Genomic DNA, 56,258 nt, shown 5'->3' on the forward strand with positions numbered 1-56,258 from the left:
GCGACGGCGGGCGAGGTCGCGACCGCGAGTCCGATCAGCATGTAGCCGGCCTGGGAGATGCTCGAATACGCCAGCATCCGCTTCATCTCCGTCTGCTGCAGGGCGAGGACGTTCCCGACCGTCATCGTGACGACCGCGAGGGTCCCGAGGGCGATCTGGACGCTCGGGCCGAGCGCGACCGACCCGCCGAAGAGTCCGTAGCCGCTCGCGCCGGTCGGTCCGAGCGCGAGGACCGGTCCCAGGAACACGAGGAAGAAGGCGAAGACGCCGATCTTCTTCGTTCCACCGGCCAGGAACGCCGACACGTCGTCCGGCGCGCCGTCGTAGACGTCGACCGCCCACGCGTGGAACGGCACGAGCGTGACCTTGAACGCGAGGCCGGCGATGAGGAAGCCGTAGCCGAGGAGGACGAGGGTGGGGTACGCCACCGCGGTCCCGGCGGCGCGGATGAGGTAGAGGTTCGTCGTCCCGTAGGCACCGAAGAGGAGCGACGCGCCGAAGAACGAGAGGACCGTCGAGAGCGCCCCGATGACGAAGAACTTCATGGCGGCCTCGAGCCCGCGGGCGTCCTTGCGGGTGTACGCGACCAGCAGGTACGACGCGATCGAGACCACCTCGATCGCGAGGAGGAGGAAAATGAGGTCGGTCGCGACGGCGACCAGCATCATCCCGAGCGTCGCGATGAGCAGGAGACCGAAGAAAATCGGGGCCCCGCGCTCGGTGGTGGGGCGGCTCGTGGAGGAAAGTGCGACGAGAAGCGCGGCGAGGAGGAAGATCGCCTGGAAGATCAGCCCGAGCGACGTGAACGCCCAGAGCGGAGCGGTTCCGGGGGTGGGGACCTGGTCGATCTGACCGGGGCCGATCGTCGCGAGGAAGCCGAGCGGCGCGAATCCCAGGTCGGCGACGACGATCCCGAGGGCCGCGAGGAGGACGGCGACGCTGACGCCGCCGGTGAGCTCGATCCGGCGCACCTTGAGGACGTCGGAGAGGAAGACGAGGAGCGCGCCGGCGAGCAGGAGGATCTCGGGCAGGAACGGGGCCGTGAACGAGACGAACGACATCGACCTACGTCCCCGGCCAGCCTTTGATCGGCGAGTTCACGATCACGTTCACGAGGAGGCCGGGCAGGATCCCGAACAGCACGGTGAGGGCGACCAGGAGCCCCATCCCGACGCCTTCGTACCACGGGACGTCGTGCGCGCTCGGCGGCACATCCCGAGGGGGCCCGAAGAGCATCCGCTGCATCATCCACAGGTAGAACGCGGCGGTGACGACCAGGACGACGAGCGGGATCAGGACCCAGTAGCCCAGCGCGTTCCACGTCGCGAGGAAGGCGGTGAACTCGGCCGGGAAGCCGATGAGCGCCGGGAGTCCGAGCGACGCGAGCGAGCCCGCCATGATCATCGTCGCGAGGGACGGCGCGCTGGGCGTGATGCCGGCGAGCGAGCTGATGTCGCGGGTCCCGTACTGGTGGTGGACGCTCCCCGACGCCATGAAGAGGAGCGCGCTCACGATCCCGTGGGCGAACATGAGCAGGACCGCCGCGACGAGCCCCAGCGACGAGTTCAGAGCGATCGCGAGGAGCACGATCCCCATGTGGTTGATCGAGGAGTACGCGACCAGTCGTTTCAGGTCCCGCTGGGCGAGCGAGAGCACCGACCCCCAGATGATCGTCAGGAACGCGATCACGAAGAGCAGCGGCTGGGTCGAGTGGAATCCGTCGGGGAGCACCTCCACCGCCCAGCGGATGAGCCCGTAGCCGCCGAGCTTCAGGAGGAGACCCGCGAGGAGGACGGAGCCGCCCGTCGGCGCCTCGACGTGCGCGTCGGGGAGCCACGTGTGGAACGGGACGACCGGGAACTTCACCGCGAAGCCGAAGAAGAGCGCGAGGAACAGGAACGTCTGGACGACGGGGGAGAGCCCGCGCGCGGCGGCGTAGACCGCCGAGAAGTCGAACGACGTCGCGCCCGAGTAGAAGACCAGCGCGAGGAGGCCGACCAGCATCACGATCGAGGCGACGTGGGTGTAGACGAAGAATTTGATCGCGGCGTAGCGCCGATTCGGCCCACCCCAGTAGCCGATCAAGAAGAACATCGGGACGAGGACGGCCTCCCAGAAGAGGAAGAAGAGCAGGATGTCGAGCGCGACGAAGACGCCGAAGCAGCCCAAACAGGTCAGCATCAGGAGACCGAAGTATCCAGCGGGCCGGTGCGTCTCGCCCCACGAGTAGACCACCGTCGCGATCTGCAGGACCGCGGTGAGCAGGATCAGGACGAGCGAGATCCCGTCGACCCCGACCGTGAAGTTCACGTGCATCCACGCGAGCGAAATCCACGTGTAGCTCTCGCCGTCCGAGAATCCGGGGACGAACGCCGAGGAGTAGCCGGGCCAGCCGGTATAGCTCCCCAGGAGAAGGCCGACCTCGAGGAGGAAGACGACCGAGGTCGCGAGCGCGACCCAGCGGGCCCGCGCGCCCGCGAAGAACGTCGCGACCGTGCCGACCGCGAGGCTACCGAGAATGATCGACAGGATCGGCAGCATCTACCCGCCTCCGAATTTCGCGAGGAGATACGGACCGACGACGAGCAAGAGGAGGAAGAGCGCGATCAATCCGGCGATGACGTACGCCGCGTAGTCGGAGACGACCCCGGACTGCAGCTGGCGGAGGCGGTTGCTCGCGACCGCGAACATCCGCTCCAGCCCCTTGACTGTCCCGTCGATGACGAACCGGTCGAAGAAGTCGGCCGCCCGCGCGATCGTGTAGACGCCGTCCTGGCCGATGCGGTCGTAGGCGACCTTGAAGTAGTAGCGGTTGAGGAGGAGGCGCCGCACCGGTTGGAGCGCGCTCGTCTCGCTGAGCGCGTAGACCTTCCCGTTCCCCCACATCGACCAGGCGAGCCCGATCCCGCCCGCCGCCAGGAGGACGCTCGTCGTGGAGAGCACGAGGTCGGTCGTGCCGTAGACGGGCGGAATGCCGGCGACGCCCGCCCCGCCGAGGAGGAGCGATTGGAATCCGGGGAGGAAGACGAACAGCCCCGCGACGACGGCGAACGCCGAGAGGATGACGAGCGGGACCCGCATGACCCACGGTCCCTCGTGGGGGTGCGGAAGGGTCGGGTCCCGGGGGCCGTCGCCCGAGAACGCGAGGAACCAGGCGCGGAAGATGTAGTACGCCGTCAGGAAGACGGTCGCGAACGCCATCAGGAAGAACGGCCAGTACGCCGGATGGCTGCCGAGCTCGGCGTAGACGGAGGAGAGGATGTCGTCCTTGCTCCAGAACCCGGCGAACGGCGGGATCCCGCTCAGCGCGAGACCGCCGATCGCGAACGCGGCGGCGGTAAGCCGCATGTGCTTGCGCAGCCCGCCCATCTTGAACAGGTCCTGCGTGCCGACCGCGTGGATGACCGAGCCGGCGGCGAGGAAGAGGAGCGCCTTGAAGAACGCGTGCGTGAAGAGATGGTACAGGCCGACCATCGCGAAGCCGGCGCCGATCGCGAACACCATGTAGCCCAGCTGGCTGATGGTGGAGTAGGCGATCACCCGCTTGATGTCCGGGTGGACGAGCGCCATCGTCGCGGCGAAGAACGTGGTGAACCCTCCGACCGCGACGATCGCGAGCTGGTCGGTCGGCGTGAATCCGATGAAGACGGACGTGATCGCGAGGAGGTAGACGCCCGCCGCGACCATCGTCGCGGCGTGGATGAGGGCCGAGACCGTGGTCGGGCCCTCCATCGCGTCGGGTAGCCAGACGTGGAGCGGGAACTGCGCGCTCTTCCCCGCCGCGCCACCGAGGATCAGGAGCCCCGCGATCGTGAGCGTGGTCGAGTTCGCCCCGGTCGTGCCGGCCAGGAACGGGGCATTGCCGTGAACGAAGACGAACCCGCTTGCCGCCCAGCCGCCGGTCCCCGCCGGGCCGGCGGTCGCGTACGTCGAGAAGTAGAGGAAGATCCCGAGGAGGAACAGAATGTCCCCGACGCGCGTGACGAGGAACGCCTCCTTGGCAGCGCTCGCCGCGCTCGGCTTCTCGTAGTAGAACCCGATGAGGAAGTAGGAGCAGACGCCGACCAGCTCCCAGAACAGGAAGAACTCCAAGAGGTTGTTCGCGAGGACGAGCCCCGTCATCGACGCGAGGAAGAGCGAGAGCTCGGCGTAGTAGCGGGGGAGGCCGTGGTCGTGGTGCATGTACCCGATCGAGTACAGCATCACGAGGAATCCGACGACCGTCACGACGATGAGCATCAGCGCCGAGAGCGGGTCGACGAGCGTTCCCATCACGAGCGAGAATCCGTTCGGGAACACTCCCGGCGCCGGCGGGAGGTGGAACCAGGTGAACTGTACGTTCGTGTACGTTCCCGGGTTCAGGGACTCCTCGACCCCGATCAGGACGCCGAGGACCATCGCCGCGCCGGAAAGGCCGACCGCGATCCACCCGCCCCACTCGAACGCTTTGAGGCGCGGGCCGGCGAGACCCACGATGACGAACGAGAGGACCGACAGGAGCGGGACGACGAACGCCCAGTCGAAGAGCCCGTCCGCCGCGACCGTGACCTACCCCCTCCCTACAGTTTGAGGTCAGTCGCCCGGGCGACGTTGATCGTTCCCTTGAGTCGGTTCAACGCGAGCACGATCGCGAGCCCGACCGCCACCTCGGTGGCGGCGAAGCCGACCAGGACCACCGCGATCGACTGGCCGTTGAGACCGCTCGTCCCGGGGGCGAACGCGGCGAAGTAGACGAAGTTCAAGATCGCCGCGTTCATCGCGACCTCGATCGAGATGAGGAGCAGGATGAAGTTCCGACGCGTCAAGATGCCGAACAGCCCGATCCCGAACAGCGCGGCGGACAGCGCGACGAAGCCGGTGATCGAGAGGTCGGTCACTCGCGCCCCTCCCGGACGAGGTAGATCGCTCCCGCCACCCCCGCGAGCATGATGAGCCCCAGGAGCAAGAGCCACGGACCGTTCGGCCCGAACAGGTTCACGCTCAGCGCCTGAGGCGGGTACGACTGGATCGAGGTCTCCGACTGCGGGAGCTCGCCGAGCGCGGAGACGAGGAAGATGAAGGTGACGAGCGCGAGCGCGACGGGGATCGGCCCCAGGCCGGTCGCCGCCTCGCGCGAGAAGATCCGCTTCCGGGTCGTCATGACACCGAAGAGGAGGAGGATCGTGACGGCCCCGGCGTACACCCCGAGCTGGAGGACGCCCAGGAACGGCGCGTCGAGCAGGAAGTAGATCGCGGAGAGGTCGACGAAGAAGATCGCGATCCAGAGGATCGTGTGCACCAGCTCCCGGACCAGGAGGGCGAGCGCTGCGGTGGCGACGGCGATGATCGCCAGGGCGAGGAACGCCAGTTCCTCGAGGCTCACTTGCGCGTCCCCCAGAACAGGCACTCTTTGGGACAGACGCTGATGCAGGTGCCGCACCGGACGCAGTCGGAGTCGTTGATGACCGGCTCCTTCCAGATCCGCTTCGGGGGCTTCTCGCCCGGTTTCGGCTCGACCTTCGGGATGTCGAGCATCGTGATGCACTGCGTGGGGCAGTCGCGCGAGCAGGCGTTGCAGCCGATGCAGATCGGCGGGTCGAGGAGGATCGCGTCCTCGTTCTCCGGGCGCTCGACCCGGATCGGGTTCATCGGGAGCTTGGTGCGGAAGACGTCGTACAGCTTCTCGGGCGAGTAGACCATCTCCGAGCGCCGCGAGGTCGACAGCTCGTAGCGCGTGGTCATCGTGAGGCACCCCTCGGGGCACGCGTCCGAACAGAACCCGCAGTAGCTGCACTTGCCGTAGTCGATCTCGGGGCACTTCTTCGGGTGCTTCGGGTCACCGCCCGGGACGTTCACCATCTCGATGCAAAGGTCCGGGCAGGAGAATGCGCAGAGATTGCAGCTGATGCACGTCGCGATGTTGAGCGCGTGGACGCCGCGGTAGTTGTCCCAGACGTGGCCGACCCCGATGGGTTTCCCCGACTCGACGGCGACGCGGTCGCGGAACTTCGGGTCCTCGAGCCGCTCGAACGGATAAACGATCGTGGAGGGGCGCACGAGGCTCTTCGCGAACTGCCGGGCCGCGGTCGCCATCGGGCGCGCGACGAAGAGAATGGGATTCTCGTTCGGTTTCTCCTTGGCCGTGATCGCGTCGGACAAGCGGACCTCCTACGACCCCACTCCGGGGACGCATCCCAGAAACCGCACGCACTTCACCGTGACGAGGACGGCGGCGAGGAAGATCGACAGGAGGCTCAGCGGGATCATCCGATTCCAGCCGACCCGGAGGAGCTGGTCGGTCCGCACGCGGGGGAGGGAGGCCCGGACCCAGACGAAGAGCCCGAAGACGAGGTACGTCTTCACCATGAACCAGAAGATCCCGGCGAGCGGGAACGACGTGGCCGCGCTCGGGACCCAGGAGGGCATCGTCCATCCGCCCAGGAAGAGGAGCACGACCAGGATGCTGCCGACCAGGGCGCGGAGGTAATCGGCGAGCATGAAGAACGCGAAGAGCATCCCGCCGTACTCGGTGTTCCACCCCTCGACCAACTCCGCCTCGGCCTCGGGGAGGTCGAACGGGATCCGCTCCATCTCGGCGAGCATCCCCGCGACGAAGACGATGAGCGCGACGACGAGCGGGCCCCAGAACCAGTAGTTCTGCTGCTCGTAGACGATCGTCGTGAGGTCGAAACTCCCGGAGAGGACCACGACCGCGACGACCGCGAGCAGGATCGGCACCTCGTAGGCGATCATCTGGGCCGCCGAGCGCATCCCGCCCATGAGGCTGTACTTGTTGTTGCTCGACCAGGCGCTGACGAAGATGAACAGCGGGGCGAAGGAGAAGATCGCGAGCGCGAGCAGGAGCGTCAGCGGGAGCGCGCCCGAGTTCCAGCCCGAGGAGATCGGGAGGATCCCGAAGAGGATCAGCGACGTGACCATGTACGCCGTCGGCCCCGAGTAGAAGCCGAGGCTGTCCGCCTCCCGGGGCTGGAAGGTGTGCTTGCGGAACAGCTTGAGCCCGTCCGCGAAGTTCTGCAGGAGGCCGGCGAAGCCGACGTGCATCGCCCCCCGTCGGTCCATGAACCGGCCGAGCAGCTTGCGCTCCCACCAGATCAGGAGGATCGTGTTGAGCATGCTTGCGGCGAGCAGGATCCCCGCGAAGACCAGGAGCGCGAGCCCGGTGACGAGATCGACGTTCGTGATCGCGCCGCGCGGTCCGGGCGGGAACAGCGAGCCGATGGCGCCGAGGAGCGCGCTCGACAGGTCGTACGACACCGAGTACAGGGTCGCGCCGGACATCGGCCTAGCGGTCGACCTCCCCGACGCAGACGTCGACGCTCCCCATGATCGGCGGGATGTCGGCGACGTGGTAGCCGACGAGGTACTGCCGCGCCGCGCTGATGTTGCCGAAGACCGGCGAGCGGAACTTGACGCGGTACGGGTGCTGCCCGCCGTCGTTCACGACGTAGGCGAGCGCCTCGCCGTGCGGTTCCTCGACCGCGGCGAATCCGACCCCCTTCGGGTAGCTGCGCTTGAGCAAGTAGCCCTCGTTGCCGATCGGGGCGTACGGTGCGCCGAGCCATCGGGGGACGCGCTCGGCCATGACGGGGCCGGGGTGCCGGTCGAGCCAGTCGAGCACCTGACGCAGGATCCGGTTGGACTGACGCAGCTCCTCCATCCGGACGAGGTAGCGGGCGGTGACGTCCGCCGCGTCCGCGACGGCGACCTCGAAGTCGAGCTGCCCGTAGACCGAGTACGGGCGATCCTTGCGCAGGTCGCGCCGGCTCCCGGCGGCCCGGAGCATCGGGCCCGTGACGCCGTGGGCGACGCAGTCGTTCGCCTTGAGGACCCCGAGGTCGTCGCATCGCTCGCGGAAGATCGTCGAACCGAGGCAGAGCTGGTCGTACTCCCGGTAGCGGTCGTCGAGCCAGTCGAGGACCTTGCGCGCGCGGTCGGTGAACCCCGGCGGCAGGTCGTTGCGGACGCCGCCGACCCGCATGTACTCGTAGGTGAGGCGGGCGCCCGTGTAGCTCTGGAACAGGTCGAGGACGAGGTCGCGGTCCCGCATGCCGTAGAGGAACGGGCTCATGAGACCCAGGTCCTGGACGAACGCGGCGTACCACATCAGGTGCGAGCCGATCCGCTGGAACTCGTCGCACAGCACGCGCAGGTACTCGGCGCGCTCGGGCGGGCGCACGTGGAGCGAGCGCTCGGCGGCCTGGATGTAGAGGTGCTCCCAGGCGAACCCGGCGACGTAGCAGCACCGGTCCATCAGGGTGATGACCTCGTTGAAGTGCCGGTCCTCGCTGATCTTCTCGATCCCCCGGTGGAGGTAGCCCATCTCGGGGTCGACGTCGAGGACCATCTCGCCGTCGATCTTCACCCGCAGGTTCCACAGCCCGTGGGTCATGGGGTGCTGGGGCCCCATGTTGATCCACATCTCAGACACGGCGGCTCTTCACCTCCAGCTCCTCGGGCTCGTGCAGCTTGAACGAGCGCAAGAGCGGGTGGAACGCGTAGCCGTCGGGCATCAGCAGGTGCCGCAGGTCCGGGTGGTGATCGAACGTGATGTCGACGAGCTCCCAGGCCTCGCGCTCGTGCCAGTTCGCGCTCGGCCAGATCCCGCTCGCGGTCTCGATGTGGGCGGAGTCGGCGGGCAGATCCGCCGAGAGGATCGCGTACTGCTTGGCCGAGTCCGACCAGACGACGTAGAACACCTCGCGATGGTCGACCCAGTCGACCCCGCCAACGGTGGACAGGTGCGAGAAGCCGAGCTCGTCGCGCACGGCGCGGAACAGATCGAGCGCCGCCTCGCGGCGGAACCGCACCCGGCCCGCGGTCCCCTCGAACGCGTCCACGCCGAGCAGGCGGTCGCCCAGCTTCGGTGCGAGCGCCCGCGCGAGGTCGTCCGGTTCCACCGTCCCCTCCTCGCTCGCCCGGCGACGAGGCCGCCTACTCCCCGCGCTCCCGGATCAGCCGCTCGAGCTCGAGGATCCCGTCGAGCATCGCCTCGGGCCGCGGCGGGCAGCCGGCGATGTAGACGTCGACGGGCACCAGCTTGTCGACGCCGGGGACGACCGAGTACGCGGTGCGGAACGGTCCGCCGCCGGTGGCGCAGTTGCCCATCGCGATCACCCACTTCGGCTCGGGCATCTGCTCGTACAGCGTGATCAGCTTGTGCGCGACCTTCCAGGTCACGGTGCCGTTGACGATCATGAGGTCGCACTGGCGCGGCGAGGAGCGCGGGACGACCCCGAAGCGCTCGGCGTCCCAGCGCGCCCCGAAGCCCGCCGCGAATTCGATCGCGCAGCAGGCGAGCCCCCAGTGGAGGGGAAACAGGGAGTTGCGTCCCGCCCAGTTGAACACCGGGCGGATCACCTTGCCCTCGCCCTGCTCCTTCAGGAGCGCGGCGAGCGTCTCCTTCGCCGCCGGGATGAACTCCTTGGCGCGGAGGGTCTCGATCTCGAACAGCGGCACGGCGGCGGGACCGGCCATCGGCAGCTCGCCCTCGAGGCGGTAGCCGTCGGGCGCGGCCTTCGCGGGGGCCAGATTCGCGGGCGGGCTGGTCACACGACCCACCTCTTCTCGCCGCTGAGCGCGTAGTAGATGCCGGTGATCGCGAGCGCGGTGAACGCGACGGCGATGAAGATCGGGAACCAGGCGGAGTTCGCGCCCCGGAACGTCAGACCCCACAGCGCCAGGATGAAGCCGAGGACGTCGACCGCCACGAAGACGATCGCGAAGGTGTAGTGCTGCGTCGGGAAGTCGATCTGCGCTTCTCCCTCGGCTTCCTCGCCGCACTCGTAGGTCGTCCGCTGCAGGTACGAGCGTCGACGCTTCGCGCCGAGCACCCGGTTCGCGACGATCGAGCCCACGCCGAAGACGCTGGCGAGCGCCGCGAACACGAGGAACGTCGTGATGCCCGCCTCCATCGCGCCCTCCTCCCGCTCGCCGTTCTCGCCGGAAGGACCCCTGCCGTTTATTTAACGGGCACCGGCGAGGCGAGGCGCGCGAGGAGCGCGCCGCGTTCCGCGAGGGGTTAAGCGAGGCTCCGGTTGCTAGCGCGGTCGTGCAGTCCTCGGCGTTCCGGGCGCGGATCCGGCTGCTCGGTCGGTACTGCGAGCTCGTCCCGCTCGCGCGCGCCCACCGCGAGGGACTGCACGCCGCGGCCGCGGACCCCGACGCGTTCCCGTTCCTGAGGATGCCACCGGGACCGGGGCTCGCCGAGATCGACCGGATGATCGACTACCAGCTCCGACAGCGGCGGCGCGGGGAGGACCTGCCGTTCACGACCCGGCTCGCCGAGAGCCATCGGATCGTCGGCATGACGCGATTTCTGCGGATCGATCGGGACAGCGAGTCGGTCGAGATCGGCGGTACCTGGCTCGACCCGGCGCTGCGCCGCACGCCGATCAACACCGAGACGAAGTACCTATTGCTCCGACACGCCTTCGAGTCCGAAGGGGCCCACCGGGTCCAGTTCCAGACCGACCTGCGGAACGAGACGAGCCAGCGCGCGATCGAGCGGATCGGGGCCCGGCGGGAGGGGGTGCTGCGCGAGGACGTGCTCCTCTACGACGGCTACCGCCGTTCGTCCGTGTACTATAGCGTGCTCGCGGAGGAATGGTCGTCGCGGAAGGGCCACCTGGAGGCGATGCTCGCCCGACCGTGGCCTCCTCCGGCTACGGAGGGGGGAAGCGGGGCGGCCGCTTCTCCGTGAACGCGCGGATCCCCTCGGGGAGCTCCGGGCCGGCCGCGGCGTGGACCGCGGCCCGCCGTTCCAGCATCATCTGGGACTCGAGGCTTCCGCCGAACGACGCGACGATCAGCCGCTTGGTGGCGCCGTAGGCCCCGGTCGGCCCCTCGGCGAGCTCGCGCACGCGTGCCTCGGCACGCGCCGGCAGCTCGGCGTCGGCGACGACCTCGTGGACCAGACCGAGGTCCCGAGCGCGCGCGGAGGTCAGTCGAGCGTGGGTGAACAACAGCTCCTGCGCCAGCCCGACGCCGAGGAAATGCGGCAGGAAGTAGGTCAGTCCCCCGTCGGGCACCGCGCCCAGGGCGGGGAACGCCGGGACGAGGGTCGCGGACTCGGCGGCGATCCTCCAGTCACAGGCGAGCGCGAGCGAGAGTCCCCCACCTGCCGCGACGCCGGGGAGGGCGGCGAGCACGGGCTTGGGCATGCCGACGAGCTCGCGGATCGCGCCCTCCATCTCGCCGGTGAGGGCGTGGAAGAGCGCCGCGAGCTCTCCGCGCGCGAGGTACTCGTCCATCACTGCGACGTCCCCGCCCGCGCAGAACGCCGCGCCCGCGCCGGTGAGCAGGACGGCCCGGACCGATGCGTCGGTGGCAATCGACTCGAGCACCGTCCTTAGCTCGCGCATCGCGGCGACGTCGAGGGCATTGCGCCGCTCCGGCCGGTCGATCGTGACCGTCTCCACCGCCCCCGAGCGGGCGCGCCGGATCGAGCTCATCGGCGCGCGCAGGCGCCCGGACGAACTTTAGGTTTGGTCGCCGGTCGGGCTCGACCCCGCCTCGCCTCCGGCCTCAGAGGGTATCGCCGGCCCAACCGGTCATCGGGAACCCCCGTCCCGCCTCAGGAGGTCGCGGCGGGCGATGGGTCTCGCGCTAGCTGGGCGACGTCGGCGGGCGCTTGCGCGGATCCGTGCTCGGGGGGGGGCTCGAGGGCGGCGGGGGTCCGGCGGACGGCGGCATCGAGGTGGGGGCGGCGCGGCTCGCGGGGGGCGGAGCGATGTCGTCGGCCTCGGGCAGCTCGGGCACGCCGGCGCCCTTCGCGCCCTTGCCGTAGGAGCTGACCATGGAGGTCGACTCGTCGGACTCGGCCTTGATCTCGTCCTCGATGCTCTTGATCTCGGTCAGCAGTTCCTCCTGCTTCGGGATCGGGCCGAGGATGTTGTCCATCGTGCCGATGCGGGCCTCGAGCTCGTCGAGCGTGTTCAGGCCCCGGTCCGGTACCTGGCGGCTCGTGCCAAGGTACTCGGAGGCGCCCTCCATCAACCGCGAGAACTCGAACGGGAACAGGATCTTGGTCGCCTGGCCGTCGCCGACCTTGGTCACCGTGTCGAGCGAAAGGACGGTCAGCGCCTTCGCGTCGAGGGTCCCGGCCCCGAGCGCGAGGATGCGCAGGCGCTGGGACTCGCCCTGGGCCTCGAGGATCGTCGCGACCCGGGCGCCTTCGGCCTCAAGGATCTGGGACTGACGGACGCCTTCCGCCTGGAGGATGCGCGAGCGCTTCTGCCCCTCGGCGACCAGGATGGCGCTGCGCTTCTCGCCGTCGGCTCTGAGCACCGCGGCGCGCCGCTGGCGCTCGGCCGCGGTTTGCTCCTCCATCGCGGACTTGACCGGGCCGACCGGGTCGACTTCCTTGATCTCGACCGCATCGACGCGCACGCCCCACTTGTCGGTGGACTCGTCGAGGATGTCCCGGAGGCGGGTGTTGATCCGCTCGCGGTTGTACAGGACCTCGTCGAGCTCCATGTCGCCGATGATCGAGCGCAGGGTCGTCTGGGCGAGCGCGACGGTCGCGACGTGGTAGTTCTGGACCTGGAAGATCGCCTTCGGCGCGTCGACGACCTTGATGTAGATGATCGCGTCGACGTTCGTCGGCGAGTTGTCCTTCGTGATCACTTCCTGGCGCGGGACCTCGAGCACCTGCGTCCGCAGGTCGATCTTCAGGACCTGCGCGAGCGGGCTGACGAGATTGAAGCCCGGGTTGATGATGCGCTTGTACGAGCCGAGCAGGGTGACGATCCCCTGCTGGTACGGCTGGATCGTGTAGATCATCCGCGTGAGGATCACGAGGATGACGATGAACGCGAGAACGACCCCGATGATGATGCCCGTGTAATCCATGCTGTGGCTCCTATCCGGGCGGCGGCGATGCGATCGGCTGCACCGTCACCGAGACCCCCTCTCCGTGGATCACCCGCACGCGCGTACCGACGGGGATCATCTCGTCCGCCTTCGCCGACCAGACCTCGCTCTTGACCTTTACCTTGCCGCGCAGCGTGTTCGGGATGACCGGGGCGATCACGATCCCCTCCTCCCCCACGAGCCCCCCGCTCGTGGTGCTCATCGGACGATGCACGGGCGCGACCCAGCGGTAGTACGGAATCTCGACGAGCGCCCCAAGGATCGCCGCCACGATCACGATGACCGGTCCGATGTAGCTGTCGAGGAGGATGTCCGGCAGGAACAGGTAGAGGAAACCGGCCACCAGCAGGATCGAGCCGGGGATGATCAGTAGCGCGCCAGGGTGGATCAGCTCGAAGGCGAACAGCGCGATCCCGGCCACCACGAGGGTGATGCCGATCGCATCGTTGACGACGACCATGCTCGGGCCCTCCGCAGAGAGCGGATGCCGAGATAAGGTCCCCCCCGAGCGCCCGGGCCGCGGGCGGGCGCTACCGGATGTACGTCTGGGTGCTGGCGAGGTCGAACCGCGGCACGACCTTCAACCGGCGCCCGTCCCCGCCCGGCGCGTACGCCAGGAACGGGTAGAGCCGCCAGAGGTCGCCCTCGGCCATGCGGGTGGCCACGTGGTCCGGCCCGAACGCCTGCCGCGTGACGTACGCCGTCACCTTTCGGACCGCGTCCTCGTCCAGGTAGCCGAGCGCGTGCAGGTACTCGTGGGCGAGGATGACGTAGACGAAGCTGTTGAGCTCGAGCGGTCCCGATGCGTTGGCGCGCATCGTCTGGACGAGCCCCTCGTTGACGACGATCAGGTTGCCCGTGAGCTGCCAGTACGCCCCGACGCTCGGCGGCAGGTTGGACAGTCCCAGGCCGAGACCGGGCCGCTCGATGCCGAGCACCCGGTGCACGGCCTCCCGGACGACGCGGAAGACCGCGTCGTAGCTGGCCTCCTGCTCCAGGACGCGGCCGAAGGCGGCCGGCTCGCGCGCCCGCGCGACGTGGGTCGTCGGAGAGCGGATAGGAGAGGGAGGAGTTGGGGTCAGGCCGAAGAGCGTCATGCCACCGTATCGACGCTTCCCAGGCGGATATAGTCACGCTGACGCACAGGCAACCGCAGGGGCCTCGCACGGCGCCCGGGGTCGGAGCGGGGGTGTGCGGCCCGGGGCCGAGAGCCTATGAGACGCCCCGGTCTCGTTCGAGGCGATGCCCCGGGCCCACGACCTGGTCTTTCCCCGACGCCGCGAGCGCACGGAGGATCGCCGCAAGGAAGCGACCCAGCGCAAGCTCCTCGACGAGTTCTTCGACCACGCGACGCTCCTCGCCGTCTCGCGTCTGGTCAACCAGGGGCAGTTCGGTTCGATCGACTTCCCCATCTCGACCGGCAAGGAGGGCGGGGTCTTCCGCGCGACGCGCGGCGGGGAGTTCCGGGCGGTCAAGATCTACCGCATCGGCAACACGACCTTCCGCCACCTCCCGGCCTACGCGCTCCAGGAGCTGCGGGAGACGACGAGCGTCCGCAACTTCGCGGGCCTGATCGCCGGCTGGACGCGACGCGAGCACACGATCCTCGGGCGTCTCGCCGACGTCGGGGTGCGGTCCCCCCGACCGTTCGGCCACCTGCGCAACGTCCTCGTCATGGAGTTCATCGGCGACGAGCGGGGCGCGGCGCCGCGCCTCATCGACGCCGTCGTCGAGGACCCGGCGGCGCTCTACGCGGACCTCGTGGCCCAGGTGCGCGCGATGCTCGTCGGCGCCCGACTCGTCCACGGCGACCTCTCGCCGTACAACACCCTGTACTGGAACGAGCACCCCGTGCTCATCGACGTGGCGCAGGCCGTGCGGGCCGAGCACCCGCAGGCTCGCGAGCTGCTCGAACGCGATCTCGGCAACTACGCGAGGTTCCTCGGCCGCCTCGGCCACCCGGTGGAGCCCGAAGAGTTCCTGCGGGCCGTCGGGGGGCTCGAGCTCGCGGGCGCCGATCCCGAGGCGGCCTGATGCCGGTCCTCTATGCCCGGATCCCCGAGGACCGGGTGGCGGTCCTGATCGGCGCCGGCGGCCGCACGAAGCGGGAGATCGCGGCGCAGACCGGCACGACGGTCGACGTCGACGCGGAGGAGGGCGAGGTGCGCATCAGCGGGCCGGACGACGACCCGACCGGTGCCCTGAAGGCCCGGGACATCGCGATCGCCATCGGTCGGGGCTTCTCGCCCCCGCGCGCCCTGCGGCTGCTGCGGGACAACGCCTACCTCGGGATTCTCGACATCAAGGTCACCACGGGGCGCCACGAGAAGTCCGCGCTCCGACGGATCCGGGCCCGCGTGATCGGGACCCGGGGGCGGGCGCGCGCCCGGCTCGAGGAGCTCAGCGGCTGCTCGGTGAGCGTCTACGGTTCGACAGTCGCGCTGATCGGCGACGAGGACCAGCTCGAGCGCGCTACGCGCGCCGTCGAGCTGCTCCTCAAGGGCAGCGAGCACTCGACGGTCTTCCACCTCCTCGCCCGCCTCCGGCGCGAGGCCGCCATCGACGAGCTCGGCGGCCGGGCCGCCGACCGCGCGACGGAGTAGGCGGCGTGGCGAAGACCCTCCCGCTCGATGCGTCGGCCCTAGACTGGGCGCGCGCGGTGTTCGCGGACTACTACGGGCGGGCTCGCGTGCCGCCGCCCGACCGGCTCACCCGTCGTGAGTTCGCGGCGTTCCCGTTCGCCGCCGAGACCCTCATGCGCCGTCACGCGACCCTGCGGACGCCCGAAGAGCTGGGCGCGTTCCTCGCCCGCGAGGTCCCGCGGCACGTCTACTACTCCTCGGCGTACTACCGTCGCCCGGCCGAGCCGACGATGGCCGCCAAGGAGTGGCTGGGCGCCGACCTGATCTTCGACCTCGATTCCGACCACCTCAAGGGCGCCGAGCGGCTCGACTACGCCGGGCAGCTCGAGCTGGTCAAGCACCGGCTCGCGGCGCTCTTCGACGACTTCCTCGTTCGCGACTTCGGCGTCGACCCGGGCGCGACGTCGCTCGTGTTCTCGGGCGGCCGCGGTTACCACGTGCACGTGCGGGACGAGCGGTTCCTGCCGCTCTCGAGCCCGGAGCGCCGGGAGCTCGTCGACTATGTCCTGGGCACGGGCGTCGAGCCGATGCGCGCCGTCACGAGCGAGCCCGCGGGCCCCGCCGAGCCCGACGGCGCCGCACCGGAGGGCGGGCCGCCGTCGCGCCGGCGGCGGGCCGCGAGCCGACACCTGGTGCCACCGGACGCCCCCGGCTGGTCCGGCCGGACCACGCGGGCCGTGCTCGAGGTCCTGTCGCGCTGGGACGGGGCGGGCGCGGAGGTCGCCGAGCGCGAGATGATCGAGGATGGCGTCCCTCCGAGGGCGGCGAAGAAGTGGGCGAAGCTCCTGGTGACGGACGGCGGCGGTCGCAAGATCCGCCGGACCCTCTCGCTCGACGTCTTCCCGAAAGAGGTGCCCGAGGAGCTGCTCGGCGCGGTCGTCCGCCGGGCCACGATCGAGGTCCAGGGCGAGACCGACGCACCGGTGACGACGGACATCCACCGCCTGATCCGGCTGCCGGGTTCGCTGCACGGGGGCACGGGCTTCCGCGTCGTGCCGCTCGAGCGGGACGCGCTGGAGGAGTTCGACCCCTTCCGCGACGCGCTCCTCGCCGCCCCCGACGAGGGGCGGACGCCGATCACGTTCACGGAGGCGGTCCGCTACCCGTTCGCGGGCGGGCTGCGCGGCGAACCGGGCTCGACCGACGAGCTGCCTACGCCGGTGGCGCTGTTTCTGGTGCTGCGGCAGGAAGCGACGCTTCGCTCTTGACGGGGACGACGAGCCGCCCGATCCGCTCGATCGCCGCCTCGATCTTGTCGCCCGACTGGAGCTTGCGGCTCGGGCTGCCGAACTCGAAGCCCGGGACGCCGCCGAGGCTCCCGAGCGAGAGAACGTCGCCCGGCTCGAGCGTGATCCCGGTCGAGAGGTGCGCGAGGATCTCCGGCAGACGGAAGAGGTAGTCGTTCGTGTCGCCCTGCTGGCGCACGGTCCCGTTGACCTTCAGCTCCATCCGCAGCGGGTAGACGTCCCCGACCTCCTCCTTCGGCACGACCCACGGCCCGACCGCCATCGTCGAGTCGAAGCCCTTGCCCATCACCCAGTCGACCGGCCCCTCCGCGGGGTACTGAAGGTCCCGGTAGCCCATGTCGACGGCGACCGTGTAACCGGCGACGTGCTCCATCGCCTGGGCCGGCGCGATGTGCTTACCGCGCTTGCCGATCACCGCGCCGAGCTCCACCTCCGCGTCCGGGAACGCGCCGGCGCTATTGAGCACGAGCGACTCGCTCGGCCCCACGAGGCTGTTGAAGAACCGGGTGAAGACGTACGGCTGCTTCGGCGCTTCCTTCTGCTGCTCGGCGAGGTGCGAGCGGGAATTCGACGCGAGGCAGTAGATCTTCGTGCCCCGGACGATCGGCGCGAGCAGCTTGACCCCCTCCTCGGCCTTGAACAGGTAGCGGGCTCCGGTGGCGGCGCGCGGGGTCCAGCCCATCTTGCGACGCCGGTCGATGTATTCCAGGATCTTCTTGGTCACCTCGACGGAGTCGGCGCCGCCCTGGAAGAACTGCTGCATGTCGCGAAAGCGGCTGGGGTCGGCGCCCTTCACGGGATTCACGCCGTAGTAGTCCCGGCAGGCCGTGTCGAGGTCGATGAACTCGTTCGCGTCGGTGATCATGCCGAAGTGGAACTGGTCGGAGAGGGTGAAGTGGACGAGCTTCACGGGCCGGCCTCCCGCCGGGGAGGCACGACGGCGGATAACGAGTGCTCACCGCCGTCCCGCGCCCGGCCTAGTCCGGGTCGGGCGGGCGCGGCCGGTATGTCGCGACGAACCCTTCGCCCAGTCGCTCGACGCCCTCGAGCCGCAGGCGGACGGCGCCGGCCTCGTCGGCGGTCTCGCGCCCGGTCGCGACGGGGGGCGCGGTCCGGCCGCCGATGACGACCGGTGCGTGGTAGACCGTGATCCGATCGAACAGCCCCGCCCGCAGCACGCTCGCGATCACCTCCGCTCCGCCTTCGATCAAGAGCCGGCGCACGCCCCGCTCCGCGAGCCGCGCGAACAGGAGCGGGAGGTCGACCCGCTCGCGGCCGGCGACGATCACCTCGACCGCGGGCGGGAAGGCCCGCGCACTGCGCTCGCTCACCGCGACGATCGTTCGCAGCGACCCGTCGAGGACCTTCGCGCGCTCGGGGGTGCGGCCGAGCGAGTCGACGACCACCCGGGCGGGCGGGGTGCCGGCGGCGCGCTGGAGCAGCTCCCAGTGGACCCGCAGGGATGGGTCGTCGAGCAGCACCGTGCCGACGCCCACCAGGATCGCGTCGGACTGGGCGCGGATCTCCTGCACGCGAGCGAGATCGGCGGCGTCCGACAGGCGTGCACGACGTCCCCCGGCATAGGCGAGCCGCCCGTCCGCCGAGCACGCGAAGTTCACCCAGACGGTCGGGCGCGCGGGGGGGCCGTCGAGCTCCACGATCGGGCTCACGGGCTCGGACGCAGCCGCACGAGCGCGGCCTCGACCTCGGACGTCGCCTCGCCGGCCGAACGCAGGTCCTCGAGGTTGATCGCGACGTTCGCGACCGCGCCCTCGACCGCGGCACGCAGGAGCGCGAGCGCGGTCGTCACGTCGCTCGATAGCGCCCGCTTCGTCCGGGACTGGACCCCTTCGAGGTCGACCCGGAGCTCCTCGGCGAGGCGGGCGGTCTCGAGCGGAACCGCGACCGCCCCACGGAGGGCGTCGCGGTAGGCGGTCTCCGCGCCGGCCGTGCCGCCGGCGTCCTTGCGCGTCCGTCGGGCGGCACGGACGGCCTCGTACGACCGGGCGTCCTCCTCGACGAGCCCGAGCAGGCGGCGGCGGCCCCCGGTGAGCCGCTCGCGCGTCCGGACGAGCTCCTCGGCCGGTGCCTTCGGGTCGATCGAGTAGGCGAGCACCATCTCGCCGAGCGCGGCCCCGAGCGCTCCGGCGGCCGCGCTCGCGCTCCCGCCCCCGGGCGTCGGCGTCCGCGCCGCGAGGCGGTCGGTGAACGCCGCGAGGCTCTCGTCGGTCATCGCCGGGGTGGAGCGGACCTTGCGCTCGAGGACGTTGGCCCGGTCGAAGGCGCGGAGTTGGAGATAGGACTGCGCGGCGTCGAACAGCGCGTCCTCCGGCACGAGCCCGACGATCTCGGACTCCTCGACGCCGACCCCCGAGGACTCCGCGGCCCGGCGGACCGCCTCGAAGGCGACATGCACGGGGGTCACGCGGTAGTCGGTGAGGTTCATCGACACCTGCGCGCGCTGCCGCTCGGGGATCTCGAAGCCGAGCGCCTTGACCTCGGGGAGACCGCCGTCCCGGGCCCGCACGGTGCGCGCGATCCGCTTCGCCACGCCGACGTCGCCGGTCGTCAGGTAGACGTTGTAGGCGATGAGGACCGGGCGGGCGCCGATCGCGACCGCGCCCGCGGTCGGATGCACGCGGGCGGGCCCGAAGTCCGGCGCGCGCGCCGGATCGGTCGCGATCGTCTCGCGGATCCCCTCGAACTGGCCCTCGCGCACCTTCGCGAGGTCGGCCCGCTCGGGCCGGCGCGCGGCCGCCGCGTACAGGTAGACCGGGATCCCGAGCTCGCTCGCGACCCGCTCGCCGAGGCGCTCGGCCAGGCCGACCGCCTCCGCCATCGATGCGCCCCCGAGCGGCACGAACGGGACGACGTCCGTGGCGCCCATGCGCGGATGCTCGCCGCGGTGCTGCGTCAGATCGATCGTCGCGGTCGCCACGCGCATCATGCGGAGCACGGCGTCGACGAGCGCGTCGCCCTCGCCCACGAGCGTGATCACGCTGCGGTGGTGGGCGGGATCGCTCTCCACGTCGAGCACGGCGACCCCGGGCACCTCGCGTGCGGCGTCGGCGATGCGCGCCACCTTCGCCGGGTCGCGACCCTCCGAGAAGTTCGGCACGCACTCGAACCGGCTCATTCCGGCGCGCCCCCGTAGGTCTCGAGCAGCGTCTGGTGCCCGCGCGCCTCCGTGGGGCTCGACGACGGCCGGGGGCGGCGTCGGGCGCGCGCGATGGCGGCGCGCACCCGGGCCTCGGAGAAGGCGTGCTGGCCGACCAGCAGGCGCACCACCGCCTCCTCGTTCACCGGACCGAAGGCCGGCGGGCCGACCGACGTCGCGCTGGGGTGGCGAAAGATCTCCGCGACGTCGTCGGCTTCCTTCGGATCCAGGCCGACCTTCTCCATCGTCGCCGCGAAGCCGAGGTGCTCTTGCACGATCTTGAGCGCCTTCTTGGGACCATAGCCCGGCGCGCCCTCGTTGAAATCGGTGCCGATGATCACGCCGAGACGGATCAGCTCCTCGCCGTCGATGCCGAGCTGCGCCAGCAGCGCGTCACGGTCGATCAGCTGCGCGCCCTGCGTCGCGCCGGTGCGTCCTCGGGCCGCGAGCCCCCGCACCAGGCGCGGGGCCCCGAACAGCAGCGTGTCGTAGTCCTCCGAGGCGCTGGCCCAGACGGCACCGGCCGCCGCCATCGCGGCCGCCTGGGCCTCGCCCTCGCCGGGCGCGGGGACCGTGGGCACCCCGAGGGCGGCCAGCAGCTCGTCGAGCTCATCGACCATCGACCGGGTCAATCGGGAGGTCTGGGCCGCCTTGCGGCGCGCGGTTTCGAGGTCACCGGCCGCGAGGGCCTCCTGGTACTCACCTTCGGCCTTCTCCTTCGCCGCGATGCGCTGGCGGATCGTCCCGGCCTTGCGCTCGGGCGGGCGGCCGTCGAAGACCCAGACCGGCAGCACGCCCTCCTGGAGGAGGGAGGTCGTGCGGTAGAAGACGCCCATGAGATGGCTGGTCACTCGGCCATCGGGGTCGCAGAACAGCTGGCCGTCCCGCTGGCGGATCGTCGCGAGGAACTGGTAGACCGCATTGTAGCCGTCGACCGCGAGCGTTCGCCCGGAGAGCGCCTCCCACGGGAGCTCCTGGGCGGTGACGAGGTCGCGGAGCGGCAGCCCCACGCCGCGCGTCGAGCGGGCTAGAGTACTTGGGGTTTCGCCGGCGGCGGACGCGCGAGAGGAGCCCTAAAGTACCCTCGGACCGAGTCGGGGCCGGTGACGGCCGCGATGGAGTTCGCCTGGCAGGAGGAGGTCCCGGACGCGGAAAACTTCGGCCCCGGCTCCGTCGTGCTCTCCGCCTTTCCGAGCGCGGGACTCGCGACGATCATCGCGGGTCACTACATGGTCCGCGCGCTCAAGCTGCCGCGGATCGGGAGGTTCGAGTCGCCCGACCTCGCGCCCGTCGCGGTCGTGCAGGGCGGCGAGGTGCACCCGACGGTGCGGGCCTACGGCCGCCGTGACCTCGCGCTGGTCCTCTCCGAGTTCCCGCCGAGCCCCGCGCAGGCGAACGCGATCGCCCGCACGATCCTGGCGACCGCCGCGCGACGTCGCGCGCGGGCGATCATCTGCCTCGAGGGGGTCGTTCCGCATCCGGAAGGAGAGACCGAGGCCGCCGATGCGACCGAGGGCGGCGACGAGACCGGCGCCGAGCAGATCTGGGTGACGTACGCCCGGCGGGATCCGGCGTTCGCCGCTCCGTTCGCGGCGGCCAGGGCCCGGATCCTGGAGGAAGGCGTGATCGGCGGGGTCTCGGGGGCGCTCCTCGTCCAGGGGATCGGTGGCGCGGTGCCGGTCGCGGCGCTCCTGGTGAGCGCACGCATCGCCGAGGGCCTCCCGGACCACCGGGCCGGGGCTGCGCTGATCGAGACGCTCGATCGTCTTCTGCCCGAGCTCCAGATCGACACGCTGCCGCTGCGGGCCCAGGCCGAGCAGATCGAGAAAGCGCTGAGGGCCGTGATCAAGTCGCAGCGGGCGGGCCCGCCCGAGCCCGGCGGCACCGGCCCGGAGAGCGGACCGCCGTCGCCCGAGATGTACGGCTAGCGCCGCCGCGGGCTCATGCGAACGACTCGGTGTACGAGAGCAGGTAGAGCGCGCCGGCGATCATCGCCGCGATCGCCGCGAAGATCGCGAGCGGGTTGGACGAGAACCAGACCACGGTCGCAGCGATCGCGACCACCGGCAGCACGAACAGCGCGAGAACCGTGAACCACCGGCCGTCCATGCGACGGGGGGCGAGGCGGCTCCCGTCTTAAACCTGTGTCCCCCGGCGCGGCGCCCAGGGGCCCCTAGAGTGTCGGCGGAGGTCGGACCTCGGCGTCCACCTCGAACGTCAGCTCGGCTTCCGCCCCTGCGCGCGCCGCGGGCAGGATCGGCGGCAGCCCGGCGGGGAGCGGCGGCGCCGGCGGGACGATCCCGAGCGGCGTGGCCGCCGCGTCCGGCAGCTGGCTCATCGCCACGAGCTCGGCCGCGTGGGCCAGCTGGACCGCCTCGATCATCGCCTCGACCGGCGCGACGAAGGCGGTCTCGATGTGCTCGCGGATCAGATCGGCCCAGTGGCGGGGCACGCCGGCGAACGACCGGCCTCCGGCCCCCCGCGCGAGGCTCTCGTTGTCGAGGATCGTGAGACGGGCCTGGCCGCGCTCGTGGCGGTCGACGAACGACGGGACGAGCTGGAGGCGGCCGATCGCCCGGTCCGCGAGCGCCCGTCGCTCGCCCTCGCAGCGGAACGGCTTGATCACGAACGCGCTGACGACCTCGGCCTGCCGGCACGCGACATCGAGGACGTGCGGGAACGCGCCGCTGCCCGCGCCTCCGCCGAGGCTGCCGACGAGGATCACGAACGTGGCTCCTCGGAACACCCGCTCGAGCGCCGGTTCGGCCGCGCGCGCGAGCAGCCCTCCGACGAACGGCGAGCCGCCCGTGTCGGTCTCGATGCCGGTGTCCGGCCCGAGGTAGATTCGCCGATCGAACTCCTCGAACCGCTGGACCTGGGGATCGCAGTTGATCGCGACGGTCTCGACGTGGCGGACATGCTGGCGGGCGATCTGGGCTGCGACGCGGACCGCGCCGCCGCCGACGGCGACCAGGACGAAGCGGACGTCCTGGCCGAGCCTCAGGTGTTCGGCCCACGACTCCGCCGGGCCGTCGTCCGGTCCGGCGGCCGGATCTCGATCGCTCACTCCGTGCTCGGCCTCGTAGCTTCCCACAACCCACCCCGTTGCTGCATGTCGACCGTGCCGCCCGCCTACCGACCGACGACCCCCTTGCGCTCCAGGTCCTTCGCGCTGTCCTGGAGGGCGCCCGCCTGCGCCCGGCTCTCGACGGCCTCTCGCACGGTGGCCCGGGCGCGCGCCGTCAGCTCCTGGACCTTCAGCTCGGCCTCGCCGCGCCGGACGATCTCGGCGAGGAGGTCCCTCACCGGCCGGCCGTTGGCGACGTGCCGCGCGTAGGTCTCGAAGACGGCGTACTCGTCCGGGCGCAGCCGCACGGGGACCTCGATGTAGCCCTCGGCGTCCACGGGGGGCGACGGTGCGGTCGACAGGGCACGGGAGCGCAGGAACGCGTGCAGCGCCGCCCGCACGAGCTCCGACCGGCTCTCGAACTCGCCGTTCGCGACGAACGAGTCGACCAGTCGAAGCTCCTTGCGGTTGCACCGTAGGGCGATGCGCGCGTCCTCCTCTTCCGTCGGGCCGCGGCCGGGACCCCGTGGGGGTACGCGAGCGCGGTCCGGTGCCTTGTCGAACACAGCCAGGCAAAGGCATGCAGATTGCTGCTACTTAAACAAGTCGATTCCCGGCTGACGGCAAAGTCCCGGTGCATCGTCGAGCCCAATTTTCTGACGTGTCGAACAAATACAGAAGGCCGTCGAACGGAGCGTCGAATCCGGATCACCTCTGTATAACCCGCACGAAACTCGACGCGATCGGCGTGCCTTCGGGTCCTACGGGCGGACCTCGTTGGTCGGACCCACGGCCGCGGCTCCGGCCCGGGCCGGCGGCCCCCGGGCCACGGCGAAGTGGGCGTCGACGTACGCCGCGAGTAGGAGGAAGTACGAGATGAAGAGGAAGGAGGCCAGGTAGTCGATGGGCGCCACGAGGTCGGTGAAACCGAGGTTGCGGCTCGCGGCGAGCGCGACGATCGCGGGCAGGTCCCGGGCCACCGACTGCCCGATGTAGGCCGATACGATGAACGCCCAGACGACGGAGGCGGCGAGCGCGATCTGACTCGGCCGGCGGACGAGGTGGAAGACGAGCTGGCCGTAGGTGAGGAAGGTACCGAAGACGAGCGAGCCGACGCTGGCCCCGAACAGGACGAGCGCCCAGGTTGGCTCTCCGATCGAGGGATAGGCGACCAGGACGCCGACCTCGCCGGCCCCGATGAATCCCCCCAGCAGGCTCAGGACGAAGATCAGGTTCGCCCGTCGCACCCGCTGCCGATGCAGTTCGTTCCACTCGTGGCGCCCGATGAGAAGGAACAGGAGTCCCAGGAACGTGATGACGGTCGGGATCACGAACAACAGGCTGGTCCCGGGAAGGAGAGAACCGCGGGTCAGGAGCGAATACGCCTCTCCACCGCCCTCGATGGCGAAGCCGATCGAGAGCACCGTGAGGCTGATCCGGAGGTTCGTGGTCATGCCCGTTGGCCCCTCGGCGAGACGGCGCCGACCTCCGACACCACCGTGGCCTCGCGCGCCGGAAGGACAGTCCGCCGGCTCCCCGATAAACGCTTGTGCCGACGAGCCCATCCGCTCCGGTCCGGTCGGGACGCGTTCCCGGGTGACGTCAGGGCACGAGGACGGCCGAGCCTCGTATCCGGCCTTCGCGCAAGGCAGCGAGCGCTTCGTTCGCCCGAGCGAGAGGGAAGGCGGTGGTTGTGGTGCGGACGGGGATTTCGGCGGCCAGGCGGAGGAACTCGCGGCCGTCGTCGCGGGTGAGGTTCGCCACCGAGCGCACGACGCGTTCCCCCCACAGGAGGGAGTACGGGAAGCTCGGAATGTCGCTCATGTGGATGCCTGCGCACACGACGCTACCGCCCTTGCGGGTCGCTGCCAGGGCGAGGGGGACGAGCGATCCCACCGGAGCGAACACGATCGCCGCATCGAGAGGCCGGGGAGGCCGCTCATCCGACCCTCCGGCCCACGTGGCCCCCAGCTCTCGGGCGAACTCCTGGCCCGCGAGGTCGCCCGGCCGCGTGAACGCGTACACCTGCTGGCCCCGGTGGATCGCCACCTGGGCCACGAGGTGCGCGGAGCCTCCGAAGCCGTACATTCCGAGGGCGGGTCCCTCGCCGGCGAGACGGAGGGCCCGGTACCCGACGAGGCCCGAACAGAGCAGTGGCGCCACCTCGACCGGCGAGCCGGCCGTCGGCATCCGCAAGACGTAGCGGGCGTCCGCCCGAGCGAAGTCGGCGTAGCCCCCGTCCACGGTGTAGCCGGTGAAGCGAGCTCGATCACACAGGTTCTCGCGCCCGGAGCGGCAGTACTCGCATTCCCCGCAGGTCCACGCGAGCCAGGGTACTCCGATGCGATCCCCCGACCGGTAGTCGGTCACCTGGACCCCCACCTCGCGCACGACCCCGACGATCTCGTGACCCGGGACGAGAGGCAGCCGAGGGTCGGGGAGTTCGCCATCCACGACGTGGAGATCGGTGCGGCAGACGCCACACGCCTCCACTCGGAGGGTCACCTCGTGGGGCCCGGGATCCGACCGAGGACGATCGGTGACCTCGATCAGCCCGTCCTTCGGCCGTACCAGCTCCATCGCGCGCACGTGCACTACCTGACGGTCCGGGAACCGGCCGTTGCGGCCGCCGGTCGACCCCCCGAGCGCTGGCCCCCCTATGACGTTCTTCCGCGGGAGGCGGTGCCCCGTCGGTGCCGCGGAGCGCAGATAGCGGGCGAGCGCTACGAGAAAGGCGGATGGGGCCGGTCGCGGACCGCCGGGATCGCTCGCGTGTCGTACCTCGACAGGGTGCGCGTTTATACGTATTAGTGAGTATTACGTCTCCTGTCGATGTCGAATGCGGCGGGCATCGATTCCGTAGACCTTAACGTTCATATACTAGGTCCCGGCCATAGCGTCCTCCGCGGGTCGAAGACCCAACGGAGGAAACGCCGAATGAACGTGTTTGGACACAGTGAGCGAAGCTGGAGAAAGGCGCGCAAGCGCGGAGTCTCGCCGATCATCGCGACGATCTTACTCGTCGCGATCACGGTCGTGCTGGCCGCCGTGCTGTACGTGCTGATCTCGGGACTGACCAAGGGCCCGGGGACGTCCCCGCTCGGGACGGACTTCGGCTGGGGCCAGCCCAACAACGCGACGGGCACCACGCCGGTCGGATGCGCGGCCACCACGTTGTACTGCTACAGCGTTGAAATCGTAGGGATTGGCGGCGGAATCACCATGTCGTCGCTCACGCTCTCGCTCCGAAACGCTCTCGGTTCCACCGTGGCGTGGCCAGGTGCGACCGCGCCGACGATCAGCCTGATCAGCCCGACTACGGCCGCGGCGGTCGCGACCTACGCGACCGGCACGAGCTCGTGGACGCCGGTAGGCTCGTTCAACGGCCTGCTCGCGAGCGGCATGACGGTGGTCGTCTACCTCTCGACGGGTCCCGCGACGGGAACGCACATCGGTCTGCTCGGCGACTCGATCGTCGCGATCGGTGGCAGCGGCTGGTCGGGAACGGTCATCTCGTCTGCGTTCAGCTAGACGCGACCGTTCGGACCCTCTCGCTCGACTGCGAGAGGGGCGTTCAACCCCTTCCCCTTTCCCTTTTTTCGTCCTTCGCGCTCGGAGTAAGCCACCCTCGGCCGGAGGAGGTCAGATCCTGGGGTCGGACCGACACTTGCGGTGGGCCCCGCGCGACCTGGCCCACGGACGTGAAGCTCGGTAGGTCGATTCGCCGGTCGGAGCGTTGCCAGAACGTCTAAATACGCCCGCCTTCCCTAATTGCCCTCACCAGAGGCTTCTAGATGCTCCCCGGAGAACCGACGGCGTCCGAGGGCGCTCCCCCCAGCCGAGCCGGGCGTCTGCAGCAGCGCGCGCGACGCCGGCGATCGCGTCGCGCGGTCGCCGAAGTCGTCGCGACGATCATCCTGCTGGCGCTGACGGTGGTCCTGTTCGCCGCCATCTTCGCCTTCGTCACGAGCTTCCCCCCGCCGCCCCCCCAGAATTCAAACCAGTTCCAGGCGAAGCTCACCCTGGGGACGAACGCCTCCAGCGGATGCTCGAAGACCTCGACCACGTGCAACCCGGTGATCACCGCGGTGAGCATCCTTCACCTGGCCGGGCCGGTCGTCGTCCCCTCGGCCTTGGTCTATCTCAAGTCGTCCACGATTCCGATGAGCCCCCAGTTCAATTCGCCCTACACGCTCGCTCAGGGCGGCATCCCCTCGGGAACGGTGTGGAACCTCGGGCAGAGCTGGGTCTATGCCTTCCCGACGGGCCTGCAGCCCGTCACCACGGCGATCCAGCCGAACAACATCTCGGTCTACATCATCAGCTCCAACTCCCTCCTCTTCAGCGTGACGCTGCCGGGTCAGTCGTTCTCGTTCCCACCCAGCTTCCTCGCCACGGCGGTGAGCCCGTCGACGCCCACCGTCGGGCAGGCGTTCAACGTCACCGCGACCGTCTCGGGAGCGACGTCGGGCTCGGTCTATGTCAACCTTCAGGGGATACCGGGCTTCACGTCGACCCCCGTGAAGAAGATGACCTACGCCGCGGCCACCGGTCAGTACTACCTGCTCGTGACCTCGTCGATCGGGGTGAGCACGTCGAACGGCACGTACTACCTCTTCTTCAATGCCTCCGGGACGGGGGGGACGAGCGGCTCGACCGCGCTCGCGATCACGATCAATCCCTCGACGACGACCGGCAGCACGACGGCCGCCCTCGCGGTATCGCCCACCCAGGGAGTTCCGGGCGGGACCGTGACCGTCTCGGGCTCGAACTTCGCCGATTCCGCTGCCGTTTCCATGACGTTCGGAGGGACGGCGCTCACGTTGAGCGCGTGCACTTTGGGGACGCTTGCGGGCGGTAAGGTGACCACGACGACGTCCGGCACGTTCAGCTGCAGCTTCACCATCCCGAGCCCCTCGGGTGGCGCGGGAACCTACCCGGTGGTCGCCAGCATCACGTCGCCATCTCAGTCGGCGACCGCCCTGTTCGCGGTCACTACCCCCGCCATCGTGGCCTCGCCGACGTCCCTAGCGCCGAGCGCCTCGCTCGCCGTCACCGGGACCGGATTCTCGGTCAGCAGCACCGTCCTGATCTACTTCAAGGACGGGGCCACCAACACGACGGTGGGAACGTCAACGAACCCCTGCACCTCCGGCTCGCTGATCACGACCGGGACGGGGACCTTCGCATGCACCTTCACGGTACCCTCGGGTGCCGGCAAGGCGACCGCCACGCTCTCGGTCGAGGACGTCGCGACCGGGAAGTGGGTCACCGAGTCGATCACCGTGACCTAGGCCGGGGACCCCGTCCGGCCCCAATGGTCCGCGCGCAGGGCCCGCCCCGGCTCGTTCTCGCAGCGCCCACCGGTCGGTCGACCGGACGCCGCGTCGTGGCACCGGACCCGCCTCGCGCTGCCGGCCGGGCCAGGATCGATCCCTGACCCGGTGCACCGCGGGAGGATCCGGGTGCCGGCCGCATCGGCGCGACCGTCGATTCCGCTAGCCCTTCGGGGCGGAGGGCAGCGGAGCGTCCTTCGGGGTCGCGGTGAGCGGCGAGCCGCACTTCCAGCAGGTCTTCTCGTTGGCGTAGACGACGGCGCCGCAATTGGGACACGCACCCTCGGCGGCCGCCGCAGCCGCCGCGCCGGCCGCGGCGGCGCTCCCGGGGGGAAGGCCGGTCGTACCGGGCGAGGTCGAAGCCGGCGGGCCCGACGGTCCGGAAGCCGCCGCATCGGAGGGCGGTGGCCCGGACGCGCGCCGCGCCGCCTCCTGCCGGCGGCGCTCGCGGGTCTTGAAGATCATGTAGATCAAGAGGACGAAGTAGAACGGCGCGCCGAGGTAGAGGAACACGTCCACGTAGATCGCGAGGATCAGCGCGCCGAAGACAGTCCAGAACGAGCCCACGACGGGCCCCTCGAGGCCGTTGTACGTCGCGTCGCCGACGAGCGGGATGAAGCTCGTGTCGCCGCTCGTATTGTTGCGGAAGGCGAGCGACATCTGCCACTCCCAGATCCCGGCGGAGCCGATCACGAAATGGAACGTCGCGTTGGTCTCCCCCGTGATCCCCTTCACCGACGAATCGTTGAACGCCCAGAACGGATAGGGGCTCGAACAGGCCGGGGAGGTGTTTCCCGTCGCTCCGGGACAGCTCGAGACGAACAGATCGAGCCAGAGGACGGTCGCGTTGGATGCGGGCAGGTACTTCGGGTAGATCGTGACCGTCCAGGTGAAGTTCGTCGCCGTGCCGCCCACGTACGGCGAAACGATCGCGTTCTGGAGCACGGCGCCGCCGTTGCCGTCCGGCAGCGCGGTGCCGGAAGTGGCCGGGGGCAACGGCTGGAGGATCTCCTGGGCGATCGCGGCGTTCGCGACCGGGGCCACGATCAACAGGACCACGAGGCCCGAGAGCGCGAGGTACCGGGGCGCCTTGAGGCCCGACCAGATCGGGACGGCGAGCCCGAAGAGGAGGAACGCCGGGATGCCGACGAGGGCCTCCACGTAGACGAACGAACCGAAGACCACCAGGATCGTGATCGCGATCCACAGCGCCTTGCCGGCCGGGGTCTGGAGGAAACGCCTAAAGCCGCGCCTCGACTGCTGCTGCTGCACGGAACGGGGGGCAAGGCCGAGGTCCCTTTATTAAACTCATGCCAGCCTCGCCGCCGCCGCCGCTCCACGGGGCCTCGGGGGTCGCGCTCATCGTGCTGGACGGGCTCGCGGACCGGCCGCACCCGGACACCGCGGGCCGCACGCCGCTCGAAGCGGCGGCGACGCCCGCGCTGGACGGGCTCGCCGGGCGCGGGCGGCTCGGCGACGTCGTCGTGGTCGGACCCGGGATCGCACCGGAGTCCGATGCGGGCGTCTTCGCGCTCCTGGGCTACGACCCGGTCCACGACTCCCCGGGTCGCGGCGTGCTCGAAGCGCTCGGCGTCGGCCTCCCGCTCGCGCCGGGCGACGTGGCGCTCCGGCTCAACTTCGCGACCGGCGATGGTGCGGGAGGGATCACGGACTCCCGCGTCGGGCGCTCCCTCTCCACGAACGAGGCGCGGGACTTGGCCGACAGCCTGACGCGCGCCGACCTGCTGGCGGCGGACGGGATCCGCGCGGAGGTCCGGGCGACGGTGGGCCACCGCGGCGTGCTCTGGCTGCACCCGACGAGCGGCGGCGGGCTCTCCCCCAACGTTTCCAACGCCGACCCGTTCTACGAGAAGGTCGGCGGGATGGGCCAGGCGCGGCGGCCGGAGACGCCCCAGGTCCGCGAGGTCACGCCGCTCGACGCGAGTCCGGAGGCGGCCCGCACGGCGCGGGCGCTCAACGCGTTCCTGCCCGCGGCCGCCGCTCGGCTCGCCGGCCACCGGGTCAACGCCCGGCGCGCGCTCGGGGGAAAGCCGGTCGCGAACGCGCTGCTCGTGCGCAACGCCGGAGCGCTGCCGGCCGCTCCGACCGCGACGTTCGGGGCCGCACGGGGCGTGCCCGGCGCGGCCCTGACGGAGATGCCGGTCGAGCGAGGGATCGCCAAGGTCCTGGGGCTCGAGGACCGCTACGTCGGGCCGATGGGCGCCGACCGAGACGCCGGCTACCGGGACCGGGCCCGGATCGCGCGCGAGCTCCTCGGCTCCCACCCGTTCGTCTACGTGCATCTCAAGGGACCGGACGAGCCGGGGCACGACGGGGACGCCGCTGCGAAGCGCGCGATCGTGGAGGCGATCGACCGCTCCTTCTTCGGGCCGTTCCTCGAGGGTCTCGACCTCGATCGCTACCGGATCGCGGTGACGGCCGACCACGCCACCCCCTCCGCCCTCCGGGGGCACTCCGACGATCCCGTCCCACTCCTGCTCGCGGGCGCGGGCGTGACGCCCGAGCGCGTCGGCACACCGGTGAAGTTCGGCGAGTCGGCCGCCGCGAACGGCACGCTCGGCCATCGGCGGGGCGGAGAGGTCCTAGCGCTCCTCTTCGGCCCGGACGGCTCGAGCGCTCCATGAGGGGCCCGGCGCTGCGCGTGCCGCGGGCTCGGGGCGAGGAGTCGCGCCGAGCCCTCATGGAATCGGGCGGCCTTCGCCGGGACCTCGCCATCCGGTCCGACGGGGAGTCCCTGCTGCTCCCGATCGTGGACGCGGCAAGCGTCCCCAACGGCCTCGGGGAGATCGTCGAGGCCGACTTCGAGCCGATCACCGCCGACGGCCCATCGGACTACCGTGAACTGCTGACGGCGTGGCCGCCCGACGAGGCCGCGCGGCTCCCCCGCTCGTTCGACGTGGTCGGCGACGTGGTCCTGGTTCGGCTCCCCCCCGAGCTGCGCCCGCGTGCGCGCGAGATCGGGGAGGCCCTGCGCCGGTTCGTGCCGGGGGCGCGGATCGTCGGGGCGGATCATGGCGTGAAGGGCACGGCCCGCCGCCGCGAGCTCGAGGCGCTCGCCGGAAGCGGCGGCTGGCGGACCCGCCACCGGGAGAACGGCATCGAGATCGAGGTCGACCTCGAGCGAGCGTACTTCTCTCCCCGCCTGGCCCGGGAGCACGCCCGCGTGGCGGCCGAGGTCGCGCGGGACGACCGGGTCTACGATCTGTGCTGCGGCGTGGGGCCGTTCGCGCTGACGATCGCGCGCGACGGGCGTGCCGAGCGGATCGTCGCCGTGGACTCGAACCCGGAAGCGATCGCGCTGCTGCGGGCGTCGCTGGCGCGCGAGCCGTTCGGAAGCCGGATCGACCCGGTCGACGCCGACGTCGGGGCATTCGTGGCGCGCGCCCCGCCGGCGGACCGGGTCATCCTGAACCTTCCCCACGAAGGGATTAAGTACCTACCCTCGGTGGCACGGACGGTCGCGCGCCGAGGGCGACTGTACTACTACGAGGTGACCCTGCGCACGGACGGGCAGCGCAGGGCGGAGGCGGTCGTGGCGACCCTCGATCGGCCACGGGAGTGGGTGCTCGCCGACCAGCACGTGGTGCATCCGTACTCCCCGGCGGCCGATCTGCTCGCGTTCGTGTGGGAACGCGCCTCCGGGGGGTGAACCGCGAGCATGCCGCTGATCGTGGACCTCGAGGAAGTCTCGGAGACGGACCTCGCGTTGGTGGGCGGAAAGGCCGGCAAGCTCGGCGAGCTGATCCGAGAGGGCCTACCGGTGCCGCCGGGGTTCGTGGTAACGACGGAGGCCTACCAGGCGTTCGTCGACGCGACCGCGCTGCGATCGGAGATCCCAGCCGCGCTCGCCTCGATCCAGCCCAACGAGCCGGCGAGCGTGGAAGCCGCCTCCCGGCGACTGCGGGGGATCTTCGAGTCGACCGACTTCCCGCCGGAGCTGCGCGCCCCCGTGGCCGAGGCGTACGAACGATTCGTCACGGCGCATCACGTGCGCTTCTCGGCGGTGCGCTCGAGCGCGACCGCCGAGGACCTGGAGGGGGCCTCGTTCGCCGGCCTCCAGGACACCTACCTCAACGTCGCCGGCGTCGAGGAGATCCTGAGCGCGATCCGCAAGTGCTGGGGCTCGCTCTTCACGCCGCGCGTCCTCGTCTACCGCCAGCGCAAGGGCTTCGAGCACGCGAGCGTGCGGCTCGCGGTCCTCGTCCAGCAGATGGTCGATGCGACCGTCAGCGGCATCCTCTTCACCCGCGATCCGAACACGGGCGAGAACCACATGATCGTCGAGGCCGGCCTGGGCCTCGGCGAGGCGATCGTGGGCGGCGAGGTCACACCGGACCATTACGTCGTCGACGGCGCGACGCAGAAGGTCGTCCACAAGCAGATATCCGAGCAGAAGGTTCGGCTCGTCCGGGCCGAGGGTGGAGGGAACCGGCGCGAGGAGATCCCGGCCGATGAGCGCCAGCGGCAGAAGCTCCCCGACCATCGCCTCGCCCGGCTCGTCTCCCTCGCCCGTCTCATCGAATCGCACTACCGTCGGCCGATGGACGTCGAGTGGGCCGGGGACGCGAACCAGCTCTACATCGTCCAGGCGAGGCCGGTGACGACGATCCCGACGTCGACCGCACCCGGGGCGGCTCGCGCCGGCGAGGCCGCGCCCCCGTCCGAGGGGGACGAGCGCCCCCTCCTGCGCGGGTTCGGCGCGAGCCCGGGCGTCGCGGTCGGCGCGGCCCGCATCCTGCACGGGGCCGCGGACATGGACAAGCTGCGCAGCGGCGAGGTGCTCGTCACGTCGATGACGACGCCGGACATGGTGCCGGCGATGAGCCAGGCCGCCGCGATCGTCACCGACGAGGGCGGCATGACCTGCCACGCCGCGATCGTCTCGCGCGAGCTCGGCGTCCCCTGCGTCGTCGGGACGCGGGAGGCGACCAAGCTCCTCCTGGAGGGCGAGGAGGTCACGGTCGACGGCAAGGCGGGCACGGTCTACCGCGGAGCCGTGCACCGGGCGCGAGCGGCGCCGACGGCGAGCGCGTCCGCGGGGGCGGCCGCTGCCACGGCCGTCGGCCACGGCGCCGTGCCCGTCACCGCCACGAAGATCCTCGTCAACGTCGGCGTGCCCGAGAAGGCCGAGGAGTACGCGCGCCTGCCCGTCTCGGGCGTGGGCCTCCTTCGCATCGAGTTCATCTTCACCGCCCACGTCCGCGAGCACCCTCTCGCGCTGCTGAAGAAGGGGCGCAAGGACGAGCTCGTGCGACGGCTCGCGGACGGGATCGGCAAGGTCTGCCAGGCGTTCCACCCGCGGCCGGTGATCATCCGGACCTCGGACTTCAAGACGAACGAGTACCGCGGGATGCCCGGCGGCGAGGAGTTCGAGCCGTCCGAGGAGAACCCGATGATCGGCTGGCGCGGCTGCTCCCGCTACATCTCGCCGGTCTACAAGCCGGCGTTCCTGTGCGAGCTCGAGGCGATCCACCGCGTGCGGACCGAGATGGGCCTCAAGAACGCGATGGTGATGCTGCCGTTCGTCCGGAACACCTGGGAGCTCGAGGAGATCAGCGAGATGATGCGCGCGCAGGGCCTGCGCCGCTCGCGGGACTTCCAGCTCTACCTGATGGCCGAGGTCCCGTCCACCGTTCTCCTCGCGCGCGAGTTCTCCAAGCACTGCGACGGGTTCTCCATCGGCTCGAACGACCTCACCCAGCTCGTGCTCGGCGCCGACCGCGATTCCGAGATCCTGGGGCGGATGGGCTACTTCGACGAGCGCGACCCCGCGGTGCAGCACGCAATCCAGCTGCTGATCGAGGGGGCGCACGCGGAGGGTCGGACGGTCGGCATCTGCGGGCAGGGGCCGAGCGTCTATCCGGAGTTCGCCGAGTTCCTCGTGCGCCAGGGGATCGACTCGATCTCGCTGAACGCCGACACCGTGGTCACGACGATCCGGACGATCGCCTCGCTCGAGGAGCGGATGAAGCTCGCGAGCCTCCGGCGCGGCGGCTAGTCCGCGGCGGCCGCCAGCGCGGGGGGCCCGGGGGCCCCGGCGACGGGATCTCGAGCCGCGCCTCCGCGCCCAGCTCGTAGACGCGGAAGGAGAGCGCGCTGCGGAAGCCGAGGCGCTCGAGGCCCAGCCGCTGCCGGGCCGAGTCGGCGGTGATCGACGCCCGTCCTCCGGGTTCCGCGACCGCCCGACTGCGGGCCACGCGCACGAGCGCGGACGCGGCGCCCCGCCCCCGTGCGTCCGGCTGCGTCGCGACCGCCTGGAGGCTCGCGGTCGCCCGGTACCGGTAGAAGAGCGCGGCGGCGACCGGGGCGCCCGCCTCGAGCGCGAGCAGCGGCCGCAGCTCCTCGTCGGGGTTCGGGTGGTGCCAGGCGACGTCGAGCGCGCTGCGGAACTCGGGGCGCTCGCGCGCTTCGGTCCAGAAGGCCGATATCCGGTCGAGCTCCGAGGGCTCGGCCTCCCGGATCTCCCGAGCGCCACGGGAGAGGACCGCGGGGCCCTCGCCGTCGTCGACGAGGACCTCGAGCGGTTCCTCGCGGGACCGGAACCCGAAGCGGCGGAGCCCGGCGTCGAGGTGCGCCGGCACCGGTCGCGGGAGACGGAACGTCGGCCGCAGCGCTCGCTGGAAGTAGTGGTCGAGGGCCCGTTCGAAGAACGCGGTCTGGCGCTCCGGCGAGATCGCCTCGACCTGGACGTAGTTGAACCGCGGGACCGGCAGCTTCTCGTGCGTCACCAGGACGGCGCCCGGGATCTGGAGCGCGAAGCCGCCGAGGGCGAGAACGAACTGGCGCTCGGACTCGAGCGCCGCCGCGCCCGCCCGCGCTCGCTCCTCGGCCACGGCGCCGGGGAGCCGCCGCGGCTTATGGGCGCTCCGGCGGCCCGGGGGCCTTCCATACGATTAATACCGTCCGCCCATCGCCCGCGCGGTGTCCCACCCCTCGGTGGGAACGGAGCACGCATGGCCGCAGGGGACGGGCAGGAACGGCCGGTCGTCGCGGTCCTCGGCGGCGGCAACATGGGCAGCGGGATCGCCCAGGCCTGCGCCCAGGCCGGCGCGTCGGTCCGGGTCCGCGACGTCGACGCGGCCGCGATCGCCCGCGGTCGGGGCCTGCTCGAGAAGATGCTCCAGGGGGCCGTCGATCGCCGGAAGATGTCGGCGCCCCGCCGCGACGAGGTCCTGGCGCGGATCTCCTTCACGACGGACCTCGACGAGGCGGTCCGGGACGCGGGGATCGTGCTGGAAGCCGTCTTCGAGGACGAGGCGGTGAAGCGCGAGCTGTTCCGCGCCCTCGCCGTTCGCGTGCGCTCGGACGCGATCGTCGCGACGAACACCTCGTCCCTGTCGGTGAGCGCGCTCGCGGAGGGCTTTCCCGAGCCGGCGCGCTTCGCCGGGTTCCACTTCTTCTATCCCGCCGCGATCAACAAGCTCGTTGAGATCGTGGCCGGGAGCGCGACCTCGCCCGCCACGATCGACGCGCTCGAGCGCTTCGCCTACCGGCTGCGCAAGATCCCGATCGCCACGCTCGATCGCGCCGGCTTCTGCGTGAACCGCTACTTCGTGCCGTTCCTGAACGAGGCGACCCGGCTCGTCGAGGAGGACGTCGCGAGCCTCGCCACCATCGAGGAGGTGGGGCGCGAGGCGTTCGGTGCAACCCTCGGGCCGTTCGAGCTGATGAACGTCACCGGCATCCCCATCGCCTTTCACGCGCAGACCTCGCTGTGCCGCGCCTTCGGGCCTGCCTACGCACCGTCCCCGCTGCTCGAGCGCCAGTTCCGCTCCGGCCGGCCCTGGGCCTGGCGCGAGACCCCGGTCGAGCCCGAGCGCAAGGCGGCCGTTCGGGAGCGGCTCGTGGGGCTCACGATCGGGATCGCCACGGAGCTCGTCGAAGAAGGGGTGGCGAGCGCGGAGGCGACCGACCGAGGCGCGACCGTGGGGCTGCGTCGCCGCTGGGGACCGTTCGCCCAGCTCAACGCGATCGGCCTCGCCGAGGGGCTCGGCCAGGTGGAGGCCTACGCGCGCCGCTGGCCGGGGAGCTTTCCGGTCGCCGCGAGCCTGCACGATCGGGCGGCGCGGGGCGAGCGTTCCTGGCCGCTCTCCTGCGTGCGCGTCGACCGAACGGGGGCGGTCGCCTGGGTGCTGCTCGATCGGCCCGAGGTCCTCAACTCGCTCAACTCCGAGCTCCTACGGCAGCTGGAGGCCGCCTTCCGCGATCTCGAGGACGAGCCCGGACTGCGGGCGGTCGTGCTGGCCGGCTCGTCGCCCGTGTTCGCCGCCGGGGCCGACATCGACGAGATGCGCGCCAAATCCCACGCCGAGGGCGTCGACTTCGGGTTCCGCGGCCAGCGGGTCGCCGAGCGCATCGAGCGCTTTCCCGCGCCGGTGATCGCGCTCGTCGAGGGCTACGCCCTCGGCGGCGGGCTCGAGCTCGCGCTCGCCGCCGACTTCATCGTCGCGGCGCAGGGCGCCGTGCTGGGCCTTCCCGAGGTCACGCTCGGGATCCACCCCGGGATGGGCGGCGCCACGCGCCTGACGCGGCTCATCGGCCGCGCCCGGACCAAGATGCTCGTCTTCACCGGGGCCCGGATCAGCGCCGAAGAGGCCTACCAGCTCGGCTTCGTCGCCCGGCTGGTGCCGGCCGAGTCGGCCCGCGACGAGGTCGCGGCGATCGCCGCGACGATCGCCGCGAACGCGCCGCTCGCGGTGCGCTGGGTCAAGCAGGTGATCGATCGGGGGGCGGACGCGTCGACCGCGAGCGCCCTCCACCTGGAGGCCGAGTCGGCCGGCCACACCTTCGCCACGGCGGACCGGATCGAGGGGATGACCGCCTTCACCGAGAAGCGTCCCGCACGCTTCGAGGGCAAGTGAGGGGCGACGCGCCGGCCTAGGCTCCGGACTCGACGAGCGCCCGATACGCCGCGGCGTCCAGGAGCGTTCCGGGCGGCACCGGTCCCGCGAGCTCGATCCGCACGAGCCATCCGCGGCCGTACGGGTCCTGGTTCACGAGCTCCGGGTGGGTCTTGAGCTCGGCGTTCGCCTCGCGGACGGTGCCCGGTCCCGGGGCGTAGACGTCGGCCACGGTCTTGACCGACTCCAGGACGAGCACGCTCGCGCCGGCGCTGACGCTCTTGCCGGCGGCCGGCAGGTCCACGAAGACGATGTCGGTCAGCAGCGCCTGGGCGTGGTCGGTGATCCCGACGGTCGCCCGCGGGCCGTCGAGCTGCACCCACTCGTGCGTCTTGGTGTACTGGCGGTCGTCCGGCACGCGCTCGGCGCTCATGTGCCGGACTCCCAGGCGGCCGCGTACTTCACCTGTTCCTGCGTCGGCGCATCGATCGCGATCCCCGCGGCCGGCAGGGCGGCGGCGGCCACCGCCCGGTCGATCGACGGTGGCACCGGGTGCACGCGCGGCTCCATCTCGCGCCCGTGGCGCGCGAGGTGCTCCGCGCTGAGCGCCTGGAGCGCGAACGAGAGGTCCATCACCTCGACCGGGTGGCCCTGGCCGGCGGCGAGGTTGACGAGGCGGCCGTCGCCGAGCAGATAGGCGCGGCGGCCGTCGGCGAAGCGGAACTCCTCGACGTTCGGGCGAACGGCGCGGCGCTCTACCGAAAGCCCCGACAGCTCGCCGCGGGCGATCTCGACGTCGAAGTGCCCGGCGTTGGCGAGCAGGCAGCCGTCCTTGAGGACCTTGAAGTGCTCCCCGCGGACGACCCCGGTCTGGCCCGTCACGGTGACGATCAGGTCGGCCTCCCGGGCCGCGTCGAGCATCGGCATCACCCGGAAGCCGTCGAAGCGCGCCTCGAGCGCGCGGACGGGATCGACCTCGGTCACGATCACGTCCGAGCCCAGACCTTTCAGCCGCGCGGCGACCCCGCGGCCGCACCAGCCGTAGCCGGCGACGACGGCCGTGCGCCCCGCGAGCAACAGGTTGGTCGCCGCGAGCACCCCGTCGATCGTCGACTGGCCGGTGCCGTAGCGGTTGTCGAACAGGTGCTTCATGTCGGCGTCGTTGACGTCGATCGCCGGGAACAACAGCCCCCGCGAGCGCTCGAGCGCGCGCAGGCGCGTGATGCCGGTCGTGGTCTCCTCGGTCGAGCCGCGCAGCCGGCCCCGCGCGCGCCGCTCCTCGTGGACGAGCGCCACCAGGTCCGCGCCGTCGTCGATGATCACGTCCGGGTCGGCGTCGAGCATCGCCCGGATCCCCGCCCGGTACTCGGCGAGCGACTCGCCCTTGCGGGCGTGGGTGTCGACCCCCTCGGCCGCGAGGACCGCGACCGCGTCGTCGTCGGTGGACAGCGGGTTGCCGGCGGCGAGGTGGACGCTCGCGCCCCCCGCCCGGAGCGCGAGCGCGAGGACGGCGGTCTTCGCCTCCGTATGCAGCACCAGCGACAGCGTGAGCTCCGCGAAGGGACGCTCCCGCTCGAAGCGGCGCCGGATCCCCTCGAGGACCGGCATGTGCGCGCGCGCCCAGTCGACCTTGAGGCGTCCGGCCTCCACGCTGCCGGCGGCGGTCACGGGCGCTCGGAAGCCCGAGCGTCCTTAAGGTTTGGTCGGCGGCGGGGGTGTTCCGGTCCGCGACGCGGGGTCGGGGGTCGTTACTGGGTCACCGCTCCGCAGAACGGGCAGACGAGGTACTCCGGAGGGATCTCCTTGCCGCAGTTCGGGCACGGGCGGAGCGCCCCGCCGCCGCCGCTGGCCGCGGCGGCACCGCCCGCGGCCGGGGGAGCGGCCGCGGCCGCGCTGGTCGCGGTCGGCGCCGCGCTCGCCGAGGTCGTGCCGCGGCCCGCGCTCGGCGGCGGGCTGGCGCTCCCGCGGGGCGGTGGGGTGTCCGGGGCGATCGACTGGCTCGCGGCCGGTGGCTGGCTCATGCCGGCCCGGGGCGTACCCTGGGACTGCTGGGCCTTCCACTGGCTGAACGGCACGTAGCTCGGCTGGCGCTTCCACCAGTCCCAGAACGCGCTCTCGGTGTAGTTGTCGCCGAGCTCCTTCTTCGCCTCGCCGCGGAAGCGCTCGGTGAAGTCGGCGTAGGCCTGGCGCTCGGGGTCGGCCTCGCCCTCGCCGGGCTTGCCCAGCAGCTGGGCGCCGCACTCGGGGCAGAACTGGGAGCTCGCGGGGATCGTCGAGGAGCAGCGGCTGCAGCGGACGAGATCGTTCTCGAACTCGGCCCCGCACTTCGGGCAGACCGTCGCGTCCTCGGGGATCAGCTCCCCGCACTCGCCGCACTCGACGAGCTTGCCCGCCGCCTGGCGGCGGAAGATGAGGAGGGCGGCGACGATCCCGACGACGATCGCGGCGGCGATCGCGAGCCAGATCCACAGCGGCAGGCCGAGGATCTTCTCGTAGAGGAAGCCGGTCGGGGCGACGCTCCCCGGCACCGAGAGCGGCGACGGGAAGTCGTAGGTGGCGCTCGCGGTCTTGTAGACCGCGGTCGCGACGAAGTTGTAGGTCGTGCCCGGCGTCAGCAGACCGCTCAGCGAGTTCCAGAACAGGTCGAACGTGCCGTTCGCGACGAGGCCGCTCGCCACGGTGAGGGTCGAGCCGCCGCCGACCGGGGTCGCGGTGACCGTCAGGGTCGCGTCGCCCGGGCCGTTGATGAAGATCACGCCCGAGGAAGCGTACTGCTCCTGCAGGTCGAGGGGGCTCGTGGGCACGACGAACGAGACGAACGACACGGCCGGCGGTGGCAGGATCACGATGACGTTGAGCCGGTCGGCCTTGCCGTAGCCGGGGGTGCCCGCCGCCACGCCCGTGGGATACGGGCTGACGGCGAAGGAGTGCCACTGGGCCGTCTTCGTGCCGGCCGGGATGACGCCGATGTTGTATCCGCCGAGGAACTGGCCGCTCGGCAACGTCACGTAGCCGAGCTCCGAGGACGCGAGCAGGACCGAGGCCTGGCCGGTCCGGTTGGAGACGCCGTAGCCCGAGATGCCGTGCCAGCGGTCCCAGAAGTTGACGTAGCCCCAGATCGCCGGGTTCGCGGTCTTGAGGTCGTTGAGCGCGTTCGCGGTCGCGTTCGCGAGCTGGTTGTCGTTGTAGGCGTAGAACGAGATCGCCCGAACGCCGTCGAGCGGCTGGTTCTCGGCGGACATGTTGAAATCGGCCCACCGGTAGAGGTAGATCGTGCTCAGCGCGTCGGGCAGGAAGGCGCTCGTGGAGAAGACCCCCGGGATCGGCGACGGGGTGGTGACGTTGGCGAGGTAGCCGGTCGCCCCGTTCTCGAAGAGGAACTTGTTGGAGAGCCACGGATACGGGCTCAGCTGGCTGAAGGGGCTCGCCGGTAGCGACTGGTAGGTCAGACCGAGCGCGGTGTCGACCGCCGAGACGGTCGTGCCCGCGCCGCCGGCGACCATGTCGTACTGGGCGGTCGGATAGAAGTCGAGCGAGACGAGATTGATCGCCGCCGCGGGCCCGTTGAGCAGGGTCACCTGCAGCGACAGCTCGCTCGGCAGCCCGAAGTCGCCGGTGTTGTTGAGGAACGCGAGGAGACCGCCCGCGTTGATCGCGTCGGTGAGGGCCGTCGGGATCGCGATCGTCGCGACGCCGAAGATCGTATCGTTCTGGAGGGTCAGGGTGCCGAGGGTGTAGGAGATGCTCTCGTAGGTCACCGCGACCGTCGCGTTCGTCCAGCCCGTTCCGTTGTCGAAGTAGTAGAAGTACGCGACCCCGCCGTCGAGGCCCGTCGCGTAGTACAGGTAGTCCAGCGTCAGGTTCGCCGAGTCGGTGGGCGTCGCGAGCTCGCCGACGCTGTAGGTCGGGGTGTCGACCGGCACGTCGGCCGCGGTGAGCGGGGCCGGGCCGGGGATGCCGTTGAGCAGCGTGTTGTCGGAGTAGGTCGCGTTGACGGTGCAGTTGAACAGGTTGAGGGCCGCGCCGCCGAGGACGCTGATCGACGGGGCGAACTCGGTGTCGCCCTGGATGATCGCCGGCTCGTTGACGAACGGGACGAGCGGGTTCGCGGTCACGACGGTGCTGTTGAGCGTGAGGTCGGCGGTGGCGCCGAAGTCCTGGATCCAGCCGGGGAAGCGCATCGAGGAGTTCAGGGCCGAGAAGGTGCCGGTGACGTTGATCAGCAGCTTGGCGTAGGCGTTGAGGACGCCGAGGTCGGTGGTGATCGTGGAGTTCTTCATGACCACGGAACCGGCGTCGGCGAACGAGTAGATGTGGGCGAGGCGCTGGATCGGCGTGCCCGAGTCGCCGACGAACTCGACGAACACGAGGGTGACGTTGGTGATGAACAGCGTGCCGCCGGCCTCCACCGTGATGTTGCCGCCCTGGTAGTAGAACGGGCTGCCGTAGGTCGGCAGTATCGTGTAGTTCTCGCCCGGGCCGACGACGAGGTCACCGTGGGTGACGGCCGGCTGCGCGGCGGGGGCCGTCGGGGCGACGGCGCCGACCGCGGCCGAGGCGACGTGGGGGACCGCGAAGAGGCTGCTCCCGAGCAGGACCGCGAGGACGGCAACGACCGCGAGTCGGGATCGGATCGATCGGACGGAGTCGCGCGCCGGACCCCCGGGTACCGGGAGCCTGACCAAATGACGGCTCACGTCCGAAGAAAGGCCGTATCCATCTATTTGAATACTCCGCCACTCGCCTCCGAGAGACGGGAGGTTTTCGCCCCGCCGGGCTCGGTCTGTACGACGATCTTGCCGAACAGCTCCGGAGCGTCGAACCGGGCGAAGGCGCGGGCCGCCTCCTCCAGCGGATGGACCGAATCGATCACGGGCTGCAGGCGCCCCGAGGCGAGGTGCACGAGCATCTCGTCGAACTCCCGGGCGCTCGCCATCGTGCTGCCCCGGATCGAGCCCTGGCGCCAGAACAGCGTGCGCACGTCGATCTCCGCGATCGCGCCCGCCGTGGCGCCGATCACGACCACCCGTCCGGCGCGGGCGAGGGCGCGGACCGAGCGCGGGAGGGTCGGCGCGCCGACCGAATCGAAGATCACGTCGGCGCCGTTCTTCTCGCTCCATTGCCAGAGCACGCGGTCGAGCGGGTGGTCCGCGTCGTCGAACTGGAGCGCGTCGTCCGCGCCGACCGCGCGCGCCCGCTCCGCCTTCTCGAGCGAGCGGGCGGCGACCGCGACCCGTGCGCCGAGCAGCTTGGCGACCTGGACGACCGCCAGCGCGACCCCGCCGCCGGCGCCGATGACGGCGACACGGTCGCCCGGCCGGACCTCGCCGATCGTCTTCATGGCCCGCCAGGCGGTCTGGAAGGCGAGCGGCGCCGCCGCGCCCGCCTCGAAGGAGAGCGCGTCGGGGAGCTGGTGGACGTTGCGCGCCGGAACGACCACGAACTCGGTCGCGGTCCCTTGGGTGTGCTCGCCGACGATCCGGTAGTTGCGGCAGAGCGCCTCCTCGCCCCGCTGGCACGCCTCGCAGGTGCCGTCCCACAGACCCGGGTTGAGCAGGACCCTCTCGCCGGGGCGCAGCCCCGCGACCCCGTCCCCGAGGACGTCCACCACGCCCGAACCGTCCGAGCCGAGGACGTGCGGCCGCGGGATCGGTACCCCCGGGATGCCCGCGAGCGTGAACCGGTCGAGCCGGTTGAACGCGGCCGCCCGCACTCGGACGCGGACCTCGCCCGGGCCGGGCGACGGGTCCGGGATTTCCACGAATCCAAGCCGCTCGGGTCCGCCGTGCTCGAGGAAGCCGAAGCCCCGCATCGGCCGATCAGCCCGACCCCTCAAAGGTCCAGCGGCTGGAGTCGGGGGAGTCCTCGAGCCGGATCCCGAGCCCCCGCAGCTCGTCGCGGATCCGATCCGCCTCGACGAAATCGCCACGCGCGCGGGCCCTCGCCCGAGCGTCGAGCAGGAGCGGGACGACGCGATCCCAGCCGCCGCGCGCGGTCCGCGGCGGCTCGAACAGGCCGAGAACGTCTGTCGCCCAGCGGTACGGCTCGGCGAGCGTCTCGAGCCCCTCCCCCGAGAGGTGGTCGAGATGCGCGAGCGTCTCGCCCAGGCGCCGCGACCAGCCGAACAGATGCACGATCGCCTCCCGGGTGTTGAGGTCGTCCGAAAGGGTCGCGTCGAGCCGGTCGACGAGCTCCTCCGATTCCGCGGCCAGACCGTCGGGCACCGGGTCCCCGGCACGCTCGGGACCGTCCCGCGCGAGCAGCTCGTCGATCCGCCGCGCCGGCTGGGCCAGCCGATCGTAGGCGGCCTTCGCCTCCTCGAGGCTCTTGCCCGGCACGAAGTCGAGCGGGCTGCGGTAGTGCGCGTTGAGGTAGTAGAAGCGCAACGCGCCGGGCCCGACCGCCTGGATCGCCTCCTCCAGCCCGAAGACATTGCCCAGCGACTTCGACATCTTCTCCCCCTGGAGCACCACGAAGGCGACGTGCATCCAGTAGTTGACCATCGGAGATTCGCCGGTCGCCGACTCGCTGAGCGCGATCTCGGCCTCGTGGTGCGGAAAGATCAGGTCCTCGGCGGCGCCGTGGAGGTCGTAGCGGGCGCCCAGGAGGCGGCCGGTCATCGCCGTGTCCTCGACGTGCCAGCCGGGGCGGCCCGGACCCCACGGGCTCTCCCAGCTCGGCTCGCCCGGGGTGGCCGCCTTCCAGATCACGAAGTCCTCGGGCGCGCGCTTGCGCGCATCGACATCGACGCGCGCCCCGGGCTGGAGGTCCGCGACCTTCTGGCCCGAGAGGCGGCCATACCGGGGGAACTTGGCGATCTCGAAGTAGACCGATCCGTCGGAGGCGACGTACGCGAAGCCGCGGTCGATCAGGGCCTGGACCTGTGCGATGATCTCGGGAACGTAGTCGGTCGCGAACGGGTAGTAGTTCACCGAGCGCACGCCCAGCTCCGCCATCGAGCCGAGGAAGCCGAGGAAGTTCCGCTCGGCGAGCTCGAGCGGGTCGTCCTCGGTCTCGGCGGCCCGGGCGATCAGCTTGTCGTCGAGGTTCGTGACGTTCTGCACGTAGAAGATCCGGTACCCCCAGCGGCGGAGCGCCCGCGCGACGACGTCGAAGACGACGAACGTGCGGCCGTGCCCCACGTGCGCCGGCGCGTACGGGGTGAGGCCGCAGACGTACATGCCCACCCGGGGGGGCTGGATCGGCGCGAAGACCCGCGGGCCGCGGCTCATCGTGTCGTAGAACGTGACGCGCCGCACGCTCAGAGCCTCCCGAGCGCGCGGCGCACGTCGTCGACCAGGTCCGCCGGATCCTCGATCCCGCAGGAGAGCCGGACGAGCCCGTCCGTGACCCCATGGGCCTCCCGCTCGGCGCGCGGGACGCTCGCGTGCGTCATCGACGCCGGGTGCTCGGCGAGCGACTCCACGCCGCCGAGGCTCTCGGCGAGGGTGAACCAGCGCAAGCCGCGAAGGAATCGCAGCGCCGCGGCGCGACCGCCGGGGACCTCGACGGACACGATCCCGCCGTAGCCGTCCATCTGCCGGCGCGCGAGCGCGTGTTGCGGGTGGTCGGCGAGCCCCGGATAGTGGACCGCGTGTACCCGCCGATGCCCCTCGAGCGCTCGCGCCACCGCGCGCGCCCCGGCGCCGTGAGCCCGCATCCGCAGGCCGAGCGTATGCAGTCCCCGCAGCACGAGGAAGCAATCGAACGGGCTCGGAACCGCGCCGACGGCGTTCTGCAGCCAGGCGAACCGCTCGGTGTCCCGACGGCGGGCGAGGACGAGCGCCCCGCCGATGATGTCGGAGTGGCCTCCGAGGTACTTCGTGGTCGAGTGGAGGACGATATCGGCCCCGAGCTCGATCGGACGCTGGAGCGCGGGCGAGGCGAAGGTGTTGTCGACGGCGACGAGCGCGCGAGCTTGGTGCGCGCGGCGTGCCAGCGCGCGGATGTCGATGATGCGCAGCAGCGGGTTCGTCGGCGTCTCGAGGTAGACGAGGTCGGCCGGCCCCGCCTCGAGCGCGGTCGCGAGCGCGTCGGATCGTGTCAGGTCGACATAGTCGATGCGCAGGCCGAACTGCCGCCGATGGTGCTCGAATAGGCGCCAGGTGCCACCGTAGAGGTCGTCCACGGAGACGATGCGGCTGCCCCGGGGCAGCGACTCGAGCAGCGTGGTCAGCGCGCCCAGACCCGAGGCGAAGGCCAGCCCGCCGTCCCCGCCCTCGAGGGCCGCGAGCGTCCGCTCGAGGACCGTCCGCGTCGGGTTCGCCGTCCGCCCGTACACGTAACCCTGGTTGCGGTCCGGGCCCTGCTGTCGGAACGTGCTCGACAGGTAGATCGGCGGGTTCACCGCCCCCGTCAGCGGGTCCGGCGGCTGGGCCTCGTGGAGGAGGCGCGTGTCAAACCGCATGCGAGCCTCCCTGCTCGGACAGGAATCCGACGAGGTCGTGGCGGGTCAGCAGGCCGATCGGGGCGCCGGTGGCGGGGTCCCGGACGAGGAGCGCCTTCTCCTCCTTCAGGCGGTGGAGCACGTCGGCGACGGGGGTGTCGGCCGCGACCTCGGGGAACGGCGGCTGCAAGACGCTCGCGACCGTCCGCTCGAGCACGGTCTCGTCGGCGAGGCTGCGTCGCAGGACCTCATCCTCCTGCAGGCTGCCGACGTTGTCGACCCCCGCGAGGATCGGCATCTGGGAGATGCCGTGGTGCCGCAGCAGCTGGAGGGCGTCGCCGACGATGGTCGTCGGCTCGACGGAGACGAGCGCGGGGGTGCCCGATTTGCGGGCGAGCAGGTCGCGCGCGGTCGAACCGATGTCCAGGAAACCCTTCTCCCGCATCCAGTCGTCCGAGTAGAACTTGGAGAGGTACCGGTCGCCGGAGTCCGGTAGGATCACGACGACGGTCGCCCCGTCGGGCAGAGGGCGCTTCCCGAGCCAGCGCAGCGCCCCGGCGATCGCCGAGCCGCTGGATCCGCCGGCGAACAGGCCCTCCTCGCGCGCCAGGCGTCGCGCCATGAGGAACGACTCGCCGTCCGTCACCTCGACGAACTCGTCGAGGTACTGGAAGTGGATCGACTTCGGGATGATGTCCTCGCCGATCCCTTCGACGAGGTATGGCGTGGCCTTCGCGAGCTGGTGCGTCCGGAAGTACGGACCGAGGATCGAGCCGGCCGGGTCGACCCCGACGATGCGGACCGACGGCCGGCGCTCCTTGAAGTAGCGTCCCACACCGCTCATGGTGCCGCCTGTCCCGACCGTTCCCACGACGGCGGCGAGTCCGGCCCCCGCATCGCGGTCGATCTCGGGCCCGGTCGAGCGGAAGTGCGCCTCGGGGTTCGACTGGTTCTCGTACTGGTTCGGGTAGTAGGCCCCCGGGATCTCGGTGGCGAGGCGCCGCGCGACGGAGTAGTGGCTCATCGGGTGGTCGGGGGGCAGCCCGCTCGGGGTCACGACCACCCGAGCGCCGTAGGCGCGCAGCAGCCGGATCTTCTCCGAGCTCATCTTGTCCGGCAGCACGAACACGACGCGGTACCCACGGACCGCCGCGACCAGCGCCAGCCCGACGCCCGTGTTGCCACTCGTGGCCTCGACGATCGTCCCGCCGGGCTTGATCCAGCCCTCCTGTTCCGCCCGGTCGATCATCGCCGGACCGATCCGGTCCTTCACGCTGCCTCCGGGGTTCAGGAACTCGAGCTTCGCCAGGACCCGGTACGGCAGCCCGCGCGCCACGCGGCGCAGGGGCACGAGCGGAGTGTCGCCGACGAGGTCGAGGATCGACTCCGGCGCGCGCGGGCCTTCGGGCACGCGCCCGCGAAGCGGGTCCCGCCATAAACCATTGCGGCGGCGGGCGACGACGCGCCACCGAAGTCGGGCCGGTTCGTACTGGTTCGTTCCCCTCCTCCCTCGCTCTTAAGCCGACCGCGGGGGTGATTGCCTCGGGATGCTCGGTTCGCTCGAGACCGAGGTGATGGCGTCGCTGCGCCGCCTCGGCGAGGCCCCCGCCCGGGGGGTCCGCCAACAGCTCGAGCGCCAGGGGGTCCGCGTCGCCTACACGACCGTGGCCACGATCCTGTCCCGGCTCTACGACAAGGGCCTCGTCCAGCGGCGGCGGGAAACCTGCCGCGGAGGCGAACGGTACCTCTACCGGCCGGCAGAGGTCGAGCAGAAGTACCTGCGCAACCTGCTCCGCGGGGTCGTGGCGATGTTCGGGCCGTCCGGCGTCGTGCACCTCAACGAGGAGATCGCCAAACTCCCGTCGAGCGAGGAGCGCGAGCTACGGCGGCGGCTGGGGCTCGATTGAAGTCGGGGGACGGAACGTGACGACGCCGGGCGTCGGGGCGCTGCTCCTGGTCCCGGCGCTGTGGGCCGGTGTCGGCCTCGGGTTGCTGCTCGCGTTCCGGCGGTCGGCGTCGACGGTGGTCTTCCGCCTGGCCGCCGGCTTCCTCGCGGTCTGGGCGCTCATCGCGACCACGGCCCTCGCCTGGGTCCTGGCGAACGGCGGCCTCTCCGCGATCGCCACGCTGATCGCGTCGCCGCTGACGATCCTCGAACCCCGGTTCGTCGGCCTGTGGGCCGTCGGCGCGGTCGGAGCGTTCGGGATCTTCCTGACCGCCTTCTTGCTGAGCCAGGCGGTCGGGCGGGGCTACCTGGCGCTGCGAAGGCCCCGCGAGCTCGACTGGCCGGCTCGGCTCCCCACGCCCGCGACCCCGACCGACCTCCTCGCCTTTCCGTCGCCCCACGTCGAGGCGTTCTCGTTCACGCTGCTCGAGCCGGAACGCGCTCGCTGGCTTCGCCGGCGCGACGTGATCCTGCTGTCCGACGGCCTCCTCGAGCGCCTGAGCCCCGGGGAGGTCGAGGCGGTGGTCGCGCACGAGCTGGGCCACATCCGCGAGCTCGACGGACGCTACCTCACCTTCTTCCGTACGCTGGCGCGACTCGTTCGATGGGACCCGATCCTCGCGTACCTCGCCGACCGGCTGACCGAGCGCGAGGAGTACCGCGCGGACCTCGACGCGGTCGAGCTGACCGGACGGCCGCGCACGCTCGCTCGCGCCCTGTTCAAGGCGGGGGGGCTCGACGGCGCGGGTCGGCCGGGTGCGGCGGGCCTGCTCGGGGCGGGGGGGCGGCGCGGCCGGCGTCAGGCGATGGAGCGCATCCGGCGACTCGTCGCGCTCGCGGAGAGCGGGCGGTTCCCGGAGGAGCCCGGTGCCTAGCGCCCCCCGCGCGGTGGTGCGCCCCCTCGCCCTCGCCGTCGTCGTCGCGGTCGCGATCCTCGGCGCCGTCGTTCCCGGCGGGGCCCTCGGCGCCGCGTACCCGACGCTGCCCGTCGGCGACGACCGGGGATTGCTCGCGAACCTGTCCGGACCGGTCCTGGCGCCCGGAGCATCGGGCGCGATCTCGTTCTCCGTCGGTGACCCGCTGCCCGTCCCCCTCGTCGGCGCGTCGGTGGAGCTCGACGTCTACGCCTTCTCGCCGTCGCCGGGCGGAACGAGCTCGAACGTGACGGTCGCCGGCGCCCCCGTCCTGTCGAACGCGACCGCCTCCGGCCCGCTCGTGGTCGTGCCCATCGGGACGGTCCTGCCGTCCGGGTCCGTGCGCGCCTCGGTCGGTGTCACGACCGGAGCCTCGGCGCCCGCGGGAACGTTCGTGGTGCGGACCGCGCTCGCGTTCCTGATGAACGGCTCGAGCTACCTGCTCGAGTCCCGCGGCTGGTTCAGCGCCTCGGTGTGGGCGGCCGCGACCCAGCTGCCCAACGGCAGCGCGACCCTGAACCTGACCGTCCTCGGCGTCTCGGGCGTCACACCGGAGACCTCGGTCGTTCTCACGAGCTCGCAGTACCCCTGGGTCCTCGCCGGCGTGCTCGGCGCCGGCCTGCTGCTCGTCGGGCTCGGTGCCTTCGTCTACTTCCGGCGCGGGGCTGCCTCGAGATCGGGCACGCGCAGGGCCGGGGACGACCAGAAGGCGCCGACCGCCTTCGGCAAGAGGCGGACGAGGGACGGGGACTGACGCAGGAGGCGGCGCGCCACGTGCGTGGGAAAGTCGATGTCGCCGAACGCGACGATCGTCTCGGTGAGGCCCGCGCCGCCCAGCGCCGCGACCACCGCGTCGAGGTCGCCGTCGCTCAGGCGCGCGAACACCCGGCGCAGGTAGAGCGCCCGGCGGAACTCCTCCCCCAGCTCGCCGCGCCAGCGCCGGTCGTACTCCGCGAGCCGGGCGTCGGACAGGTCCCCGCGTCGTAGCCCGTCGTCGGCGACGTCGGCGAGGATCTCCGCGCAGCGCATGCCGGTGAAGATGCCGCCGCCGCTGAGCGGCTTGACCTGGGCGGCGGCATCGCCGACGAGCGCCACCCCCGGCCCGTGCGTCCGGGGCACCGCGCCGATCGGGATCCCCGAGACGAGGTAGGCCGTCGGGTTCTCGAGGCGGGCGCCGAAGCGTCGGACGAGGTGATCGATCAGGCGGTCGAAGTAGGCGCGGGCGCTCGTGCCGTCCGCGTCCGCGGCGACCCCGACCCGGGCGCCGCCGCTGCCGTCCGGGATCCACCAGCCGAACAGACCCGGAGCGATACGTCGGCCGAGGTAGACCTCGACCAGGTCCGGCTCGCCCGGGCTCGCCGGGAACTCGGCCTCGAACGCCGGCAGGATCTCCACGGGGCGGCGCAGCCGGAACGCCCGCGCGACCGCGCTCGCCACTCCGTCGGCCCCGACGACCAGGCGCGCGGCGACCTCCTCCGCGCCCCCGTCGGTGCCTTCCAGCCGGACGACGGCGCGATCCGGGCGCCGTTCCACGAGCCGATCGAACCGCGTGGCGGTCCGGAACTCGGCGCCGGCGCGGGCGGCCCGATCGGCCAGGTGGATGTCGAGTCCCGCGCGATCGATGACGAACGCGCGCGCGTCGGGCGCCCGGAACGTCACCGAGCCGAGGCCGGGCCCGAAGACGTTGGCGCCCCGCACGGAGGTCCGCACGAACGCGGTCGAGCCGGCGAGCTCCAGGACCCGGCGCGAGACGAGCCCGGCGCACTGCACCGGCAGCCCGACGCGCGCGTGCTCCTCGACGACGAGGACGCGGTGCCCGCGCTCGGCGAGCCGACGCGCCACGGTCGAGCCCGCCGGGCCGGCCCCGACCACGAGGACGTCCACCTCGCGCACGGAGCCGCCAGGGGCCTCGGGATACTAAGCGGCGCCTCGCCCGGCGCCGTCCCGCCACGGGGTCGCGACCCGGTCGGTCCGCTGCCGGGGCTCGACCGCCGAGGCGGCGATCGGCACCGCGCCGCCGGCGTCGAAGGCGAGGCGACCGGTCCAGGCGATCATCGCGCCGTTGTCGACGCACATCGCGCGCGGCGGGGCGAACATCGTTCCCCCGCGCTCCTCGACCATGGTGCGCACCATGCCGCGGAGCCGCTCGTTGCACGCGACCCCGCCGCCGAGGACGACCGAGTCGCGGCGGCGGTGCGCGAGCGCGCGCTCGGTGATCTCCGTGAGCATCGCATAGGCCGTCACCTCGACCGAGTACGCGAGGTCGGGCCGGCGCGCGCCCTTCGCCCGCAGCGCGAGCGCGGCGGTCAGCATCCCCGAGAACGCGACGTCCATCCCGTGCACGGAATACGGCAGGTCGTACAGCTCGGCTCCGGCGCGGGCCTCCTGCTCCAGCGCCGGACCGCCGGGGAACGTGCCACCGAGCTCGATCCACAGCTTGTCGAGGAAGTTGCCGATCCCGATGTCGAGCGTCTCGCCGAGCACGCGGTAGCGGCCGCGGCCGTAGGCGATCACCTGGGTGTTCCCGCCGCTCGCGTAGAGCAGGAGCGGGTCCTCGAGTCCGCTGAGCACCCGAGCGATCTCCACATGGGCGACGCAGTGGTTGACGGGAACGAGGGGCTTCTCCCACAGGAGCGCGAGCGTCCGTGCGACCGTGGCCCCGGCCCGCAGGCACGGCCCGAGGCCCGGGCCTTGCGAGAAGGCGACCGCCTCGATCTCGGTGGCTCGGACCTGCGCTGCGTCCAGCGCCCGCCGCACGAGCCCCGGGAACCGCTCGACGTGGTGGTTCGCCGCCTCGCGCGGGTGGATCCCGCCGGACGGCGGGCGGTACATGTCGGAGGCCAGCCCCAGCACCTCCGCGCCCTCGCCGACGATCCCGACCGACGCGGTATGCGCCGTCGACTCGATCCCGAGGATCACCATGCTCGGACCTCGCGGCGGCCGCGACCCGCCCCTCGCCCGCGTCGCGGGCGGCCTACTCCTCGGACGACTCGATCCGGAATCCGACGCGCTTGCCGCGCAGCGCCTCCTGGATCCGGTCGGCGAAGTCGAGCGTTTCGGCGACGGTCGCCGGGCGCCCCCATTCGTAGACGAAATCGTACCCCTCGGTCTCGGGCCGGAACCCGAGGTCCTCGAGCAGTTCGGCCACCTCGGCGTACGGCGCGCCCTCGCTGTCGAGCTGGAGGAGGAGGAAGGTCCGGGTCATCGCTCACGGCCGATGCGCGGCATCGCGGCTCCACGGGCGGGGTCCTGATAACGCTCACGTGCGGCGCAGGGCCGGCCGGGCGCTAGTGGCTCGGCTCGTCGTCCTCGGTGCCCATCGGGCGCCGCGCGTGCGCCGTGACGCGGCCGGCCACGCCGCGATCGAGCGCGCGCATCTCGTGCGGGGCGAGCAGGAGGCGCCCGATCCCAAGGAGGCGGTCCGAGGCATCGACGAGGAGCGCGCTTGCGTTCGGCACCAGCTCGGGATCCGCCCGCACGACGAACCGGGCGAAGAGGCTCCGGCCGTGCGCGACGAACGACGCGGCGTCCTCCGCGACCACGACGCGACCCCGGTCGCCGTCGAGGCACTCGCGGAGCGCCGCCCCGCCGAAGAGGGTGGGCCGCGCGAGGCCGTCGGTGCCCACGTGGAATCGCACGCGTCCCTCGCTCGAGATCGCCCGCAGGCGGCCCGACGCGCGGGAGCGCTCTCCGCTCGCGTCCGCCGCGAGGGCGTCGGCGGCCTCCCGACCGTACTCCCACTCGAGCAGGGCGAGGAGCTGTCGGGCGGTCCACTCCGGCGTCCAGTCCCGGTCGAGGTCGGCCTCGAGCGACCGGCGCGCCGCCAGCTCGTCCGTTACCGACGTCGGCGGCCGGTGGCGAGGCCGCTCGAGGAACTCGTCGACCCCGAGGTACGGTCCGACCGGATAGACCTCCGTGAGCTCGAGCGGGACGGGCCCGAGGGGCGTGGCAACCTGCCAGGCGAGCTCGCGGTCCGAGCGGTCCCGCACCGGCACGCGGCCCAGGTACTCCGGCCGCAGGGCGATCCGGCCGATCGGCTCGGCGAGGGGCCGATGACGCAGGAACTCCTCCAGCCGGCGGCGGAACCGGACGACCGCCGGTCGCTCGCGGCTCGCGGGCGAGATCTCCCGGAAGGAGCGGCGGGCGGCCGGCTCGGTGGGAAGGAAGACCTCGGGGTGTCGCACGGCCTCGACCAGGCCCGCCCGCAGGGCCGGGTGGGAGGCCGCCCGCCGTTCTGCGAGCTCCCAGAGGCTGCCCTCGCGGATCGCCTGACGCACCCGGGCCATCTCCTCGGCCGACATGGCGAGGTTGTGGAGCGCGATCGCCCGCTCGCGCTCGGCCGCCGGCAGGCCGGCCACCTCGACGAGCGGCCGCTCGCCGCAGAGCGCGCAGCGACAGATCGCCTCGCGGACCTCGTCGATCGGGACGGTGCCTTCCGCGAACAGGAGCGCGCCGCGGCGCGCGAACTTGTGGTAGGCCGAGGAGTCGAGAAGGTCGACCCCCCACAGCGCCGCGAAGGCGAAGGTCATCGGATGGCCCGTGCCGAACAGGTGCACCGCCGCGCCGGGCGCGAGCGACGGTCGCGCGGCCGCGAGGGCGCGGGCGAGCTCGGCGAACCGGTACTGCTCGAGCAGCGGGACCACGCCGCCCACGGCGAGGACGTCGCCGAAACGTGACGCCTCGGCGGCGGCCCGGGCGCGCAGGTCCTCGTGGGACCCGCCCTGGACCGGGACCGCGAGCAGTCCAGGGCGGGCGTCACGGGCGCGGGCCGCCCGCTCGATCGTCGTGCGGAGCGCGGCCTCGGCCGAAGCGAGCTCGCTCTCGGGCTCCGTGAACTCGTCGAGGACGGTCGCGACGTCGGACCCGATGCGCTCCTGGAAGGCGATGATCTCCTCCGCGCCGACCTCGACGGCGCCGTAGGCGTGCTGCTGAAAGGCGCCGGAATCCGTCATCACCGGCCCGTCGAACGCGAGGAGCCCGTGGAGGCCCCGTTCGACGGCGGCCGATCGCAGCGCGGGTGTCCTCCACACGATGTACGATGAGGTGATGACGGCGGAGTATCCGAAGCGCGCGCGCAGCTGCGCGGGCGCGATCGGCTGACGTTCCGGGTCCGGGTGGACCACGGGCAGGAGCGCCGGCGTCTCGATGATGCCGTGAGGCGTCCGAAGGCGCCCGAGCCGGGCGAGACCGTCGCGATCCCGCACCTCGAACGCGTTCATCGACCCTATTCCCTCAAACGGAAGCGCCGGCGGGGGCGCGGTGGCGCGGCCGCGCGTCGAGCGAGGCCCGGATCCGCTCGAGCAATCCCACGAGCATCGGCATCGTCAGCTTGCCGGTGTTCGTGTTCTGAGGGCTGGGGTGGTACGAGCCCCACAGCAACGGTCCGCCGGCTCCCAGGACCGCGCAGGCACCGTGCGCGAACGCGGTCGAGGAGCGATCGCCGCCGTACACCCGAGGCGCCGCCTCGCGGACCGCGTCCCAGGCGAAGCCGCCCAGGGCGAGGATGGCCCGCGCGTTGGTCAGGGAGCGCAGCTCCCGTTCCAGGAACGGGCGGCACCGAGCCGTCTCGTCCGGCCGGGGATGGTTGCCGGGCGGCGCGCAGCGGACCGCCGCGGTGACGTACAGGTCCGTGTACCGCAACCCGTCGCCCCGTCGGAGGGACGTGGACTGGTTCGCGAATCCGGCGGCGTGGAAGGCGCGGACGAGGAACCCCGCGGAGCGGTCGCCGGTGAACACGCGGCCGGTTCGATTGGAACCGTGCGCGGCCGGCGCGAGCCCGACCGCGACCAGGCGCGCCTGCGGATCCCCGAACCCGGGGACCGGCCGGGCCCAGTACTCCTCCTCGCGGAACTCGCGCTTGCGCTCGCGGGCGATACGCTCGCGGTAGTCGACCAGACGCGGGCAGCGGCGGCAGGCGATCACCTCGGCGCGGATGCGGGCGAGCGAGTCCTCCACGACGCGGGGAGGGAGACGGGGCTTAAGGGGTTCCGAACGGTGTCGCGGCCACCCGACCGGTGCTCACCCGGCGTGACCTACGGGTATAGAGGGGAGGGGCGGTAGCGCGGGCGATGCCGGAGACCCAGGTTCCCCGGGGCGCGCACGTCCGCCTCGGAACCATCGACGGGGATCTGCGCGTCGGCGCGAACGCCCACCTCGAGGCCGACGGTCGGATCGTCATCAGCGGCGAGGCCCGCTTCGACGGGTCCGCCGACATCGCCGGTGGCCTGGAGTGCGCTCGGCTGCGCTCGGAGGACGGTGTGCTCGCGATCCGCGGTGATCTGCTGGTCCACGGGGACCTGGAGACGCACGACGGCGCGATCCAGATCGAGGGTTCCCTGCACGCCCGGCGCGTCGACGTGGACCGTGTCCTGCGCGTCGGGGGTCCGGCCGAGGCGGAACGCTTCGACATCGGAGGCGTGCTCGAGGGGGGCGCCACGCTCACGGCGACGACCGTGTCCGTCGGGGGCCGGATACGGCTCGCAGGACGGATCCGGGCCGACCACGTCGAGGCCGGGGGCTCGGTCGAGCTGGGGGAGATCGAGCTCGGCTCGCTCGAGGTCGGCGGGACGATCCGGGTCGTCGGCGGCACGGTCGCGCGATCGATCGAGGTCGGAGGTCGATTCCTGGCCCAGGGCCCGATCCGCTTCGGTTCGCTGGACGTGGGCGGTCTCGTCGAGTTCCGCGAGCCGGCGAAGGGCGGGTCGATCGACGTCGGCGGGGCCCTCACCGCGATCAAGGACCTGGAGTTCCAGCGCCTCGAGGTCGGCGGCCTGGGGCGGATCGGTGGGAACGGCAAGGGCGATCGTGTCTCGGTCGGCGGGCGATTCGATGTCACGGGCTCCTTCGACCTCACCGGCGCGGTGGATGTCGGGGGTGCGATCCACGTCGGGGGCCAGTTCACGGGTGAGCAGCTCGAGGTCGCCGGGAAGCTCGAGGGTCGACGCGTGGTGTTTCGCGGCGCCGTCGATATCGGGGGCGTCGCCCACACGAGCGAGGGCCTCAAGGCGGCGCGGATCCGGCTCGGTCACCGCTCGAAGGCGCTGGGACCGCTCGTCGGCGGCGAGGTGCAGCTCGGCCGGGGGGCGCGAGCCGAGGAGGTCTACGGCGAGCGGATCGAGCTCGCCGAGCGCAGCGAGGCGACCCGGATCGTGGGCGCCGTCGTGCGCGTGCGCGACGCGGCGACCGTCGGCGAGATCGTCTACTCGCAGTCCGTGGAGATCGAGCGGGGCGCCCGCGTCGCGTCGCCGCCGCGGAAGGTCGACTCCCTGCCGCCGTTCCCCCTGTGATCGACCGGGGTCCGGGGATGCTCAACGGGGGGAGGGAGGAGGCGGGGGAGCCTCCCCGACGTCGCGAGCCCACCGACCTGTATGCGACCGTCCTCGAGGTCGTCAAGCGCTACCATGGCGCCGCGCGGATCACGCGCGTCTCCTACGGCGCGGGCATGCCGGTCGATCGGCTCCGGGCGCTCGTCGAGCGGCTGACCTCGCTCGGGCTGCTCACGAGCGAGGAGGTCGAGGGTCGACCGACCTACGACATCACCTCGCGGGGCCAGGAGTTCCTGAACACGTACTGGAAGATGCGGGCGTACATCGAGGTTCTCGAGTCCGACGACACGGGGCGTCCGCGGCGCCGACGCGGCTAGACCGGGGGCTCAGTCGTAGCGGGGGACCTTCGGGTCCACCGTTCGGGACCAGGCGTCGATCCCGCCGGCGAGGTTCGCGACGTTCGCGTAGCCCCGCGATTCGAGAAACCCCGCGATCATCGCGGAGCGGGCGCCCCCGTGGCAGTAGACCACGATCGCGCGGTCCCGCGGGATCTCGTCGAGGCGCTCGG

The 56,258-nt window shown here is 71.6% G+C and carries 54 protein-coding genes and 1 pseudogene (1 of these 55 running past the window's edge); 16 read left to right on the forward strand and 39 right to left on the reverse strand.

The window, feature by feature from the left end:
* The 11 genes and pseudogenes from VEL82_00530 to ndhC all read right to left on the reverse strand — a co-directional run.
* Positions 1–1,061, reverse strand: a 1,061-nt coding sequence (locus VEL82_00530) for a proton-conducting transporter membrane subunit (GenBank protein HXW66362.1), incomplete at its 3' end; no start/stop codon positions are given.
* Between the two features lie 4 nt (positions 1,062–1,065).
* Complete coding sequence (locus VEL82_00535; GenBank protein ID HXW66363.1) at positions 1,066–2,541, reverse strand: NADH-quinone oxidoreductase subunit M; 1,476 nt, start codon at positions 2,539–2,541, stop codon at positions 1,066–1,068.
* Positions 2,542–4,500: pseudogene (gene nuoL, locus VEL82_00540) on the reverse strand (NADH-quinone oxidoreductase subunit L).
* Positions 4,501–4,559: 59 nt separating this feature from the next.
* Positions 4,560–4,877: an NADH-quinone oxidoreductase subunit NuoK gene (gene nuoK, locus VEL82_00545; protein HXW66364.1), complete on the reverse strand. Its 318-nt coding sequence runs from the start codon at positions 4,875–4,877 to the stop codon at positions 4,560–4,562.
* On the reverse strand, positions 4,874–5,362 hold the full coding sequence (locus tag VEL82_00550) for an NADH-quinone oxidoreductase subunit J (protein ID HXW66365.1): 489 nt from the start codon (positions 5,360–5,362) through the stop codon (positions 4,874–4,876). Before VEL82_00550 ends, nuoK begins: the two co-directional genes overlap by 4 nt.
* The gene (locus VEL82_00555; GenBank protein ID HXW66366.1) at positions 5,359–6,138 is read right to left on the reverse strand and encodes a 4Fe-4S binding protein; all 780 of its coding nucleotides are present in this window, start codon (positions 6,136–6,138) and stop codon (positions 5,359–5,361) included. The genes VEL82_00550 and VEL82_00555 overlap by 4 nt, the downstream gene beginning before the upstream one ends.
* A 9-nt stretch (positions 6,139–6,147) precedes the next feature.
* Entirely contained in the window at positions 6,148–7,278 is a 1,131-nt protein-coding gene (locus tag VEL82_00560; protein HXW66367.1) for a complex I subunit 1 family protein, read from the reverse strand.
* A 4-nt stretch (positions 7,279–7,282) separates the two neighbouring features.
* Positions 7,283–8,419 (reverse strand): NADH-quinone oxidoreductase subunit D, encoded by a 1,137-nt coding sequence (locus tag VEL82_00565; protein HXW66368.1) that lies wholly within the window; start codon positions 8,417–8,419, stop codon positions 7,283–7,285.
* 1 nt (position 8,420) lies between these two features.
* On the reverse strand, positions 8,421–8,897 hold the full coding sequence (locus VEL82_00570; protein HXW66369.1) for an NADH-quinone oxidoreductase subunit C: 477 nt from the start codon (positions 8,895–8,897) through the stop codon (positions 8,421–8,423).
* A 34-nt stretch (positions 8,898–8,931) separates the two neighbouring features.
* Positions 8,932–9,549 carry an NADH-quinone oxidoreductase subunit B family protein gene (locus VEL82_00575; protein HXW66370.1) on the reverse strand — a complete coding sequence of 206 codons (618 nt, stop codon included), beginning with the start codon at positions 9,547–9,549 and terminating at the stop codon, positions 8,932–8,934.
* Positions 9,546–9,911, reverse strand: coding sequence for an NADH-quinone oxidoreductase subunit A (ndhC, locus tag VEL82_00580; protein ID HXW66371.1), 366 nt, complete (start codon positions 9,909–9,911; stop codon positions 9,546–9,548). The genes VEL82_00575 and ndhC overlap by 4 nt, the downstream gene beginning before the upstream one ends.
* Before the next feature lie 137 nt (positions 9,912–10,048).
* Here ndhC and VEL82_00585 point away from each other — a divergent pair, with 137 nt between their 5' ends.
* The gene (locus tag VEL82_00585) at positions 10,049–10,699 is read left to right on the forward strand and encodes a GNAT family protein (protein HXW66372.1); all 651 of its coding nucleotides are present in this window, start codon (positions 10,049–10,051) and stop codon (positions 10,697–10,699) included.
* Here VEL82_00585 and VEL82_00590 read toward each other — a convergent pair.
* From VEL82_00590 to VEL82_00605, 4 genes are all read right to left on the reverse strand, one after another.
* Positions 10,662–11,450 carry an enoyl-CoA hydratase-related protein gene (locus VEL82_00590; protein ID HXW66373.1) on the reverse strand — a complete coding sequence of 263 codons (789 nt, stop codon included), beginning with the start codon at positions 11,448–11,450 and terminating at the stop codon, positions 10,662–10,664. The two genes, VEL82_00585 and VEL82_00590, sit on opposite strands and share 38 nt — an antisense overlap.
* 154 nt (positions 11,451–11,604) lie before the next feature.
* Complete coding sequence (locus VEL82_00595) at positions 11,605–12,849, reverse strand: SPFH domain-containing protein (GenBank protein HXW66374.1); 1,245 nt, start codon at positions 12,847–12,849, stop codon at positions 11,605–11,607.
* A gap of 10 nt (positions 12,850–12,859) precedes the next feature.
* The gene (locus tag VEL82_00600) at positions 12,860–13,330 is read right to left on the reverse strand and encodes an NfeD family protein (protein ID HXW66375.1); all 471 of its coding nucleotides are present in this window, start codon (positions 13,328–13,330) and stop codon (positions 12,860–12,862) included.
* 70 nt (positions 13,331–13,400) lie between these two features.
* On the reverse strand, positions 13,401–13,967 hold the full coding sequence (locus VEL82_00605; protein HXW66376.1) for a hypothetical protein: 567 nt from the start codon (positions 13,965–13,967) through the stop codon (positions 13,401–13,403).
* 145 nt (positions 13,968–14,112) lie between these two features.
* Here VEL82_00605 and VEL82_00610 point away from each other — a divergent pair, with 145 nt between their 5' ends.
* The 3 genes from VEL82_00610 to VEL82_00620 are packed head-to-tail and all read left to right on the forward strand — an operon-like array spanning position 14,113 to position 16,720.
* Positions 14,113–14,904, forward strand: coding sequence for an RIO1 family regulatory kinase/ATPase (locus VEL82_00610; protein HXW66377.1), 792 nt, complete (start codon positions 14,113–14,115; stop codon positions 14,902–14,904).
* Complete coding sequence (locus tag VEL82_00615) at positions 14,904–15,473, forward strand: KH domain-containing protein (GenBank protein ID HXW66378.1); 570 nt, start codon at positions 14,904–14,906, stop codon at positions 15,471–15,473. Before VEL82_00610 ends, VEL82_00615 begins: the two co-directional genes overlap by 1 nt.
* Positions 15,474–15,478: 5 nt before the next feature.
* Positions 15,479–16,720 (forward strand): DNA primase small subunit PriS, encoded by a 1,242-nt coding sequence (locus tag VEL82_00620; protein HXW66379.1) that lies wholly within the window; start codon positions 15,479–15,481, stop codon positions 16,718–16,720.
* Here the strand turns inward: VEL82_00620 and VEL82_00625 are convergent.
* From VEL82_00625 to VEL82_00640, 4 genes are all read right to left on the reverse strand, one after another.
* Positions 16,665–17,669 (reverse strand): fumarylacetoacetate hydrolase family protein, encoded by a 1,005-nt coding sequence (locus VEL82_00625; protein ID HXW66380.1) that lies wholly within the window; start codon positions 17,667–17,669, stop codon positions 16,665–16,667. The two genes, VEL82_00620 and VEL82_00625, sit on opposite strands and share 56 nt — an antisense overlap.
* A 67-nt stretch (positions 17,670–17,736) precedes the next feature.
* Entirely contained in the window at positions 17,737–18,429 is a 693-nt protein-coding gene (locus tag VEL82_00630; GenBank protein ID HXW66381.1) for a dihydrofolate reductase family protein, read from the reverse strand.
* Complete coding sequence (gene ftcD, locus VEL82_00635; GenBank protein ID HXW66382.1) at positions 18,426–19,895, reverse strand: glutamate formimidoyltransferase; 1,470 nt, start codon at positions 19,893–19,895, stop codon at positions 18,426–18,428. Before ftcD ends, VEL82_00630 begins: the two co-directional genes overlap by 4 nt.
* Positions 19,892–20,926: a flap structure-specific endonuclease gene (locus tag VEL82_00640; protein ID HXW66383.1), complete on the reverse strand. Its 1,035-nt coding sequence runs from the start codon at positions 20,924–20,926 to the stop codon at positions 19,892–19,894. Before VEL82_00640 ends, ftcD begins: the two co-directional genes overlap by 4 nt.
* Positions 20,927–21,019: 93 nt before the next feature.
* On the opposite strand from VEL82_00640, the gene VEL82_00645 reads away from it, so the two are divergent.
* Positions 21,020–21,844 carry a PAC2 family protein gene (locus VEL82_00645; protein HXW66384.1) on the forward strand — a complete coding sequence of 275 codons (825 nt, stop codon included), beginning with the start codon at positions 21,020–21,022 and terminating at the stop codon, positions 21,842–21,844.
* Between the two features lie 13 nt (positions 21,845–21,857).
* Here the strand turns inward: VEL82_00645 and VEL82_00650 are convergent, their stop codons facing one another.
* The 5 genes from VEL82_00650 to VEL82_00670 all read right to left on the reverse strand — a co-directional run bounded on the left by VEL82_00650 (position 21,858) and on the right by VEL82_00670 (position 25,563).
* Positions 21,858–22,025, reverse strand: coding sequence for a hypothetical protein (locus VEL82_00650; GenBank protein HXW66385.1), 168 nt, complete (start codon positions 22,023–22,025; stop codon positions 21,858–21,860).
* Positions 22,026–22,089: 64 nt separating this feature from the next.
* The gene (locus VEL82_00655; protein ID HXW66386.1) at positions 22,090–23,010 is read right to left on the reverse strand and encodes a hypothetical protein; all 921 of its coding nucleotides are present in this window, start codon (positions 23,008–23,010) and stop codon (positions 22,090–22,092) included.
* Positions 23,011–23,048: 38 nt separating this feature from the next.
* Positions 23,049–23,549, reverse strand: a complete 501-nt coding sequence (locus tag VEL82_00660; protein ID HXW66387.1) for a ribbon-helix-helix domain-containing protein — start codon at positions 23,547–23,549, stop codon at positions 23,049–23,051.
* Between the two features lie 195 nt (positions 23,550–23,744).
* Positions 23,745–24,437, reverse strand: a complete 693-nt coding sequence (locus tag VEL82_00665) for a hypothetical protein (protein HXW66388.1) — start codon at positions 24,435–24,437, stop codon at positions 23,745–23,747.
* Between the two features lie 148 nt (positions 24,438–24,585).
* Positions 24,586–25,563 carry a zinc-dependent alcohol dehydrogenase family protein gene (locus tag VEL82_00670; protein HXW66389.1) on the reverse strand — a complete coding sequence of 326 codons (978 nt, stop codon included), beginning with the start codon at positions 25,561–25,563 and terminating at the stop codon, positions 24,586–24,588.
* A 357-nt stretch (positions 25,564–25,920) separates the two neighbouring features.
* Between VEL82_00670 and VEL82_00675 the strand changes: the two genes are divergently transcribed.
* Positions 25,921–26,514, forward strand: coding sequence for an archaellin/type IV pilin N-terminal domain-containing protein (locus VEL82_00675; protein ID HXW66390.1), 594 nt, complete (start codon positions 25,921–25,923; stop codon positions 26,512–26,514).
* Between the two features lie 263 nt (positions 26,515–26,777).
* Positions 26,778–28,277, forward strand: coding sequence for a type IV pilin (locus tag VEL82_00680; protein ID HXW66391.1), 1,500 nt, complete (start codon positions 26,778–26,780; stop codon positions 28,275–28,277).
* A gap of 204 nt (positions 28,278–28,481) precedes the next feature.
* Here VEL82_00680 and VEL82_00685 read toward each other — a convergent pair whose 3' ends face one another.
* On the reverse strand, positions 28,482–29,591 hold the full coding sequence (locus tag VEL82_00685) for a hypothetical protein (GenBank protein HXW66392.1): 1,110 nt from the start codon (positions 29,589–29,591) through the stop codon (positions 28,482–28,484).
* A gap of 38 nt (positions 29,592–29,629) precedes the next feature.
* Between VEL82_00685 and VEL82_00690 the strand changes: the two genes are divergently transcribed.
* Genes VEL82_00690 through ppsA form a run of 3 tightly spaced genes read left to right on the forward strand, consistent with a single transcriptional unit; the run spans position 29,630 to position 34,338 of the window.
* Positions 29,630–30,964: an alkaline phosphatase family protein gene (locus VEL82_00690; protein ID HXW66393.1), complete on the forward strand. Its 1,335-nt coding sequence runs from the start codon at positions 29,630–29,632 to the stop codon at positions 30,962–30,964.
* Positions 30,961–31,989, forward strand: a complete 1,029-nt coding sequence (locus VEL82_00695) for a methyltransferase domain-containing protein (protein ID HXW66394.1) — start codon at positions 30,961–30,963, stop codon at positions 31,987–31,989. The genes VEL82_00690 and VEL82_00695 overlap by 4 nt, the downstream gene beginning before the upstream one ends.
* 9 nt (positions 31,990–31,998) lie before the next feature.
* Positions 31,999–34,338, forward strand: a complete 2,340-nt coding sequence (gene ppsA, locus VEL82_00700) for a phosphoenolpyruvate synthase (GenBank protein HXW66395.1) — start codon at positions 31,999–32,001, stop codon at positions 34,336–34,338.
* Here ppsA and VEL82_00705 read toward each other — a convergent pair.
* The gene (locus tag VEL82_00705) at positions 34,268–35,173 is read right to left on the reverse strand and encodes a GNAT family N-acetyltransferase (GenBank protein ID HXW66396.1); all 906 of its coding nucleotides are present in this window, start codon (positions 35,171–35,173) and stop codon (positions 34,268–34,270) included. The genes ppsA and VEL82_00705 overlap by 71 nt on opposite strands.
* A gap of 120 nt (positions 35,174–35,293) precedes the next feature.
* On the opposite strand from VEL82_00705, the gene VEL82_00710 reads away from it, so the two are divergent.
* Positions 35,294–37,201 carry an enoyl-CoA hydratase-related protein gene (locus tag VEL82_00710; protein HXW66397.1) on the forward strand — a complete coding sequence of 636 codons (1,908 nt, stop codon included), beginning with the start codon at positions 35,294–35,296 and terminating at the stop codon, positions 37,199–37,201.
* 16 nt (positions 37,202–37,217) lie between these two features.
* Here the strand turns inward: VEL82_00710 and gcvH are convergent, their stop codons facing one another.
* From gcvH to VEL82_00745, 7 genes are all read right to left on the reverse strand, one after another.
* The gene (gcvH, locus tag VEL82_00715) at positions 37,218–37,613 is read right to left on the reverse strand and encodes a glycine cleavage system protein GcvH (protein HXW66398.1); all 396 of its coding nucleotides are present in this window, start codon (positions 37,611–37,613) and stop codon (positions 37,218–37,220) included.
* Positions 37,610–38,848, reverse strand: coding sequence for an adenosylhomocysteinase (locus tag VEL82_00720; GenBank protein HXW66399.1), 1,239 nt, complete (start codon positions 38,846–38,848; stop codon positions 37,610–37,612). Before VEL82_00720 ends, gcvH begins: the two co-directional genes overlap by 4 nt.
* 80 nt (positions 38,849–38,928) lie before the next feature.
* Entirely contained in the window at positions 38,929–41,877 is a 2,949-nt protein-coding gene (locus VEL82_00725) for a zinc ribbon domain-containing protein (protein ID HXW66400.1), read from the reverse strand.
* Positions 41,878–41,900: 23 nt separating this feature from the next.
* Complete coding sequence (locus tag VEL82_00730; protein ID HXW66401.1) at positions 41,901–42,992, reverse strand: zinc-binding dehydrogenase; 1,092 nt, start codon at positions 42,990–42,992, stop codon at positions 41,901–41,903.
* 7 nt (positions 42,993–42,999) lie between these two features.
* Positions 43,000–44,439, reverse strand: coding sequence for a cysteine--tRNA ligase (gene cysS / locus VEL82_00735; protein HXW66402.1), 1,440 nt, complete (start codon positions 44,437–44,439; stop codon positions 43,000–43,002).
* A gap of 2 nt (positions 44,440–44,441) precedes the next feature.
* Positions 44,442–45,587, reverse strand: a complete 1,146-nt coding sequence (locus VEL82_00740) for a PLP-dependent aspartate aminotransferase family protein (GenBank protein HXW66403.1) — start codon at positions 45,585–45,587, stop codon at positions 44,442–44,444.
* On the reverse strand, positions 45,577–46,977 hold the full coding sequence (locus VEL82_00745; protein HXW66404.1) for a pyridoxal-phosphate dependent enzyme: 1,401 nt from the start codon (positions 46,975–46,977) through the stop codon (positions 45,577–45,579). Before VEL82_00745 ends, VEL82_00740 begins: the two co-directional genes overlap by 11 nt.
* 136 nt (positions 46,978–47,113) lie before the next feature.
* On the opposite strand from VEL82_00745, the gene VEL82_00750 reads away from it, so the two are divergent.
* The 3 genes from VEL82_00750 to VEL82_00760 are packed head-to-tail and all read left to right on the forward strand — an operon-like array spanning position 47,114 to position 49,179.
* Positions 47,114–47,473: a BlaI/MecI/CopY family transcriptional regulator gene (locus tag VEL82_00750; GenBank protein HXW66405.1), complete on the forward strand. Its 360-nt coding sequence runs from the start codon at positions 47,114–47,116 to the stop codon at positions 47,471–47,473.
* A 16-nt stretch (positions 47,474–47,489) separates the two neighbouring features.
* The gene (locus tag VEL82_00755) at positions 47,490–48,386 is read left to right on the forward strand and encodes a M48 family metalloprotease (GenBank protein HXW66406.1); all 897 of its coding nucleotides are present in this window, start codon (positions 47,490–47,492) and stop codon (positions 48,384–48,386) included.
* The gene (locus VEL82_00760) at positions 48,379–49,179 is read left to right on the forward strand and encodes a hypothetical protein (GenBank protein HXW66407.1); all 801 of its coding nucleotides are present in this window, start codon (positions 48,379–48,381) and stop codon (positions 49,177–49,179) included. The genes VEL82_00755 and VEL82_00760 overlap by 8 nt, the downstream gene beginning before the upstream one ends.
* Here VEL82_00760 and VEL82_00765 read toward each other — a convergent pair.
* The 5 genes from VEL82_00765 to VEL82_00785 form a co-directional block, all read right to left on the reverse strand.
* Positions 49,074–50,318: an NAD(P)/FAD-dependent oxidoreductase gene (locus tag VEL82_00765; protein ID HXW66408.1), complete on the reverse strand. Its 1,245-nt coding sequence runs from the start codon at positions 50,316–50,318 to the stop codon at positions 49,074–49,076. The two genes, VEL82_00760 and VEL82_00765, sit on opposite strands and share 106 nt — an antisense overlap.
* A 24-nt stretch (positions 50,319–50,342) precedes the next feature.
* Positions 50,343–51,347: a bifunctional N(6)-L-threonylcarbamoyladenine synthase/serine/threonine protein kinase gene (locus VEL82_00770; protein HXW66409.1), complete on the reverse strand. Its 1,005-nt coding sequence runs from the start codon at positions 51,345–51,347 to the stop codon at positions 50,343–50,345.
* Between the two features lie 52 nt (positions 51,348–51,399).
* Positions 51,400–51,630: a hypothetical protein gene (locus VEL82_00775; GenBank protein HXW66410.1), complete on the reverse strand. Its 231-nt coding sequence runs from the start codon at positions 51,628–51,630 to the stop codon at positions 51,400–51,402.
* Positions 51,631–51,712: 82 nt separating this feature from the next.
* A complete protein-coding gene (gene tgtA, locus VEL82_00780) occupies positions 51,713–53,644 on the reverse strand; it encodes a tRNA guanosine(15) transglycosylase TgtA (protein ID HXW66411.1) in 1,932 nt (643 codons plus the stop codon).
* Positions 53,645–53,657: 13 nt separating this feature from the next.
* The gene (locus tag VEL82_00785) at positions 53,658–54,380 is read right to left on the reverse strand and encodes a uracil-DNA glycosylase (protein HXW66412.1); all 723 of its coding nucleotides are present in this window, start codon (positions 54,378–54,380) and stop codon (positions 53,658–53,660) included.
* A gap of 113 nt (positions 54,381–54,493) precedes the next feature.
* Between VEL82_00785 and VEL82_00790 the strand changes: the two genes are divergently transcribed.
* Positions 54,494–55,711 (forward strand): hypothetical protein, encoded by a 1,218-nt coding sequence (locus VEL82_00790; GenBank protein ID HXW66413.1) that lies wholly within the window; start codon positions 54,494–54,496, stop codon positions 55,709–55,711.
* 17 nt (positions 55,712–55,728) lie between these two features.
* Positions 55,729–56,067: a winged helix-turn-helix domain-containing protein gene (locus VEL82_00795; GenBank protein HXW66414.1), complete on the forward strand. Its 339-nt coding sequence runs from the start codon at positions 55,729–55,731 to the stop codon at positions 56,065–56,067.
* A 9-nt stretch (positions 56,068–56,076) separates the two neighbouring features.
* Here VEL82_00795 and VEL82_00800 read toward each other — a convergent pair whose 3' ends face one another.
* On the reverse strand, positions 56,077–56,258 hold the 3' portion of the coding sequence (locus VEL82_00800; protein HXW66415.1) for a rhodanese-like domain-containing protein. The gene runs 142 nt beyond the window's last position; the window shows 182 of its 324 coding nt (coding positions 143–324); its start codon lies beyond the right edge, outside the window; its stop codon occupies positions 56,077–56,079.

It is taken from the genome of Thermoplasmata archaeon, assembly GCA_035622275.1.
Lineage (GTDB): Archaea > Thermoplasmatota > Thermoplasmata > Lutacidiplasmatales > UBA184 > Lutacidiplasma.

What these genes read in the sequence shown, in the direction of transcription:
- ndhC (HXW66371.1), bottom strand. Translation starts at nt 9,911, where the DNA reads ATGGAGGCGGGCATCACGACGTTCCTCGTGTTCGCGGCGCTCGCCAGC.
- VEL82_00665 (HXW66388.1), bottom strand. Translation starts at nt 24,437, where the DNA reads ATGACCACGAACCTCCGGATCAGCCTCACGGTGCTCTCGATCGGCTTC.
- VEL82_00695 (HXW66394.1), top strand. Translation starts at nt 30,961, where the DNA reads ATGAGGGGCCCGGCGCTGCGCGTGCCGCGGGCTCGGGGCGAGGAGTCG.
- VEL82_00670 (HXW66389.1), bottom strand. Translation starts at nt 25,563, where the DNA reads ATGGAGCTGGTACGGCCGAAGGACGGGCTGATCGAGGTCACCGATCGT.
- VEL82_00775 (HXW66410.1), bottom strand. Translation starts at nt 51,630, where the DNA reads ATGACCCGGACCTTCCTCCTCCTCCAGCTCGACAGCGAGGGCGCGCCG.
- VEL82_00590 (HXW66373.1), bottom strand. Translation starts at nt 11,450, where the DNA reads ATGAGCTCGATCCGGCGCGCCCGCTCGGGGGCGGTGGAGACGGTCACG.
- VEL82_00595 (HXW66374.1), bottom strand. Translation starts at nt 12,849, where the DNA reads ATGGATTACACGGGCATCATCATCGGGGTCGTTCTCGCGTTCATCGTC.
- VEL82_00750 (HXW66405.1), top strand. Translation starts at nt 47,114, where the DNA reads ATGCTCGGTTCGCTCGAGACCGAGGTGATGGCGTCGCTGCGCCGCCTC.
- VEL82_00730 (HXW66401.1), bottom strand. Translation starts at nt 42,992, where the DNA reads ATGCGGGGCTTCGGCTTCCTCGAGCACGGCGGACCCGAGCGGCTTGGA.
- VEL82_00710 (HXW66397.1), top strand. Translation starts at nt 35,294, where the DNA reads ATGGCCGCAGGGGACGGGCAGGAACGGCCGGTCGTCGCGGTCCTCGGC.
- tgtA (HXW66411.1), bottom strand. Translation starts at nt 53,644, where the DNA reads ATGAACGCGTTCGAGGTGCGGGATCGCGACGGTCTCGCCCGGCTCGGG.
- VEL82_00605 (HXW66376.1), bottom strand. Translation starts at nt 13,967, where the DNA reads ATGACGCTCTTCGGCCTGACCCCAACTCCTCCCTCTCCTATCCGCTCT.
- ftcD (HXW66382.1), bottom strand. Translation starts at nt 19,895, where the DNA reads ATGAGCCGGTTCGAGTGCGTGCCGAACTTCTCGGAGGGTCGCGACCCG.
- VEL82_00795 (HXW66414.1), top strand. Translation starts at nt 55,729, where the DNA reads ATGCTCAACGGGGGGAGGGAGGAGGCGGGGGAGCCTCCCCGACGTCGC.
- VEL82_00565 (HXW66368.1), bottom strand. Translation starts at nt 8,419, where the DNA reads ATGTGGATCAACATGGGGCCCCAGCACCCCATGACCCACGGGCTGTGG.
- VEL82_00535 (HXW66363.1), bottom strand. Translation starts at nt 2,541, where the DNA reads ATGCTGCCGATCCTGTCGATCATTCTCGGTAGCCTCGCGGTCGGCACG.
- gcvH (HXW66398.1), bottom strand. Translation starts at nt 37,613, where the DNA reads ATGAGCGCCGAGCGCGTGCCGGACGACCGCCAGTACACCAAGACGCAC.
- VEL82_00650 (HXW66385.1), bottom strand. Translation starts at nt 22,025, where the DNA reads ATGGACGGCCGGTGGTTCACGGTTCTCGCGCTGTTCGTGCTGCCGGTG.
- VEL82_00790 (HXW66413.1), top strand. Translation starts at nt 54,494, where the DNA reads ATGCCGGAGACCCAGGTTCCCCGGGGCGCGCACGTCCGCCTCGGAACC.
- VEL82_00600 (HXW66375.1), bottom strand. Translation starts at nt 13,330, where the DNA reads ATGGTCGTCGTCAACGATGCGATCGGCATCACCCTCGTGGTGGCCGGG.
- VEL82_00690 (HXW66393.1), top strand. Translation starts at nt 29,630, where the DNA reads ATGCCAGCCTCGCCGCCGCCGCCGCTCCACGGGGCCTCGGGGGTCGCG.
- VEL82_00740 (HXW66403.1), bottom strand. Translation starts at nt 45,587, where the DNA reads ATGCGGTTTGACACGCGCCTCCTCCACGAGGCCCAGCCGCCGGACCCG.
- ppsA (HXW66395.1), top strand. Translation starts at nt 31,999, where the DNA reads ATGCCGCTGATCGTGGACCTCGAGGAAGTCTCGGAGACGGACCTCGCG.
- VEL82_00770 (HXW66409.1), bottom strand. Translation starts at nt 51,347, where the DNA reads ATGGTGATCCTCGGGATCGAGTCGACGGCGCATACCGCGTCGGTCGGG.
- VEL82_00680 (HXW66391.1), top strand. Translation starts at nt 26,778, where the DNA reads ATGCTCCCCGGAGAACCGACGGCGTCCGAGGGCGCTCCCCCCAGCCGA.
- VEL82_00560 (HXW66367.1), bottom strand. Translation starts at nt 7,278, where the DNA reads ATGTCCGGCGCGACCCTGTACTCGGTGTCGTACGACCTGTCGAGCGCG.
- VEL82_00610 (HXW66377.1), top strand. Translation starts at nt 14,113, where the DNA reads ATGCCCCGGGCCCACGACCTGGTCTTTCCCCGACGCCGCGAGCGCACG.
- VEL82_00615 (HXW66378.1), top strand. Translation starts at nt 14,904, where the DNA reads ATGCCGGTCCTCTATGCCCGGATCCCCGAGGACCGGGTGGCGGTCCTG.
- VEL82_00675 (HXW66390.1), top strand. Translation starts at nt 25,921, where the DNA reads ATGAACGTGTTTGGACACAGTGAGCGAAGCTGGAGAAAGGCGCGCAAG.